49 protein-coding genes and 4 tRNA genes (1 of these 53 running past the window's edge) are annotated in these 57,671 nt (G+C 70.4%); 30 read left to right on the forward strand and 23 right to left on the reverse strand.

The features are described 5' to 3' along the window. Positions 1–61: 61 nt before the first annotated feature. On the reverse strand, positions 62–1,588 hold the full coding sequence (gene tig, locus GA0111570_RS10375) for a trigger factor (RefSeq protein ID WP_092610397.1): 1,527 nt from the start codon (positions 1,586–1,588) through the stop codon (positions 62–64). Between the two features lie 242 nt (positions 1,589–1,830). Here tig and GA0111570_RS10380 point away from each other — a divergent pair. From GA0111570_RS10380 to glpK, 6 genes are all read left to right on the forward strand, one after another. Next, positions 1,831–1,903, forward strand: a tRNA-Pro gene (locus GA0111570_RS10380). Positions 1,904–2,119: 216 nt separating this feature from the next. Then, on the forward strand, positions 2,120–2,674 hold the full coding sequence (locus GA0111570_RS10385) for a DoxX family protein (protein WP_092610400.1): 555 nt from the start codon (positions 2,120–2,122) through the stop codon (positions 2,672–2,674). Positions 2,675–2,818: 144 nt separating this feature from the next. Further along, a tRNA-Gly gene (locus GA0111570_RS10390) sits at positions 2,819–2,892 on the forward strand. 42 nt (positions 2,893–2,934) lie between these two features. Beyond that, positions 2,935–4,323 carry an MBL fold metallo-hydrolase RNA specificity domain-containing protein gene (locus GA0111570_RS10395; RefSeq protein WP_092610403.1) on the forward strand — a complete coding sequence of 463 codons (1,389 nt, stop codon included), beginning with the start codon at positions 2,935–2,937 and terminating at the stop codon, positions 4,321–4,323. 50 nt (positions 4,324–4,373) lie between these two features. Beyond that, positions 4,374–5,147 carry a VOC family protein gene (locus GA0111570_RS10400; protein ID WP_092610406.1) on the forward strand — a complete coding sequence of 258 codons (774 nt, stop codon included), beginning with the start codon at positions 4,374–4,376 and terminating at the stop codon, positions 5,145–5,147. An 86-nt stretch (positions 5,148–5,233) separates the two neighbouring features. Then, positions 5,234–6,778: a glycerol kinase GlpK gene (gene glpK, locus GA0111570_RS10405; RefSeq protein ID WP_092610409.1), complete on the forward strand. Its 1,545-nt coding sequence runs from the start codon at positions 5,234–5,236 to the stop codon at positions 6,776–6,778. A 12-nt stretch (positions 6,779–6,790) separates the two neighbouring features. Here the strand turns inward: glpK and GA0111570_RS10410 are convergent, their stop codons facing one another. The 7 genes from GA0111570_RS10410 to GA0111570_RS10440 all read right to left on the reverse strand — a co-directional run bounded on the left by GA0111570_RS10410 (position 6,791) and on the right by GA0111570_RS10440 (position 13,860). Further along, positions 6,791–7,693: an ABC transporter substrate-binding protein gene (locus GA0111570_RS10410; RefSeq protein WP_092610412.1), complete on the reverse strand. Its 903-nt coding sequence runs from the start codon at positions 7,691–7,693 to the stop codon at positions 6,791–6,793. A gap of 32 nt (positions 7,694–7,725) precedes the next feature. After that, a complete protein-coding gene (locus tag GA0111570_RS10415) occupies positions 7,726–8,628 on the reverse strand; it encodes an ABC transporter substrate-binding protein (protein WP_092610414.1) in 903 nt (300 codons plus the stop codon). 112 nt (positions 8,629–8,740) lie between these two features. Continuing rightward, positions 8,741–9,538 (reverse strand): amino acid ABC transporter ATP-binding protein, encoded by a 798-nt coding sequence (locus GA0111570_RS10420; protein ID WP_281245199.1) that lies wholly within the window; start codon positions 9,536–9,538, stop codon positions 8,741–8,743. Between the two features lie 2 nt (positions 9,539–9,540). Further along, the gene (locus GA0111570_RS10425; RefSeq protein WP_217634112.1) at positions 9,541–10,452 is read right to left on the reverse strand and encodes an amino acid ABC transporter permease; all 912 of its coding nucleotides are present in this window, start codon (positions 10,450–10,452) and stop codon (positions 9,541–9,543) included. A gap of 10 nt (positions 10,453–10,462) precedes the next feature. Continuing rightward, positions 10,463–11,371: an ABC transporter substrate-binding protein gene (locus tag GA0111570_RS10430; protein WP_092610420.1), complete on the reverse strand. Its 909-nt coding sequence runs from the start codon at positions 11,369–11,371 to the stop codon at positions 10,463–10,465. A 112-nt stretch (positions 11,372–11,483) separates the two neighbouring features. Beyond that, a complete protein-coding gene (locus GA0111570_RS10435; protein ID WP_092610423.1) occupies positions 11,484–13,052 on the reverse strand; it encodes a hypothetical protein in 1,569 nt (522 codons plus the stop codon). Position 13,053: 1 nt separating this feature from the next. Continuing rightward, positions 13,054–13,860, reverse strand: a complete 807-nt coding sequence (locus GA0111570_RS10440; protein ID WP_092610426.1) for an Fpg/Nei family DNA glycosylase — start codon at positions 13,858–13,860, stop codon at positions 13,054–13,056. A 54-nt stretch (positions 13,861–13,914) separates the two neighbouring features. Here GA0111570_RS10440 and GA0111570_RS10445 point away from each other — a divergent pair, with 54 nt between their 5' ends. Beyond that, complete coding sequence (locus GA0111570_RS10445) at positions 13,915–14,193, forward strand: hypothetical protein (protein ID WP_092610429.1); 279 nt, start codon at positions 13,915–13,917, stop codon at positions 14,191–14,193. Positions 14,194–14,214: 21 nt separating this feature from the next. On the opposite strand, the gene GA0111570_RS10450 is transcribed toward GA0111570_RS10445, so the two are convergent. After that, positions 14,215–14,682 carry a ribose-5-phosphate isomerase gene (locus tag GA0111570_RS10450; protein ID WP_092610432.1) on the reverse strand — a complete coding sequence of 156 codons (468 nt, stop codon included), beginning with the start codon at positions 14,680–14,682 and terminating at the stop codon, positions 14,215–14,217. A 50-nt stretch (positions 14,683–14,732) separates the two neighbouring features. Here GA0111570_RS10450 and GA0111570_RS10455 point away from each other — a divergent pair, with 50 nt between their 5' ends. Further along, positions 14,733–15,593, forward strand: coding sequence for an extensin family protein (locus tag GA0111570_RS10455; protein ID WP_139283214.1), 861 nt, complete (start codon positions 14,733–14,735; stop codon positions 15,591–15,593). A 128-nt stretch (positions 15,594–15,721) separates the two neighbouring features. Here GA0111570_RS10455 and GA0111570_RS10460 read toward each other — a convergent pair whose 3' ends face one another. Beyond that, positions 15,722–16,360, reverse strand: a complete 639-nt coding sequence (locus GA0111570_RS10460) for a mycothiol-dependent nitroreductase Rv2466c family protein (protein ID WP_092610438.1) — start codon at positions 16,358–16,360, stop codon at positions 15,722–15,724. Positions 16,361–16,611: 251 nt separating this feature from the next. Between GA0111570_RS10460 and pepN the strand changes: the two genes are divergently transcribed. Both pepN and GA0111570_RS10470 read left to right on the forward strand, forming a co-directional pair. Then, positions 16,612–19,482 (forward strand): aminopeptidase N, encoded by a 2,871-nt coding sequence (pepN, locus tag GA0111570_RS10465; RefSeq protein ID WP_245703130.1) that lies wholly within the window; start codon positions 16,612–16,614, stop codon positions 19,480–19,482. Position 19,483: 1 nt separating this feature from the next. Next, positions 19,484–20,632 carry a Nif3-like dinuclear metal center hexameric protein gene (locus GA0111570_RS10470; RefSeq protein WP_092610444.1) on the forward strand — a complete coding sequence of 383 codons (1,149 nt, stop codon included), beginning with the start codon at positions 19,484–19,486 and terminating at the stop codon, positions 20,630–20,632. A gap of 105 nt (positions 20,633–20,737) precedes the next feature. Here GA0111570_RS10470 and GA0111570_RS10475 read toward each other — a convergent pair whose 3' ends face one another. Then, positions 20,738–21,052 carry a hypothetical protein gene (locus GA0111570_RS10475; protein ID WP_139283215.1) on the reverse strand — a complete coding sequence of 105 codons (315 nt, stop codon included), beginning with the start codon at positions 21,050–21,052 and terminating at the stop codon, positions 20,738–20,740. Positions 21,053–21,144: 92 nt separating this feature from the next. On the opposite strand from GA0111570_RS10475, the gene pyrR reads away from it, so the two are divergent. The 5 genes from pyrR to GA0111570_RS10500 are packed head-to-tail and all read left to right on the forward strand — an operon-like array spanning position 21,145 to position 26,267. Beyond that, positions 21,145–21,735, forward strand: a complete 591-nt coding sequence (gene pyrR, locus GA0111570_RS10480) for a bifunctional pyr operon transcriptional regulator/uracil phosphoribosyltransferase PyrR (protein WP_092610450.1) — start codon at positions 21,145–21,147, stop codon at positions 21,733–21,735. Continuing rightward, a complete protein-coding gene (locus GA0111570_RS10485) occupies positions 21,735–22,715 on the forward strand; it encodes an aspartate carbamoyltransferase catalytic subunit (protein WP_092610453.1) in 981 nt (326 codons plus the stop codon). The genes pyrR and GA0111570_RS10485 overlap by 1 nt, the downstream gene beginning before the upstream one ends. Next, the gene (locus GA0111570_RS10490; protein WP_092610456.1) at positions 22,712–24,010 is read left to right on the forward strand and encodes a dihydroorotase; all 1,299 of its coding nucleotides are present in this window, start codon (positions 22,712–22,714) and stop codon (positions 24,008–24,010) included. The genes GA0111570_RS10485 and GA0111570_RS10490 overlap by 4 nt, the downstream gene beginning before the upstream one ends. A gap of 25 nt (positions 24,011–24,035) precedes the next feature. Then, the gene (locus GA0111570_RS10495; RefSeq protein WP_092610459.1) at positions 24,036–24,530 is read left to right on the forward strand and encodes a globin; all 495 of its coding nucleotides are present in this window, start codon (positions 24,036–24,038) and stop codon (positions 24,528–24,530) included. 27 nt (positions 24,531–24,557) lie between these two features. Further along, positions 24,558–26,267 carry a glycoside hydrolase family 13 protein gene (locus tag GA0111570_RS10500; RefSeq protein ID WP_245703132.1) on the forward strand — a complete coding sequence of 570 codons (1,710 nt, stop codon included), beginning with the start codon at positions 24,558–24,560 and terminating at the stop codon, positions 26,265–26,267. A 6-nt stretch (positions 26,268–26,273) separates the two neighbouring features. Here the strand turns inward: GA0111570_RS10500 and GA0111570_RS10505 are convergent, their stop codons facing one another. After that, entirely contained in the window at positions 26,274–27,137 is an 864-nt protein-coding gene (locus GA0111570_RS10505) for an acyl-CoA thioesterase (protein WP_175557445.1), read from the reverse strand. Further along, the gene (locus tag GA0111570_RS10510) at positions 27,134–29,017 is read right to left on the reverse strand and encodes an AMP-dependent synthetase/ligase (protein WP_092610465.1); all 1,884 of its coding nucleotides are present in this window, start codon (positions 29,015–29,017) and stop codon (positions 27,134–27,136) included. Before GA0111570_RS10510 ends, GA0111570_RS10505 begins: the two co-directional genes overlap by 4 nt. 204 nt (positions 29,018–29,221) lie before the next feature. Between GA0111570_RS10510 and GA0111570_RS10515 the strand changes: the two genes are divergently transcribed. From GA0111570_RS10515 to dmpG, 4 genes are all read left to right on the forward strand, one after another. Continuing rightward, positions 29,222–29,719 (forward strand): MarR family winged helix-turn-helix transcriptional regulator, encoded by a 498-nt coding sequence (locus GA0111570_RS10515; RefSeq protein WP_092610468.1) that lies wholly within the window; start codon positions 29,222–29,224, stop codon positions 29,717–29,719. 60 nt (positions 29,720–29,779) lie between these two features. After that, positions 29,780–32,713 carry an FAD-binding and (Fe-S)-binding domain-containing protein gene (locus GA0111570_RS10520; protein WP_092610471.1) on the forward strand — a complete coding sequence of 978 codons (2,934 nt, stop codon included), beginning with the start codon at positions 29,780–29,782 and terminating at the stop codon, positions 32,711–32,713. Between the two features lie 414 nt (positions 32,714–33,127). Continuing rightward, positions 33,128–34,069 carry an acetaldehyde dehydrogenase (acetylating) gene (locus GA0111570_RS10525; protein ID WP_092610474.1) on the forward strand — a complete coding sequence of 314 codons (942 nt, stop codon included), beginning with the start codon at positions 33,128–33,130 and terminating at the stop codon, positions 34,067–34,069. Beyond that, positions 34,066–35,118, forward strand: a complete 1,053-nt coding sequence (gene dmpG / locus GA0111570_RS10530; RefSeq protein WP_092610477.1) for a 4-hydroxy-2-oxovalerate aldolase — start codon at positions 34,066–34,068, stop codon at positions 35,116–35,118. The genes GA0111570_RS10525 and dmpG overlap by 4 nt, the downstream gene beginning before the upstream one ends. A gap of 257 nt (positions 35,119–35,375) precedes the next feature. Here dmpG and GA0111570_RS10535 read toward each other — a convergent pair whose 3' ends face one another. Continuing rightward, complete coding sequence (locus GA0111570_RS10535; RefSeq protein ID WP_217634113.1) at positions 35,376–36,623, reverse strand: MFS transporter; 1,248 nt, start codon at positions 36,621–36,623, stop codon at positions 35,376–35,378. Between the two features lie 471 nt (positions 36,624–37,094). Here GA0111570_RS10535 and GA0111570_RS10540 point away from each other — a divergent pair, with 471 nt between their 5' ends. After that, positions 37,095–37,895, forward strand: a complete 801-nt coding sequence (locus tag GA0111570_RS10540; protein WP_092610483.1) for an IclR family transcriptional regulator — start codon at positions 37,095–37,097, stop codon at positions 37,893–37,895. 111 nt (positions 37,896–38,006) lie between these two features. On the opposite strand, the gene ettA is transcribed toward GA0111570_RS10540, so the two are convergent. The 5 genes from ettA to GA0111570_RS10565 form a co-directional block, all read right to left on the reverse strand. Then, the gene (gene ettA, locus GA0111570_RS10545; RefSeq protein ID WP_092610486.1) at positions 38,007–39,689 is read right to left on the reverse strand and encodes an energy-dependent translational throttle protein EttA; all 1,683 of its coding nucleotides are present in this window, start codon (positions 39,687–39,689) and stop codon (positions 38,007–38,009) included. A 131-nt stretch (positions 39,690–39,820) separates the two neighbouring features. Continuing rightward, positions 39,821–40,387, reverse strand: coding sequence for a single-stranded DNA-binding protein (ssb, locus tag GA0111570_RS10550; RefSeq protein ID WP_092610489.1), 567 nt, complete (start codon positions 40,385–40,387; stop codon positions 39,821–39,823). 200 nt (positions 40,388–40,587) lie between these two features. Then, on the reverse strand, positions 40,588–42,237 hold the full coding sequence (locus GA0111570_RS10555; protein WP_092610493.1) for a GTPase: 1,650 nt from the start codon (positions 42,235–42,237) through the stop codon (positions 40,588–40,590). Further along, positions 42,237–44,228, reverse strand: a complete 1,992-nt coding sequence (locus GA0111570_RS10560; protein ID WP_425438623.1) for a GTPase family protein — start codon at positions 44,226–44,228, stop codon at positions 42,237–42,239. Before GA0111570_RS10560 ends, GA0111570_RS10555 begins: the two co-directional genes overlap by 1 nt. A gap of 54 nt (positions 44,229–44,282) precedes the next feature. Next, positions 44,283–45,737: a PrsW family intramembrane metalloprotease gene (locus GA0111570_RS10565; protein WP_092610499.1), complete on the reverse strand. Its 1,455-nt coding sequence runs from the start codon at positions 45,735–45,737 to the stop codon at positions 44,283–44,285. Positions 45,738–45,782: 45 nt separating this feature from the next. Here GA0111570_RS10565 and GA0111570_RS10570 point away from each other — a divergent pair. The 3 genes from GA0111570_RS10570 to GA0111570_RS10580 all read left to right on the forward strand — a co-directional run bounded on the left by GA0111570_RS10570 (position 45,783) and on the right by GA0111570_RS10580 (position 48,655). Continuing rightward, positions 45,783–45,856, forward strand: a tRNA-Arg gene (locus tag GA0111570_RS10570). Between the two features lie 222 nt (positions 45,857–46,078). Beyond that, on the forward strand, positions 46,079–48,040 hold the full coding sequence (locus GA0111570_RS10575) for an MDR family MFS transporter (protein ID WP_245703134.1): 1,962 nt from the start codon (positions 46,079–46,081) through the stop codon (positions 48,038–48,040). Positions 48,041–48,043: 3 nt separating this feature from the next. Further along, positions 48,044–48,655 (forward strand): TetR/AcrR family transcriptional regulator, encoded by a 612-nt coding sequence (locus GA0111570_RS10580; RefSeq protein WP_092610502.1) that lies wholly within the window; start codon positions 48,044–48,046, stop codon positions 48,653–48,655. A 97-nt stretch (positions 48,656–48,752) separates the two neighbouring features. On the opposite strand, the gene GA0111570_RS10585 is transcribed toward GA0111570_RS10580, so the two are convergent. Then, complete coding sequence (locus GA0111570_RS10585; protein ID WP_245703136.1) at positions 48,753–50,135, reverse strand: cation:dicarboxylate symporter family transporter; 1,383 nt, start codon at positions 50,133–50,135, stop codon at positions 48,753–48,755. A 228-nt stretch (positions 50,136–50,363) separates the two neighbouring features. On the opposite strand from GA0111570_RS10585, the gene GA0111570_RS10590 reads away from it, so the two are divergent. From GA0111570_RS10590 to GA0111570_RS10600, 3 genes are read left to right on the forward strand one after another with little or no spacing between them, the layout of a single operon-like run. After that, entirely contained in the window at positions 50,364–52,082 is a 1,719-nt protein-coding gene (locus tag GA0111570_RS10590) for a sensor histidine kinase (protein ID WP_175557446.1), read from the forward strand. Then, on the forward strand, positions 52,075–52,836 hold the full coding sequence (locus GA0111570_RS10595; RefSeq protein ID WP_092610511.1) for a response regulator: 762 nt from the start codon (positions 52,075–52,077) through the stop codon (positions 52,834–52,836). The genes GA0111570_RS10590 and GA0111570_RS10595 overlap by 8 nt, the downstream gene beginning before the upstream one ends. Before the next feature lie 26 nt (positions 52,837–52,862). Beyond that, positions 52,863–53,207: a thioredoxin family protein gene (locus GA0111570_RS10600; RefSeq protein WP_092610513.1), complete on the forward strand. Its 345-nt coding sequence runs from the start codon at positions 52,863–52,865 to the stop codon at positions 53,205–53,207. A 52-nt stretch (positions 53,208–53,259) separates the two neighbouring features. On the opposite strand, the gene bfr is transcribed toward GA0111570_RS10600, so the two are convergent. Both bfr and GA0111570_RS10610 read right to left on the reverse strand, forming a co-directional pair. After that, a complete protein-coding gene (bfr, locus tag GA0111570_RS10605) occupies positions 53,260–53,748 on the reverse strand; it encodes a bacterioferritin (protein ID WP_092610515.1) in 489 nt (162 codons plus the stop codon). Continuing rightward, positions 53,735–53,941, reverse strand: a complete 207-nt coding sequence (locus tag GA0111570_RS10610; protein ID WP_092610518.1) for a (2Fe-2S)-binding protein — start codon at positions 53,939–53,941, stop codon at positions 53,735–53,737. Before GA0111570_RS10610 ends, bfr begins: the two co-directional genes overlap by 14 nt. Before the next feature lie 141 nt (positions 53,942–54,082). Here GA0111570_RS10610 and orn point away from each other — a divergent pair, with 141 nt between their 5' ends. Next, positions 54,083–54,769, forward strand: a complete 687-nt coding sequence (gene orn / locus GA0111570_RS10615) for an oligoribonuclease (RefSeq protein ID WP_092610521.1) — start codon at positions 54,083–54,085, stop codon at positions 54,767–54,769. Positions 54,770–54,894: 125 nt separating this feature from the next. Beyond that, positions 54,895–54,970, forward strand: a tRNA-His gene (locus GA0111570_RS10620). Between the two features lie 96 nt (positions 54,971–55,066). Here GA0111570_RS10620 and GA0111570_RS10625 read toward each other — a convergent pair. After that, positions 55,067–55,981, reverse strand: coding sequence for a ribokinase (locus tag GA0111570_RS10625; protein WP_139283217.1), 915 nt, complete (start codon positions 55,979–55,981; stop codon positions 55,067–55,069). A 278-nt stretch (positions 55,982–56,259) separates the two neighbouring features. Here GA0111570_RS10625 and GA0111570_RS10630 point away from each other — a divergent pair, with 278 nt between their 5' ends. Together GA0111570_RS10630 and GA0111570_RS10635 are read left to right on the forward strand one after the other, a co-directional pair. Further along, on the forward strand, positions 56,260–57,420 hold the full coding sequence (locus tag GA0111570_RS10630; protein ID WP_245703153.1) for a Mur ligase family protein: 1,161 nt from the start codon (positions 56,260–56,262) through the stop codon (positions 57,418–57,420). Then, on the forward strand, positions 57,417–57,671 hold the beginning of the coding sequence (locus tag GA0111570_RS10635; protein WP_092610529.1) for a type 1 glutamine amidotransferase. It continues 498 nt past the right edge of the window; 255 of the gene's 753 nt are visible here — the first part of the coding sequence; its start codon is at positions 57,417–57,419; its stop codon lies off the right edge, out of view. The genes GA0111570_RS10630 and GA0111570_RS10635 overlap by 4 nt, the downstream gene beginning before the upstream one ends.

Raw genomic sequence — 57,671 nt, forward strand, 5'->3', positions numbered from 1 at the left:
CGACAGCGGCCGCCCCCGAGGGGACGGCCGCTGCGACGTACGCGTCAGGTAGCCGGATTGCTCACTCGGCGTCGGCCTCGACGGACTTGGCCTCGTCGGCGGCCTGGTCGTCGACCCGGACCTCCGTGTCGTCCGCGTCCTTCTCGGCGGCCTTCTTGGCCGGGGCCTTCTTGGCGGCAGCCTTCTTGGCCGGGGCCTCGTCGGCCGACTCCTCCGCGACGTCGGTGTCACCCTCGGCCTCGGCCGGCTCGGCGTAGGTGCCGTCGGCCTGCAGGTTCTTCAGGTCGATGACGTTGCCCTCGGTGTCCTTGACCGTGGCGGACTGGACGATGAGGGCCAGCGCCTTGGCGCGACGGATCTCGGTCATCCACTCGTTGGTGTGGTCGTGCTCGAGCATGTGCTGCATCTCCTGCTCGGGGGAGGTGCGGTTGGCGCGGGCACGGGCGAACAGGTGCTCGGTCAGGTCGGTCTGCTCGATCTGGAGATCCTGGTCCTCGGCGATCCTGTCCAGCACCAGCTGGGCCTTGACGGCCTCCGCGGAACGCTGGGCAAGGTTCGCGCGGAACTCCTCCTCGGACTCCTCGGTCTCGTCGGAGTCCGCCAGGTACTGCTTCAGGGTCATCCCGGCCTGGGCCAGCTCCTGGTCGACCTGGTTGTTGCGGGCGCTGATCTCGGAGGCCAGCAGGTTCTCCGGCAGCTCCATGTCGATCTGGCCGATGACGGCCTCGAGGACCTTGTCGCGGGCGGTGTTGGCCTGGTCGACGCGGTGCATCCGGGCCAGGTTCTCGCGCAGGTCGTCGTACATCTCGTCAGCGGTGTCGAACTCGGACACCATCTGGGCGAAGTCGTCGTCGACCTCGGGGAGCTCCTGCTCCTGGACCTTGGTCACGGTCACCTCGATGTCGGCCTCCTGGCCGGCCGCGGGGCCGCCGACGAGGGTGGAGGTGAAGGACTTCGTCTCGCCGGCCTTCATGCCGGTGAGCGCCTCGTCCATGCCCTCGACCATGCCGCCGGCGCCGACGCGGTAGGTCACGCCCTCGGCCTCGCCGCCCTCGACGAGCTCGTCGTCCTTGGTGGCCTTCAGGTCGAAGGTGACCAGGTCACCCTCCTTGGCGGCCCGGTCGACCTCGGTGTTGGTCGCGAAGCGCTCGCGCAGGATCTTGACCTGCTCCTCGAGCTCGTCCTCGGTGGACTCGACCGCGTCGACCTCGACCTCGATGCCGTCGAAGGCCGGGATCATGAAGTCGGGACGGACGTCCACCTCAGCGGTGAACTCGACACTCTCGCCGACCTCCAGCTTGGTGACCTCGATCTCCGGCTGGGTCAGCGGGACGAGCCCGTGCTCATCGACAGCGCTGGAGTAGAGGCCCGGGAGCGCCTCGTTCAGCGCCTGCTCCAGCGCCACGCCGGGGCCGAAGCGCTGGTCGATGATCGCCGCCGGGATGTGCCCGGGACGGAAGCCGGGGATCTGCACCTGCTGGGCGATCTCCTTGTAGGCCTTGTCCAGGTGAGGCTTCAGTTCGGCGAAAGGCACCTCGACGGTGATCTTGGCTCGCGAAGGGCTCAGCTGCTCAACAGTGCTCGGCAAGACGGATACTCCTGAATCGATGGACACAGGGCGACGGCCCGGATGGTCGCCCCCTCAAGTCATGTGCGTCCACACCTGAGTCTCCCCAGCGCAGACAGGATGTCATCCTAGCGTGGCCGCGCGCCCTGCAGGAAATGTGGACTTGGACGGTCGACTCCCCCGCCGCTACACTCCAAGGGTTCGGTGGGTCGGCCAGTCCGGCCCGACCGCATGCAGCATCGTCGGCCTCCGGGTCGTACGACCGGGGCGTAGCGTAGTGGCTAGCGCGCCTGCTTTGGGAGCAGGAGACCGCAGGTTCGAGTCCTGTCGCCCCGACCCCCGCAACCGGCCCTGACCAGTGGAGACATTGGCCAGGGCCGGTTCGCGTCCGCGGGGTGGATGGTTGACGGGCGCACCGCATCGACCGCCACCACACCCCCACCGGGTATCGGTTTCATAACACTCGAACCTGAGGGCGCCCTGAATCAACTACGTGGCGTAGTTGCTGGCTAGTCTGGAGCCACAGGACACATCCTCTGAGGAGAATTCCCGATGTCGACCACAACGACAACCGCGTCCACCTCCACCACCTACACCCCCCAGGAACAGGTCGTGACGTCGCCGGCGGCGCGTCTCACCCTGGCCATCCTCCGACTCGTCGTCGGCTTCATCTTCCTGTGGGCCTTCATCGACAAGGTCTTCGGGCTGGGCTTCACCACGAAGCCCGAGCGGGCCTGGATCAACGGCGGCACCCCCGCCCAGGGCTTCATGAAGAACGCTGAAGGGCCCTTCGCGGCGCTCTTCCAGGGCATGGCCGGCCCGTGGGCCGACTGGCTGTTCATGATCGGCCTGCTCGCCATCGGCGTGGCCGTGATGCTGGGCGCCGGACTGAAGATCGCCGCGATCACCGGCGCGCTGCTGATGTTCCTGATGTACCTCGCCGAGTTCCCGATCGGCCGGCCCGGCGCCGGCTTCACCAACCCGATCGTTGACAGCCACTGGATCGAAGGCCTCTCCCTGGTCGTCTTCGCCCTGACCCGAGCCGGCGACACCCTCGGCGTCGGAAAGATCTGGGGCCGGATGGTCGGCGACGGCTGGCTGCGCTGATCCCGGTGGTGGATGCCTGACCGTCACCGCGACAGGCATCCACCACCAACACAAGGGCGTCCCCGTTCGGGGGCGCCCTTGTCGTTTGGTCGCCGGAGACGACGACCGCTATACTCTTGCCCTGCGTCGGCTTGCCGGCACAACGCGGATGTAGCTCAATGGTAGAGCCCCAGTCTTCCAAACTGGCTACGCGGGTTCGATTCCCGTCATCCGCTCCAAAAGCGCTCGCGCAGCGCGCCCCGAGGGTCCAGTGTTGATCCATGGCCCCCACCACCCTCACCTTCCTCGGCGCAGCCGGAACCGTCACCGGCTCCCGGTTCCTCCTGACCCTCGGTGATCGGCGCCTGCTCGTCGACGCCGGGATGTTCCAGGGCGAGAAGCGCTGGCGCTCTCTGAACTGGGCCGACTTCCCGGTCGACCCTGCCGAGATCGACGCGGTCGTCCTCACCCATGCCCACATGGACCACTGCGGCTACCTCCCGGCGCTGGTCCGCAACGGCTACCGGGGCCCGATCTGGGCCACCGAGGGTACCGCCGCCCTGGCCGGGATCGTGCTCCGCGACGCGGGCTTCCTGCAGGAGCGGGACGCCCAGCTCGCCGAGCAGTACGGCTACTCCAAGCACCATCCCGCCCTGCCGCTCTACACCGTCAAGGACGTGGAGCGGACGCTGCCGCTGTTCCGGCCCGTCGACTACGACACCGACGTCGAAATCAGACAGGGCGTGGTGTGCCGGTGGACCCGGGCCGGGCACATCCTCGGGTCGGCGAGCGTACGGGTGTCCACCCCCTCGACGGCGATCGTCTTCTCCGGTGACATCGGTCGCCACGACCACCCCGTGCTGCGCAGTCGCGACACCCCGCCCGGGGCCCCGTACGTCGTGATCGAGTCGACGTACGGCGATCGGGAGCATCCCGAACCGCCGCTGGCACACGAGGACTTCGCAGAGGCCATCCGGGACACCGTCGCGCGCGGCGGGCAGGTGCTGATCCCCGCCTTCGCCGTCGACCGTACGGAGGTGGTGCTCAAGACCATCGGGGAGCTCCAGGGGGACGGTCGGATCCCCTCCCTGCCGATCTACGTGAACAGCCCGATGGCACTGGACGCCCTCCGGCTCTACCGCTCGGCCGGCTGTCGCGACGAGCTGCGCCAGGACCTGGACGTGGACGACTTCCTCGGCCTGGCCGACCTGCACGAGACCCCGGACGCCCAGGACTCCCGTGAGCTCGACGAGCTCCAGGGTCCGGCCATCATCATCTCCGCCTCCGGGATGGCGACCGGCGGCCGGGTGCTGCACCACCTCGCACATTTGCTCCCCGACCCGCGCAACACCGTGATCCTGACCGGCTACCAGGCGGCCGGCACCCGCGGCCGGGTCCTGGAGGAGGGGGCCCGGGAGCTGAAGCTGCACGGCCGCTACGTGCCCGTCCGGGCCCGAGTGGTCCGGGACGCGGAGTTCTCCGTGCACGCCGACAGCACAGACCTGGTCGACTGGCTGCGCGACCTCGACCCGGCCCCGGAGACGGTGTTCATCGTCCACGGCGAGCCCGCCGCCTCGGCAGCCCTGCACGACCGGATCAGCGCCGAACTGGGACTGACCTGCGCGGTGGCCCGCCAGGGCGAGGTGGTGGTGGTGGAACCCTTCGCCTGATCTGCAGCTACCCCCTGTTGCCGGGCTGCAGGGCCTGTGAGGATGAGCGCATGAGCGAGAACGCCACCCCGCAGGGTCGTCCGATCTGGATCGACCTCACCACCACCGATGCCGACAAGGCCCGCGCCTTCTACTCCGCCCTCTTCGGCTGGACGTACGAGGACCAGGGCCCCGACTTCGGCAACTACAACATGATCAAGAGCGGCGATGCGTACATCGGGGGACTGATGGGCCGGGTCCCGGAGATGCCGGCCGGCCCGGATGCCTGGACCGTCTACCTGCAGACCCCCGACGCGCAGGCCACCTGCGACAAGGCGGTCGCGAACGGAGGCGCCGTGATCGTCCCGCCGATGCCGGTGGGCACCAGCGGCACGATGGGACTGGTCGCCGACCCGGGCCACGGTGCGACCGGGTTCTGGCAGCCGAGCGACTTCGTCGGGATCGAGGCGTTCATGGTGGCCGGTGCGCCGTGCTGGTTCGAGCTGTTCACCCCCGCGTACGACGCGAGCCTCGACTTCTACCGCGAGGTCTTCGGCTGGACCGTGGAGCCGATGGCCGACACCGACGAGTTCCGGTACTCGACCAACGGCCCCGAGTCCACCGCCACGGCCGGCATCGGACAGGCGACCTGGCTCGGCGAGGGCCAGCCCGCGTACTGGCGTACGTACCTCGGCGCCACCGACGTGGACGAGACGGCCAAGAAGATCCTTGGGCTCGGTGGGTCGGTCGTCAGCCCGGTCCAGGACAGCCCCTACGGCCGGTTCGGGGAGTTCATGGACGACCAGGGGGCGCGCTTCGTCGTCGTCACCGCCCCCGATGCCTGAGCTTGGCAACCCCCCGTTTCGCCTGATCGTCGGCTCCTTCCGGGACTAGCCTTGTCCCCACCGTTCCCTGCCGGGAGGAGCCGACGATGCGCCCGAGGACGGACATCCGACAGGACCAGTACGTGCTCGCGATCGACCAGGGCACCACGAGCAGCCGGGCGATCATCTTCGACCGGACCGGCCGGCCGGTGTCGACCGGACAACGCGAGCACCACCAGTACTTCCCCCGGCCGGGATGGGTGGAGCACGACGCGGTCGAGATCTGGGGCAATGTACGGGAGGTCGTGGCCCAGGCCCTGGCCGCGGCGGGGCTGAACCAGGACTCGATCGCCGCGATCGGCATCACCAACCAGCGCGAGACCACGCTGGTGTGGGACCGCCGGACCGGTGAGCCGATCCACCGCGCGATCGTCTGGCAGGACACCAGGACCCAGGACATCTGTCGTCGTCTCGCCCGGATCGGCGGGACGGACCGCTACCAGCGCCGCACCGGGCTGCCCCTGTCGACGTACTTCGCCGGCCCCAAGGCCACCTGGCTGCTGGAGAACGTCCCGGACGCCAAGCGCGCGGCCGAGGCGGGGCACCTGCTGGTCGGCACCATGGACAGCTGGCTGCTGTGGAACATGACCGGAGGGACCGAGGGTGGCGTGCACGCCACCGACGTCACCAACGCCTCGCGCACGATGCTGATGGACCTGCGGACCCTGGAGTGGGACCCCTCCATCTGCGAGCAGATGGGGATCCCACTGTCGATGCTCCCGGAGATCCGCTCGTCCTCCGAGGTGTACGGGCACGGCCGGCGACGAGGGCTGCTGGCCGGGGTCCCGATCGCCGGGATGCTGGGCGACCAGCACGCGGCGACGTTCGGGCAGGCCTGCTTCGACCCGGGCGACGTCAAGAACACCTACGGCACCGGCTGTTTCCTGCTGCTGAACACCGGCACCGCCCCGGTCTTCAGCGACCACGGCCTGGTCACCACCGTCGCCTACCAGATCGACGGCCACGAACCCCGGTACGCACTGGAGGGGTCGGTGGCGATGGCCGGCTCACTGGTCCAGTGGCTGCGCGACGAGCTGCAGATGTTCGCCAGCACGGCCGAGCTCCAGCAGCTCGCCTCGGAGGTGGACGACAACGGCGGGGCGTACATCGTGCCGGCCTTCTCGGGCCTGTTCGCACCCTACTGGCGGCCCGACGCCAGGGGCGCGATCGTCGGGCTGACCCGCTACGTCCAGCGCGGCCATCTCGCCCGCGCCGCGCTGGAGGCGACCGCCTACCAGACTCGGGACGTCATCGACGCGATGCGGGCGGAGGCCTCGCTCGACCTGAAGGAGCTGCGCGTCGACGGCGGCATGGTCGCCAACGACACGTTGATGCAGTTCCAGGCCGATATCCTCGACCTCCCGGTGGTCCGCCCCCAGGTCACCGAGACCACCGCCCTGGGCGCCGCGTACGCAGCAGGGATCGCCGTCGGGTACTGGCACGGGGAGCAGGACGTCCGGAAGAACTGGCAGGAGGCCGCGCGCTGGCAGCCCGCGATGCCGGAGCAGGAGCGCGAACGGCTCTTCCGGGTCTGGCACAAGGCGGTCACGCGCACCCTGGACTGGGTCGACCCGGACACCGCCGGGTCCTGAGGGGCCAGCGGCCTAGGTCCCGGCGTTGATCGTCGCTTCCTTCACCGCGCTCTGCGGGGTCTGGTACTTGTCGATCAGCTTCTGGTAGCTGCCGTCGTCGATGGACTGCTGGAGCGCCTTCTGCAGGGCGTCGCGCAGCTGGGTGTCCTGCTTGGAGACGGCGATGCCCAGCGGGCCGGCGATCACCTGCTCCCCGACCGTCTGGAACTTCCCGTTCGACTGGCGGGTGTTGTAGACCGCCACCGGGTACTCCTGGATGCCGGCGACCGCGCGGCCCTGCTCGATCTGCAGCATCGCCTCGGACTCCCGGTCGAAGGCCATCACCGTCGGCGCCTTCTTGCCCGCCTTCACGCACCGCGGCCCGAGAGTGCCGGTGACGAACTCCTCCTGGACGGTGCCGCGCTGCAACGAGATCGTCCGGCCGCAGAGGTCGTCGACGGTGGCCAGGTGCTCGGGGTTGCCGGCCTTCACGAACATGATCGAGCCGGACATGTAGTAGTCCACGAAGTCGACCTTCTGCTGGCGCTCCTTGGTGTCGCTCATCGACGAGATGGCCGCGTCGAAGCGGTTGGAGTCCAGCTGGGTGATCAGCCCGTCGAACGTGGCGTTGTTGAACACCAGAGGCACGCCGAGCTTGGTCCCCAGCAGGTCCCCCAGCTCCTTGTCGAAGCCGACCACCGTACTGCCATCGGTGTCGTAGTACTCCATCGGTGCGTACGCGATGTCGCTGCCGACCTGGACCGACCCCTTGTCCTTGACGGCCTGGGGCAGCTGCGCGTACAGCGGGGCCGCCGTGTTGACGGTGGTCGGGGCGGGCGACGAGGTCGCCCCCTTGTCGCTGCCGCCACAGGCGGCCAGGCCGGCCGCCAGCGCCAGCGCGGCGACCGGGGTGAGCACGCGGGTGAGGATCTTCATGGTCGGTCCTTCCGGAAAACCGGGGGGATCTACTACTTCCCGCCGTTGATGGTGGCTTCCTTCACCGCGGACTGCGGCGTGCCGTACGTGTTCAGCAGCTTGGCGTACGAGCCGTCGTCGATGGATGCCTGCAGAGCGCCCTTGAGGGCGTCCCGCAGCTGGGTGTCGTCCTTGGACACGGCGATCCCCAGGGGTGCGGCGGTGACCTGGTCGCCGACCGTCTCGTACTTACCGCCGGACTGCTTGGCGCTGTACACGGCCACAGGGTAGTCCTGCAGTCCGGCGACCGCACGGTCCTGCTGGATCTGCAGCATGGCCTCCGACTCGTGGTCGAAGAGCAGCGCCTCGATCTTGCCCTTGCCCGCCTTCTCACAGCTGGGGCTGAGCTCCTTGGCGACGTACTCGTCCTGGACGGTGCCGCGCTGCAGGGCGATCGTCTGGCCGCACAGGTCCTGCACGGACGCCAGCTTGTGCGGGTTGCCGGCCTTGACGATCATCACCGATCCCGACATGTAGTAGTCGACGAAGTCGACCTCCTTCTGCCGCTCGGGGGTGTCGCTCATCGCCGTCATGGCCGCGTCGAAGCGCTTGGAGTTGATCTGGGTGATCAGCCCGTCGAAGGTGGCGTTGTTGAAGACCAGCGGCACGCCGAGCTTGGTCGCCAGCAGGTCCCCGAGGTCCTTGTCGAAGCCGATGATGGTCTTGCCGTCGGTGTCGAAGTACTCCATCGGCGCGTACGCCGCGTCGGTGCCGACCTGGACCGATCCCTTGTCCTTGATGGCCTGCGGCAGCTGCGCATAGAGCGGCGCCGCGGTGTTGACAGTGGTCGGCGCTGCGGAGGATCCGGCCTTCTGGTCGGAGCCGCCACAGGCGGACAGTCCGCCCGCCAGCACCAGGGCGGCCAGCGTGGCGAGAACTCGGTTCGTGGTCTTCATCAAGGGGTCCTTTCGGCAGCCGGTCCGGCCGGGCTGCAGGTGATGAGACTACTCGGCGCCTCACGAGGCGGCCCATCGGACCCACCCCTAGCGTCACGCCGGTGCCCCGGGCTCAGAGGACCTTCGACAGGAAGGCCTGCGTACGCGGCTCCTGCGGGTTGCCCAGCACGTCGGCCGGGCGGCCCTCCTCGACGATCACGCCGCCGTCCATGAACGCCAGGTAGTCGCCGACCTCGCGCGCGAAGCCCATCTCGTGGGTGACCACGACCATCGTCATGCCGTCCTCGGCGAGCTGCTTCATCACCTCGAGCACGTCGCCCACCAGTTCGGGGTCGAGCGCGGAGGTCGGCTCGTCGAAGAGCATCAGCTCGGGATTCATCGCCAGTGCCCGGGCGATCGCGACCCGCTGCTGCTGGCCGCCGGACAGCTTGCCCGGGTAGGCGTTCACCTTGTCCGGCAGCCCGACCCGCTCCAGCAGGTCCAGCGCGGTGGCCCGGGCCTGGGCCGGACGGACCCCGGCGACGTGGATCGGGGCCTCGCAGAGGTTCTCCAGCACGGTCATGTGCGGGAACAGGTTGAAGCGCTGGAACACCATCCCGATGCCGCGGCGCTGCTGGGCGATCTCGGACTCGCGCAGCTCGTGCAGCTTGCCGTCGCGCTCCCGGTAGCCGACCAGGTGGCCGCGGACCCGCAGGGTGCCGCCGTTGATCCGCTCCAGGTGGTTGATGCAGCGCAGGAACGTCGACTTGCCCGAGCCGGACGGCCCGATCAGGACCGCCACCTCCCCGCGCCGTACGTCCATCGTGATGCCCTTGAGCACCTCGAGGCGGCCGAACCGTTTCTTGACCCCGCGGGCCTCGACGATGGCCTCACTCGCAGCGGCACCCGCCGCCGACCGCTCCGCTTGCACGCTCACTCCTGTCTGCCGAACTTGAGGTTGCGGCGCACCCTGGAGAGCGGGCCGTCATCCACGCCCGCGTCCTGGTCGGACCGGTTGAAGTGCCGCTCCAGGTAGTACTGCGCTATCGAGAACACGGTGGTCAGGATCAGGTACCAGGCCGAGACGGTGATCAGCATCTCGATCACCTGCAGGGTGTTGGAGTAGATCCGCACCGCGGCCTGCAGCAGTTCGAGGTACTGGATCGAGTACGCCAGCGACGAGGTCTTCAGCATGTTGATGAACTCGTTGCCGGTCGGCGGGATGATCACCCGCATCGCCTGCGGCAGCACGATCCGGCGCATCGTGTGGGCCCGGGACATGCCCAGCGCCCCGGCGGCCTCGGTCTGGCCCTTGTCGACCGACTGGATGCCGGATCGTACGATCTCGGCCATGTAGGCGCCCTCGTTGATGCCCAGGCCGAGCAGTGCCGCGGTGAACGGCGTCATCACCGAGTTCATCACGATGCCGGTGCCCGGGATGGTCGGGAAGACCAGCGAGAGGTTGTACCAGATCATCAGCTGGACCAGCACCGGAGTGCCGCGGAACAGCCAGATGTAGAACTCCGCGACCCCCCTCGTCACCCAGTTGTCGGACTGGCGCATCACGGCGACCAGGACCCCCAGCGCGACGCCGACCACCTGGGCCAGCACGCTGATCAGCAGCGTGTTGCGCATGCCGACCAGCACCTGCTCCTGCAGGAAGAACTTGGGCGGCACCGACCAGTCGATGTTCGCCTGGGAGAAGGCCCAGACCAACAGGCCCAGGACCACCACGACCACACCGGCCCCGACCCAGCGCCAGGGATGTGGGACGGGGACAGCGACGATGTCGTCGGCGAGCGGCTCGGAGGTTCCCGGTGCCGTGCCGGGAGTGGAGGGTGTCATCGCCATCGGATCACTTGCCCGCGTTGATGGACGCCTTGTCGATGGCGCCCTGCGGCGTGTCGTACTTGTCGATCAACTTCTTGTACGAACCGTCGTCCATGGTGGTCTGGACGGCTTTCTGGACCACGTCGCGCAGCTGGGTGTCCTTCTTGGAGAAGGCCAGGCCGAGCGGGTTGGACTCCACCTGCTCACCGACCACCTCGTACGCGCCGCCGGACTGGTGCACGTTGTAGGCCGCGACCGGGTAGTCCTGCATGCCGGCGCTCGCGCGGCCCTGCTTGACCTGGAGCAGCGCCTCGGACTCGGAGTCGAAGGCGAGCAGCTGGATCGGCTTGCCGGCCTGGGTGCACTTCGGCTGGACCGTGTCCTGCATGTACTGGTCCTGGGCGGTGCCGCGCATCACCGCGACGGTCTTGCCGCACAGGTCGTCGGCCGAGCTGATCTTGCCGGGGTTGCCCTTCTGCACGATCAGGACCAGGCCTGCGCGGTAGTAGTCGACGAAGTCGACCTGCTTCTGGCGCTCGGCGTTGTCCGTCATCGCGGAGCTGATCAGGTCGAACCGGCCGGAGTTGAGCTGGGTGATCAGGCCGTCGAACTTCGAGTTGTTCCACTCGAACGGCACCCCGAGCTGGGCCGACAGCAGGTCGCCGTGCTCCTTGTCGAAGCCCAGGACGGTCTTGCCGTCGGTGTCGTAGTACTCCATCGGTGCGTACTCGATCGAGGAGCCGACCTGGATGACGCCGGCGTCCTTGATCTTCTGCGGGAGCTGGTCGTAGAGCGGGGCGGCGGTGTTCACCGTGGTCGGGCCGGCCGAGGCACTGGCGTCGGCCTTGGGGCTGCTGCCACCGCCACAGGCGGCCAGCGCACCGGCGAGCGCCAGCGAGGTGGCAGCTGCGACCAGTCGTGCCAACTTGTTCATAGGTTTCCCTTCCAGTGCGGGCCCGGCTCCCGGCCCTGCTTGCTCCTCGGCGGCACATCCTACTGGACCGGCTCGCGCCCCCGCCCCGCGACGCGCTCCGGCCGACTGCCCCTCACCACTGCTGGGCCAGCACCAGTGGCAACAGCACCCTGGCACCGTACGCCCTGGCAGTGGGACGGCCCGGCCGCGGCACCGGGTCGACCATTCCCTCCGGATCGTCGACCAGGTCGGCCAGCAGGCGCCGGCTGGTGCGCTCGGCCAGCTCGGAGGGGTCGACCAGCCATTCCTGGCGCATCTCCGGGGCCCCCCGCTCGTCGAGCATCCCGAGCAACAGGGTCTCCCTGGCCATCCGCTCGGCACCGTCCCCACCCGACAGCCGGCCCGGAAGGCCGCCGCCGAGGCGGCGCCCGAGCCGCCGGGCGACGTCGCGCAGGCGCGCGTCCCACCGGCCTGCGCCGAGCACGACCGCGTACTCGGCCCGGACGTCCTCGGGCACGGGCTGACCCTCGGGGTCGAAGCCGGTGGCGCAGTGGGCCGCGGCCCGGGCCAGCGCGCCGGCGACCGGGCCCGGGTCCTGGCCGGTGGCGGCGAGCGTGGTGACCAGGTTCATCGCGGCCACCGCGCCCAGTGGCCGGGGCGCCATCGCGGTGACCAGGTCGGCGGCGCGTTCCAGCCAGTCCTGGTCCCCCGTCGCTGCATGCAGTCCCAGACAGGCCAGGACGGTCTCCGGGCCCGGATCGGTGCGCAGCAGGCCGGGCATCGAGGCCTCGACGGTGTCGAGCGTGCGGAGCGGGTCGGCGACCCCGGAGCCGGCCAGCGCGACCATCACCAGTGCCGCCTCGGCCGAGCTGTCCAGCAGGTCGGTCCGGCCCAGCCCGGCGGTGATCGCGCCGTCCAGCACGCGGGAGACCCAGGCCTGGACGACCTGGTCCAGGGGCGGCGCCCAGCGGGCCTCGACCAGCGTGGTGCCCCGGGCGCCGTTGAGCCGGGCCGTCAGCCGATGGGCGCCGGCGGCCGGCAGCAGTTCCATCGAGTCCCCGACCTGGGCCAGCTCGAAGGCGTCGTCCTCGTCGTCCAGGGCCAGGTCCAGGTCGGTGATGACCAGCGGGACCGACTCGGGCAGGTCAATCGGGTCCGGCCACCATCCGGGCAACAGGCCGGCAGCAGCGCGGTGGTCGGGCAGCCAGCCGGCCTGCCAGTGCCACAGCCGCCGCTCCCCCGCCTCCCAGTACCGCTCGGGTCCCAGCTCGAAGCCGTCGGTGTCCACAGTGCCGCCGTGCCGCTGGCGGACCACCAGCAAGGGTCCCTCACCGCGCGGCGCGACCAGCCAGGCCGCCTCCGCGCCGGCGCTCCAGCACCACAGCACACAGTCCCGGGCCGGAACCGGGCGCAGCCGCACGGTGGCCGCCCGGCCCGCCCCGGACACGTTGGCGGCGACGATGCGCTGGTCCCAACCGCCCAGGACGCTGTGGCGTACGTCGAGCTGGACCGGTCCGTCGCGGTGCACCTCGACCTCGTCCTCGTCCATCGCCACCAGCGGGGATCCAGCGGCGGCGCCGACCACCTGCACGTCCAGGCCGGCCAGGTAGGGGCCCCACTGGTCGTGGACCAGTCCGGTCAGGTTGCCCTGGTCGTCGAAGGAGAGGACGGCCTCGCCCCAGTGCAGCTGGTGGGCGGGCATGTCAGTGTCCCTGCTGGCAGGCCGGGCACCAGAAGAGGTTGCGGCCGGCAAGGTCGCGGCGGCGAATGGGGGTGCCGCACACCAGGCAGGGCTCGTCGGTGCGCCGGTAGACGTACACCTCGCCGCCGTGGTCGTCGGTGCGCGGCGACCGGCTCATCGCCTCGGGGGTGTGTTCGGGGCGTACGGTGTCGATCCGTCCCTGTCGCTTGCCCTCGGCCATCAGGACCACGAGGTCGTCCCAGATGGCCCGCCACGTCGCGGGCGGCAGGTCCGCGGCGGGGGTCAGGGGGTCGATCCCGAGCCGGAAGAGCACCTCGGCGCGGTAGACGTTGCCGACCCCGGACAGCACGGCCTGGTCGAGCAGGACCGTGCCGACCGGCTTGGTGAGGGTGCGGACCCGCGCCAGCAGGAGTGCCGGGTCGGCAGCGGGGTCCAGCGGGTCGGGGCCGAGCCTGGCGGCCATGGCCGCCTCGTGTTGCGGATCGGTGAGCCGGCAGCCCTGCGGGCCGCGCAGGTCCGCGACCAGTGTGTCGGTGGCGAGCCGGAGCCGGACCTGCCCGACGACCGGCCGGGCGGGGCCGAGGGTCATCGAGCCGATCAGGCCGAGGTGCACGTGGATGATCCGCTCACCGGTGAACTCGATGAACAGGTGCTTGCCGCGCGCCCGGGCCGCCACCAGGGTGGAGCCGTCCAGCATCATCGCCTCGGTGGTGAACCTGCCCTGCGGGCTGCTGACGGCGACGACCCGCCCGCCGAAACCGGCGGTGAGCTCGTCCGCCAGTCGGTGCAGCACGTGTCCCTCTGGCACGGGGCGACCTCCGGTCCTGCCCACCGGGCGGTGGCGCCCGTCTAGGCTAGCCGCATGCCATCACGATCGGGGCGACGCGAGAAGCGCGACGACCAGCAGCCGGCCAGCGGTTCGCGCTCCCCGGCCCCGGATCCGTCGTCCCCGGCCGGGGACCATGTCGAGCACGACGTCCCGGTGCCGCGCGACTTTGGTCGGGACGGCATCTCCGGCCTGCTCACCCCGAACCGGGCCCTGCGGGCCCGGGAGGTCTCGCGTCCCCGCCCCGAGGACGAGGCGGAGGCGCAGGCCGGCGCCGACGCCATGCTGCGCAGGCTCGGGCGCCGGTCCCGCTGATCCCCGGAGCGACCGGTCCGGTCAGTGGCGCTGGGCGCGCTCGGCGGACGACTCGTACGCGGTCATCTTGTCGATCCGGCGCTGGTGGCGCTCGTCGTGCGAGAACGGGGTGGTCAGGAAGGCGCGCACCATCTCCAGGGCGTACTCCTCCTCGTGCGGGCGGCCGCCGACGGCGATCACGTTCGCGTCGTTGTGCTGGCGGCCCAGCTTCGCGATCTCCACGTTCCAGGCCAGGATGCACCGGACCCCGGGAACCTTGTTCGACGCGATGTTCTCCCCGTTGCCGGACCCGCCCAGGGCGATCCCCAGCGAGCCCGGGTCATCCACCACCGCCTGGGCACCCGGGATGATGTAGTCCGGGTAGTCGTCCTGGGCGTCGAACTCGTGGGCTCCGTGGTCGATGACCTCATATCCGTCGGCCGTGAGGGATTCCACCAGGAAGTTCTTGAGTTCGAACGCGGCGTGGTCGGTGCTGATGTGTACGCGCATGCGGACACTATGGCACCGCCCGGTTGGGCTCGCATCCCTAGTCTGGCCCCGTGGCAACTGACGAGACGGTTTCACCGACCCGCACCGGCGGACCCCGACCGGCAGGCCTGGTCCGGCGCAGGACGCTGATGGGTGGCCTGGCGGCGGCGATCGCCGCTCCGGCCGTGCTGGCCGGCTGCTCGGACATCTCGTCGGTCTCCCCCGCGCGGAGCGGTGCGACGCGACCCCGGGCCGACTGCGTCCCGGCCGCCTCGATGGGGACGTACGACAACCTTGCCGGCGCCCGGCTGGTCTACGAGGTGAACGACCGGGCGACCCGGTTCCGGATCGAGCCGGGCTTCGCCGGGCAGTTCGAGGCGTGGCTCGCAGAATGGAACGCGCTGACCGGCACGACCACCCGGACCCTGGGGACGTACGGCTCGTGGCTGGCCGATGACGGGGCCTGTGACTCCTGGCACCACAGCGGACGCGCCTTCGACGTCGCCCGGGTCCTCGATGCTGCCGGGGAGGTCGTGTCCTGCCACTACGACCTGTGGGGCGCCGACCCGGACGAGGGCCGGTTGCCGGCCTACTGGGCGCTGGCAGCCGGCCTGCACGCGCACTTCGCGTACGTGCTGACCTACCTGTACGACGACGCGCACGCGAACCACATCCACGTCGACAACGGGATCTCGGGGTCAGGGCTGTCCGGATTCAGCGGCCGCTCCCGGGTCCAGATCCAGGCGGTCCAGGCGATCTGCACGCACCTGTGGTCGGTCGGGACGCCGACCACAGGCAGCTGGGACCCGGCCACCAGGGCCTCGGTCCGGACCGTACTGGACCGCCTCGGGCTGCGCGGCAACCTGACCGCCACGGACGTCTGGCAGGGCTTCCTGCGGGGCAGCATCACCCACTGGGCCGACGGGCGCTGACCCGCCTCGCCGCATGCTGCGCCGGACCGCCTCCGAACGGCGACCGGCCGGGCCCCGGACCGTTGTGGTCCGCGGGCCCGGCCGGGCGAGGCTGTGCAGCTAGATGCAGGATCGATCGGGCGGGTACGTCAGTCGAAGATCGGTCCGGTGGTCCGGGAACGCTTCAGCTCGTAGAAGCCGTCGTACTCGGTCACCAGTGCGACGCCGTCGAACAGGCGCCCGGCCGGCTCACCCTTCGGCGCCGGCGAGATGACCGGTCCGAACAGGGACTTGCCGTTGATCCGGACCACCGGGGTGCCGACCTCGTTGCCGACCGGGTCCATCCCCTCGTGGTGCGAGCGGCGCAGCGCCTCGTCGTTGGCGTCGGTCTCACCCGCATCCGCCAGCTCGGCAGGCAGCCCGACGTCGGTCAGGGCACCCTCGAGGGCGGCGCGGTCGCGGGTCTCCTCGTTCGGGTGGAAGCGGGTGCCGATCGCGGTGTAGAACTCCCGCAGCTTCTCCGAGCCGTACTGCTCCTCCACGGCCAGGGCGACCCGGGCGGAGGCCCAGGCGCCAGCCAGGAACGTCTTGTAGTCCTCGGGCAGCTCGTCGCGGCCCTCGTTGAGGACCGACAGGCTCATCACGTGGAAGACGGTGCGGACGGGACGCACCTTCTCCACCTCCAGCATCCAGCGGGAGGTCATCCATGCCCACGGGCACTGCGGGTCGAACCAGAAGTCGACCTGCTGGAGGTCGGTGAGCTCGGTTTCCATCTGCTTCTCTGTCATGGGGCCAGCCTAGGGACCGGCACCGAGACGGGGCACGATCGCGCCACCGCGGGCCGCGAAGTGTCCATTTCCTAGGACGCGCGGTCGGCCAAGGCAACGATCCGGTCACCATTCGGGCGCAACGCAGTCCCACAGGCCCATATTTCCGCGCACTTATGCCATTAAACGCTAGTCTGACGAATGTCGCAGGGGTAATTATCGACATCCCGGACAGCCTGCCCGCAGGCTCCCGACGACACGAAGGTCATGCCTTGTACTCCGAGAACATCACGCGCGAGGAGGCCCGTATCCGGGCCGACCTGGTCCGTCCCACTGCCTACCGTGTCCTCGTCGACCTCACCGGGCGCGGCCCGGACGGCTCCGTTCTGGCCGACCCCGAGGCGACCTTCGTGTCGCACTCGAGCGTCGAGTTCTCCAGCGGCGCAGGATCCACCTGGATCGACCTGCTCGCCGAGTCGGTTCTCGAGGCCACGCTGGACGGCGAGCCGCTGGACGCCGAGTCGTACGCCGGCTCCCGGCTGCCGCTGGAACTCGGCGAGGGTGACCACGAGCTGGTGGTCGTCGGCCTGTGCCGCTACTCGCACACCGGTGAGGGCCTGCACCGTTTCATCGACCCGGCCGATGATCGTGTCTACCTGTACACCCAGTTCGAGGTCGCCGATGCCCGCCGGATGTACGCCTGCTTCGAGCAGCCGAGCCTGAAGGCGACCTTCCAGCTGTCGGTCGTCGCGCCGGCCAACTGGACGGTCATCTCCAACGCCGCGAGCGTCGACCCGGTCGTCGTCCCCGAGACCGACCCGCTGCACGGCGCCGACGAGTGGGGGCAGGCCTACTCCCGGTGGGACTTCGAGCCGACCGTGCGGATCTCCACGTACCTGACGGCCCTGGTCGCCGGCAACTACCACCGGGTCCACGACACCTACACCGGCCCGAACGGCGACATCCCGCTGTCAATCCTGTGCCGGGAGTCGATGGTGGGTGCCCTGGACGCCGACCGGATCTTCGCCACCACCAAGAAGGGGTTCGCGGTCTTCGAGGCCGCCTTCGGCACCCCGTACCCCTTCGGCACGTACGACCAGTCGTTCGTGCCCGAGTTCAACGCCGGGGCGATGGAGAACGCCGGCTGCGTGACGCACCGGGACGACTACCTGTTCCGCTCCCGGGTCACCGCCGCGGCGTACGAGGGCCGCGACAACACGATCCTGCACGAGATGGCCCACATGTGGTTCGGTGACCTGGTCACCATGTCCTGGTGGGACGACCTGTGGCTGAACGAGTCGTTCGCCGAGTGGGCCTCGCACTTCGCGATGGCCGAGTACCACGAGGACGCCGAGCAGCCCTGGGTCACCTTCGCCAACCAGCGCAAGACCTGGGCCTACCGCCAGGACCAGCTGCCTACGACGCACCCGATCGCCGCGGACATGGTCGACCTCAACGCGGTGGCATCCAACTTCGACGGCATCACGTACGCCAAGGGCGCCTCCGCGCTGCGGCAGCTGGTGGCCTACGTCGGCCGTGACAACTTCCTGGCCGGTGTGCGGCAGTACTTCGCCGACCACGCGTACGGCAACACGACCCTGCAGGACCTGTTCGACGCGCTGGAGGCCGCCTCCGGGCGCGACCTGTCCGGCTGGGCCTCCGAGTGGCTGCAGGTCGCCGGCGTCAGCACGCTGGCCGCCGACTTCGACTGCGACGACGCGGGCACCTTCACCAGGTTCGCGGTGCGCCAGTACGTGCCGCAGGCCAACCCGGTGACCCGCACCCACCGGATGGCGATCGGCCTGTACAACCGGGTGGACGAGTCCACGATCACCCGGAGCCGCCGGATCGAGCTCGACCTGTCCAGCGAGGTCACCGACGTCCCCGAGCTGGTCGGCGAGACCCGGCCGGACCTGGTGCTGCTCAACGACGACGACCTGACGTACGCCAAGGTCCGGCTGGACGGACGGTCGCTGGCGACCGTCGTGCAGCATGTCGGCGACATCGATTCCCCGCTGGCCCGCGCGGTCTGCTGGGGCGCGGCCTGGGACATGACCCGGGACGGGGAGATGCTCGCCCGCGACTACCTGGCCCTGGTGCTGCAGGCGGTCGGCCAGGAGACCGACCGGACTGCTGTCCAGCGCACCCTGGGCCAGGCCCAGACGGCGCTGACCTTCTACGCCCCCGAGGAGCACCGCCCCGAGCTCAACCAGCAGCTCGAGCAGGGCCTGGCCCGCCTGGTGGCCGGCGCCGAGCCCGGCTCGGACTACCAGCTCACCTTCGTCCGCGCCCTCGCCTCGGCCGCCGGCAGCGACCAGGCTGCCGAGGTCGTACGGGCCTGGTACGCCGGGGAGGAGCAGGTGCCGGGACTTGAGATCGACACCGACCTGCGCTGGCACCTGCTGACCCAGCTGGCCCGACTCGGCATCGCCGACGAGGCAGCCATCGCCGCGGAGCTGGAGCGCGACCACACCATCACCGGGGAGCAGCGCGCAGCCGGTGCCCGCGCGGCCCGCCCGGACCCGGTCGCCAAGGCCGAGGCCTGGCGCCTGGCCACCGCCGCCGACGACGTCGCCAACGAGACCCAGCGCAGCATCTGCCTGTCCTTCTGGCGTCCCGGCCAGGAGGAGCTGCTGCTGCCCTATGCGGATCGCTTCCTCGACGTGGTCGACGTGATGGGGGCGGGCAAGAACGGCTGGGACCGCAAGGGCATCGCCCTGCGCGAGAACGTCCTGGACCACCTCTTCCCGTCGCTGGTAGCCGACGAGGACTTCCTCGCCCGCCTGGACGCCTTCCTGGCCGAGCACGAGCTGACCGCGCCGATCCGCCGCTCGTTGGCGGAGAGCCGCGACGACGCGCTGCGCTCCCTGCACGCCCGGTCCGTGGCCCGCGCCCAGGAACGACCGGTCTCCGTCGAGACGGTCAGCGGTGCCGCGATCGGCGAGGAGCAGCAGGGTGGGTCGGAGACGACCGACGAGGTGCAGCCGGCGATCGGCGAGGAGGACGCGATCGTCTCCGCGGAGGCCGAGCAGCCGCTGGCCGAGCAGCCGCCCGCCGAGCAGGCACCCATCGAGCAGGAACCCGCGGAGCAGGAACCCGCGGAGCAGCAGACCCCGACGGTCCACCGGGGCCACGAGGCCTGACATGGTGACGCTCGGCGACGCGGTGGCCGTCCTGGAGGGCTGGTACCCGCCCGTCACCGCCGAGTCCTGGGACCGGGTCGGACTGGTCGTCGGCGACCGGCGCCGGCCGGTGACGAAGGTGCTGTGCACCGTCGACGTGACCTGGCCGGTGGTCGAGCAGGCGATCGCGACCGGCGCCGACCTGGTCGTCGCGCACCACCCGCTGCTGCTGCGCGGCACCCACCAGGTCACCGCCGACGAGCCCAAGGGCGCGATGGTGCTGCGGCTGGCCGAGCACCGGATCGGCCTGTGGGCCGGCCACACCAACGCCGACATCGCCAGTGGCGGCGTGGGCGAGGCCCTCGCCCACGCGATCGGGCTGCAGGACCTCTCCCCGATGGAGGAGCGTCCCTCCCCCGGTCTCGACAACCTGGTCACCTTCGTGCCACCGGACCGGCTCGACGAGCTCGTCGCGGCCCTCACCGCCGCGGGGGCCGGCCGGGTCGGATCGTACGACTCCTGCCACTTCGTCGCCCCCGGCACCGGGGCGTTCCGGCCGCTGGAGGGAGCCCATCCCTACGTCGGCACGGTCGGGCAGCTGGAGCACGTCGAGGAGGTGCGCCTGGAGATGGTGCTGCCCCGCGCGCGCCGGCGCACGGTCATCGCGGCACTGCTTGCGGCCCACCCGTACGAGACGCCGGCCTGGCACGTCGTCGAGACCGCAGCGGAACCGGCGGACACCGGCCTGGGCCGGGTCGGGACACTGCCCGCGGAGCTGGCCCTGGCCGCCTTCGGCCAGCAGGTCGCCGACGCCCTTCCCGCCACCTCCGGCGGGGTCCGGATCGGCGGCGACCCGGACCGGCCGGTCCGCCGCGTCGCCGTGCTGGCCGGGGCCGGTGACTCGTTGCTCGACCGGGCCCGCGCGCTGGGCGTGGACTGCTACGTGACCTCGGACCTGCGTCACCACCCGGCCGGGGAGTTCCTGGAGTGGTCGCACCTGGACCCGGCCCGTCCGGCGCTGGTCGACATCAGCCACTGGGCGGCCGAATGGACCTGGCTGCCGGTACTGGCCACCCGGTTGGCGGAGCACTTCGGCCCGGCCGTGGGAGTCCAGGTGTCCGAGATCGTCACCGACCCGTGGACGGGACGTTTCGACCACAGGGTCGGGTGAGCCGGCGAAGGCCACCACGAGGAACCAGGACCCGGAGACGGAGCAGGGCGGCACCGGTGGGTGCCGCCCTGCTCGTGGTCCGTGGTCAGTGCTGGTCGTCTGTGGTCAGTGCTGGTTCAGGGCGTGGCTGCCGCCGGTGGACTCGTCGGAGCGTGCACCCGTGGTGACTGCAGGGGCCTTCTGCTCACCGGAACTGATCCCGAGCGGCTCGGTCGGCGGATGCAGGGAGCGGTCCTCCTTGCCATGCGTAGCTGCCAGGTGGATGACGGCGATCACGACGAACACCGCCAGGGGCAGGAACAGGATCCAGACCAGGTTGTCCACGAGGGTAATGGTGGGCACCTGGGGCCACCCCGGCAGCGTCTGGAGGGGAACCGGTCCGGCCAGCAGGGGCGCGATCACATTCACAACGTCACTCACGTAACCTACGTTATCGAAGTCCGCGTGCGGATGGGGCCGCGTGCCCCGAATCGGCGCGCACAGCGGGACACGGGCGGCACAGAGGACACCCGATGGGTGTCGGGACGGAGGACCCCTTGCCAGAGGAGCAGCGGACAGATGTCACCCCTCGTGAGGTGATGGATGCCGACGAGATCTCCCGGGCGGTGGTCCGGATGGCCCACCAGGTGCTCGAGAACGACCACGACGCCGAGAAGCTGATGGTCATCGGCATCCCGACCCGCGGCGTGCCGCTGGCCCGCCGGCTGGCCGCCGCGATGGAGCAGATCGAGGGGCGGGCCTTCCCGGTCGGCGAGCTCGACATCACCTTCTACCGCGACGACCTGCGCCACCAGCCGACCCGTACGGTCGGCCCGACCAGGCTGCCCGCGCCGATCGACGACGCCGTGGTGGTGCTCGTCGATGACGTCCTGTACTCCGGACGGACGGCCTCCGCCGCCCTCGAGGCCCTCAGGGACATCGGCCGGCCCCGCGCCGTCCGCCTGGCCGTGCTGGTGGACCGGGGACATCGCCAACTGCCGATCAGCGCGGACGTGGTAGGCAAGGACCTACCCACCGCGGCCGCCGAGTCGGTCAGGCTCCGGCTCCAGGAGACCGACGGGGTCACCGGGGTCACCATCGCCCGTGCAGAGAGGGAATCCTGATGCGCCACCTGCTGTCGACGGCCGACCTGGCCCGGGACGAGGCCGAGTCGATCCTCGACCTGGCCGAGGAGATGAAGAAGGTGCAGTCGCGCCGGGTGAAGAAGCTCCCCGCGCTGCGCGGCCGCACCATCGTCAACCTGTTCTTCGAGGACTCCACCCGCACCCGGTCCTCCTTCGAGATCGCCGGCAAGTGGCTGTCCGCCGACGTGATCAACGTGTCCGCCAAGGGATCATCGGTCTCCAAGGGCGAGTCCCTGCGCGACACGGTCCTGACCCTGTCCGCGATGGGCATCGACGCCATGGTGATCCGGCACCCGGCCTCCGGGGCGCCGGCGCAGGCGGCCGGCTGGACCAACGCCTGCGTGGTCAATGCCGGTGACGGCACCCACGAGCACCCCACCCAGGCCCTGCTGGACGCCTTCACGCTGCGCCGCCACTTCCGGGCGGCCACCGGCGACCCCGAGGCCGACTGGTCGGGTCGTACGGTGGCGATCGTCGGCGACGTGACCCACTCCCGGGTCGCCCGCTCGAACGTGCTGCTGCTGGAGACCCTCGGTGCCGAGGTGGTGCTGGTCGCTCCCCCCACCCTGATGCCCTCCGGCGTCGGCACCTGGTCCTGCCGGACCAGCAACGACCTGGACGCCGTGCTGCCGGAGGTCGACGCGGTGATGATGCTGCGGGTCCAGCGCGAACGGATGCACGGTGGCTACTTCCCGACCCCACGCGAGTACACGGTCGGCTACGGCCTGACCCGCGACCGGCTCGCCCTGCTCCCGGAGCACGCCGCCATCCTCCACCCCGGACCGATGAACCGCGGCCTGGAGATCTCCGCCGACGCGGCCGACGCCGCCACCTCACGCGTACTGGACCAGGTCGCGGCCGGCGTCGCGATCCGGATGAGCGTCCTGTACCACCTCCTCGGCGGCGACGAGAAGATCGACGCCACCTCGCTCATCGGCACGAAAGGACAGACCGCATGACCGTCATCCCGCTCCGCTCGAGCGTCCCCGCCCGCCTGCTCATCACCGGGGTGGCGCTGGCCGACGGCACCACCACCGACATCTTCGTCGACCACGAGGTGTTCGCCGACCCGGCGGACGCGCCGGACGACGTCGAGCGGATCGACGGCACCGGGCTGGTCGCCCTGCCCGGCCTGGTCGACCCGCACGTCCACCTGCGCGAGCCCGGCCGAGAGGACGCCGAGACGATCCGGACCGGGACCGCTGCGGCCGCCCGCGGCGGCTTCACCGCGGTCCAGGCGATGGCCAACACCACCCCGGTCACCGACACCGCCGACGTCGCGCGCGAGGTCGCCGGCATCGCCGCCGAGCAGGGCGCCTGTGAGGTCGTGGTGTGCGGGGCGATCACCAAGGGCCTGGCCGGCGAGCAGCTCGCCGAGCTGGGGCTGATCCACCGTGCCACCGGCACGCAGTGCTTCTCCGACGACGGCATGTGCGTGGCCGACCCGCAGGTGATGCGCCGGGCCTTCGAGTACGTCCGCGCGTTCGACGGCGTCCTCGCCCAGCACGCCCAGGACCCGCGGCTGGCCGGCCCGGACGCCTGCTGCCACGAGGGCGAGGTCTCCGGCAAGCTCGGCCTGGGCGGCTGGCCGGTGGCGGCCGAGACGACCATCGTCGCCCGCGACGTCGAGCTGGCCGCCCTCACCGGCGCCCGGTACCACGTGTGCCACGTCTCGGCCCGGGAGACCCTGGACGTCATCCGGGCGGCCAAGGCCCGCGGCGTACGGATCACGGCCGAGGCGACCCCGCACCACCTGCTGCTGACCACCGACCTGCTCACCGGCTACGACACGACCTTCAAGGTCAACCCGCCGCTGCGCACCGCCGAGCACGTCGAGGCCCTGCGGCAGGCGGTCGCCGACGGGACGGTCGACATGATCGCCACCGACCATGCCCCGCACGCCCCGCAGGACAAGGACCACGCCTTCGTCGACGCCCGGCCCGGCATGGTCGGCCTGGAGCAGTCGCTGGCGGTCGTGGTCGACACCCTGCTCACCCCCGGCCTGCTGGACTGGGAGGGCGTGGCCGACCGGATGTCGTACGCCCCGGCGAAGCTGCTGGGACTGGCCGGGCAGGGGCGGCCGGTCGCGCCGGGCGAGCCCGCCAACCTGTGCCTGGTCGACCCGAGCGCCCGCCGTACGGTCGACCCCGCCGACACCGCGTCGCTGTCCCGCAACAACCCGTACGCCGGCCGCGACCTGCCCGACCCGGTCCGGCTGACCGTGTGCCGCGGCCACGTCACCTACCGTCGCTGACCGCGCCCGCCCGAGAGGAACGAAGATGAGCCAGCAGCAGTCCGGCGCCCAGCCGGAGCCGATCGTCCCGCTGCCGCCGGTCGGCAACGAGGAGCCGGCCGGGACCGAGCCCACCCCGTACGAGCGAATGGGTGGGGCGGAGACCTTCCGCGCGATCGTGCACCGGTTCTACCAGAAGGTCCAGGAGACCCCCGAGCTGCATGCGATGTACCCCGAAGAGGACCTCGGTCCGGCCGAGGAGCGGCTGCGGATGTTCCTGGAGCAGTACTGGGGCGGACCGACGACGTACTCCGAGCAGCGCGGCCACCCACGGCTGCGGATGCGGCACGTGCCGTACAAGGTCACCCCGGCCCAGCGCGACAACTGGCTGGAGTGCATGCACGACGCGGTCGGGTCGGTCGAGATGGACAAGGCGGCCCGCGACGAGCTGTGGACCTACCTGGTCCGCGCCGCCGACAGCATGATCAACGCGTTCGAGGGCGAGGACACCACGCCGGGCCACGGGGGCAATCTGCTGTGAGCCGGGAGGGCGTCTAGGCTCGGTGGCGTGACCGATCAGACAGTCAGCCCCTCAGCCCTGACCGATCCCGACTGGTGGCGCAGCGCCGTCGTCTACCAGGTCTATCCGCGCTCCTTCGCCGACGGCGACGGGGACGGCACCGGTGACCTGGTCGGGATCACCGAGCACCTCGAGCACCTGGTCCGCCTGGGCGTCGACGCGGTCTGGATCTCCCCGTGGTACCCGTCGCCGCTGTACGACGGCGGCTACGACGTCGCCGACTACTGCGACATCGATCCCCGGTTCGGCACCCTGGCGCAGGCCGACACCCTGGTCGCCAGGGCACACGCCCTGGGACTGCGAGTCATCATCGACCTGGTGCCCAACCACTGCTCGATCGAGCACGAGCGCTTCCGGGCCGCGCTGGCGGCCGGGCCCGGCTCGCCCGAGCGGGACTGGTTCATCTTCCGCGACGGCCGCGGCCCGGGCGGCGACGAGCCGCCGAACAACTGGCCGGCACAGTTCGGCGGCTCCGCGTGGGAACGGGTGGTCGGCCCCGACGGCCGCCCCGAGCAGTGGTACCTGCACCTCTTCGCCCCCGAACAGCCGGACTGGAACTGGACCCATCCCGGGGTCAGCGCGATGTTCGACGACATCCTGCGCTTCTGGTTCGACCGCGGGATCGACGGCTTCCGGATCGACGTCGCCGATTCGTGCGCGAAGGACATGTCCCTGCCCGACCTGCCAGCGGGGACCAGCCGCCACGACAAGTACCCCGGCCACCCCTTCTACGACCGCCCCGAACTGGAGGCGATCCACCGCCGCTGGCGGGCGGTCGCCGACGAGTACGTCGACAGCGCGCAGGGTCCCCGGGTCTTCGTCTCGGAGGCCTACCTGGGCCCGATCACGCGACTGGCGAAGTACACGGTCAAGGGCCGGTTGCACACCACCTTCAACTTCGACGCCCTGCTGACCGAGTGGGCGTACGACTCGCAGCGCGCGATGATCGATGCGACCCTGGCCGGCTACTCCGGTGTCGGCGCCCCCTCCACCTGGGTGCTGGGCAACCATGACCAGCCCCGGGTGGTCTCCCGCTACGGACTGCCCGTCACCGGCGCCCCGTTCATCCCCGGCGAGGGTCTGGGCCAACGTGCCGACAAGGGGCAGGCCCTGACCGCGGACCTGGCCCTCGGGCGCCGCCGGGCCCGCGCCGCGGCCCTGCTCGAACTCGCGCTCCCCGGCGGGGCGTACGTCTACCAGGGCGACGAGTTGGGACTGGAAGAGATCGACCTGCCCGTCGAGGTGCTCCAGGACCCGATCTGGGAGCGCTCCGGGCACACGGTCAAGGGCCGCGACGGTTGTCGCGTCCCGATCCCCTGGTCGGGCGAGCGGCCGCCGTACGGCTTCAGCCCGCCGCTCGCGCACGCCGAGCCGTGGCTCCCCCAGCCGGACTCGTGGGCGGACCGGACCGCGGCCGCGCAGACCGGTGACCCGGACTCCTTCCTGGAGCTCTACCGGGCGGCACTGGCCGTCCGCCGGCACCACCGGGCGCTGGGCGACGGCAGGCTGCACTGGGACCCGGCAGCCCCGGAAGGGGTGCTGGGCTTCCACCGGGACCCGCACTTCACCTGCTGGGTCAACTTCTCCGACGTCACGGTGCGGGTGCCGGCGGACGTCGAGGTGCTGGTCTCCTCCGACCCCCTCGACGACGGGCTGCTCGGCCCGGACCAGGCCGTCTGGTGGCAGCGGACCCGGTAGTCCTGCTCAGCGGGTCAGCGTCAGTGGCCGCAGCCGCTCCCGCAGCACGCCGGGGATGGGGACCGGGATGCCGTGCCGGTCGGCATGGACCAGCACCTGGTGGCCGACCGCGTACGTCAGGTCGACGTGGGGGTCGTGGATCCGCATCTCGAACGTGATCGAGGACGACCCGACCCGCAGGACCACCACCTCGCACAGGAACGGCTCGATCTGGTACTCCATCGGCACCTTGTAGGTGATGTCCTGGGCCGCCACCACCCAGGTCCGGTCGGTCCCGGCGGCTCCCCATGGCAGGCCGCGGCGGGGCTCCTCCATCATCGCGATGTGCGCTTCCTGCAGGTAGGTCAGGTAGCTGACGTTGTTCACGTGGCCGTAGGGGTCGAGCTCGGACCAGCGCACCCGCAGGGGGTACTCGTAGCCGATGCCGCTGACCCACCGGACGGGCGGGCGGGGCAGTGGCCGGAAGTCCAGGTCGGGCCCGATGTACTCCTCCAGCCAGCGGCGCTCCTCCGCAGTCAGCCGGCGCAGCCGACGGCCCTCCACGTCGTACGTCGCCAGCATGGTCCTGGCCCGGGCGACCAGGGTGTCGCCCTGGTGGATGTAGTAGGAGACCCCGAACCGGGCACCGCCCAGCTCGGTGACCCACATCCGGATGATGATCGGCTCGGGGCTGAACGAGGACGCCGCGACGTACTCGATGTGGTGCGCCACCACCAGCACGCCCTCGCTGAGCATGTGGGCCTGCGGACCGTTCAGGATCCAGTCGACCCGCGCCTCCTGCATGTAGTCCAGGTAGGCGACGTTGTTCACGTGTCCCTGGGAGTCCTGGTCGCCCCAGCGGACCCGCGCCCGGTAGACGTACTCGCTCACCCGATCTCCTCGTCGTCGTACAGCTTGGCCAGCTTGTCGGCGAACGTCGCGGCCACCGCTGAACGGCGGACCTTCATGGTCGGGGTCACCTCCCCGTCGTCCACGGACAGTTCGCGGTCGAGGATCTCGAAGCGCTTGACGGTCTCCCATCGCTCGAGACGCGCGTTCGCCTTCTCCATGTAGTGGCCGATCATCCCGCGGACGTCCTCGTTCTGCGTCACCTCCGCGTACGACAGCCCCTCGTGGCCGTGGGAGGCGGCCCACTTCATGATGGAGGGCTCGTCCAGGGTCAGCAGGACCGAGATGTACTTGCGTCCATCGCCCTGGACGAAGGCCTGGGAGACGTACGGAATGTTGTTGACGATCGCGCCCTCGACCTTCTGCGGCGCCACGTACTTGCCGCCCGAGGTCTTGATCAGGTCCTTCTTCCGGTCCGTGATCCGCAGCCTGCCCTGGTCGTCCAGCTCACCGATGTCGCCGGTGCAGAACCAGCCGTCCTCGACGAACGCCTTGGCCGCCTCGTCCGGCAGGTTGTGGTAGCCGACCAGCAGGGCCGGGCTCCTCACCAGGATCTCGCCGTCGTCGGCGATCCTCACCTCGTTGCCCGGGACCGGGCGTCCGACCGTGCCCAGGCCGGGCCGCTTCGGATCGTCGAGGCAGGTGATCGCGGCGGTCTCGGTCATGCCATAGCCCTCGATCAGCGGGATCCCTGCCGCGAAGAACCACTTCTGCACCTGCGGGTTCAGCTGGGCCGAGCCGGAGACGAACCAGCGCACACGGCCGCCCATGGTGGCCTTCAGCTTGGAGAACACCAACTTGTCGGCGATCCGGTAGCGGATCGCCAGTGACCGCGGCAGCCGCAGGCCGGTCGTGGTGTACGGCAGGGCGCTCTGCCCGACGGAGAACGCCCAGCGCGCGATCCGTGCGGTCACCCCGCGGTGGTTCTTCAGGATGACGGCGGTGCGGACCTTCTCGAAGACGCGGGGGGCACTGGCCATGATCGTCGGCCGGACCTGGCCCAGGCCCTCGACGATCCGCGTCATGTCGCCCTCGACCGCATGGACCAGGCCACTCGTGAACGAGAGCGTGATCAGGCACTTGCCGAAGACGTGGGACAGCGGCAGCATCAGGAAGTGGATGTCGTCGTGCTCGAGGATGCCCATTTCCTGGCCGACCCGGTAGCCCAGGGTGGTCCAGGAGCGGTGGGCGAGACGTACGCCCTTCGGCCTGCCGGTGGTCCCGGAGGTGTAGATCAGCGTCGAGAGCGTGTCCTCGTGGGTGGTGGCGATCGACTCGTGGACCGATTGCGGGTGGGCTGCGAGCCAATCGGCCCCCAGTCGGCGGAAGGCGTCCCAGGACATCGCCTTGGTCCCCTCGACGTCGATGTCCTCGACTCCCTCGGGGTCCAGCACCACGACCCGGGTCACCGAGTCGAGGGTGTCCCGGTGGAGGCGCACCTTGTCGAGCTGGGCGGCGTTCTCGGCGAAGACCACCTTCGACCCGGAGTCGGAGACGATGTGCCAGACGTCCTCGTCCTTGGTGTTGGGGTACACGGTGGTCGTCGCACCTGCCGCACACATGATGCCCAGGTCGATCAGGATCCACTCGATCCTGGTACTGGAGGCGATCGCGACGCGGTCCTCGTAGCCGACCCCCAGTGCGAGCAGTCCGGCGGCGACCTCGAAGACCCGCTCCTTGGTCTCCACCCAACTCATCGTGGTCCACGCGTCGTCGGCCTTGCGGTAGATGTAGGCGGGGCGCGAGCCGAACTCCTCCACGGCGGCGAGGAACATCGTGCCGACGGAGTGCTCCCGACGGGCAAGGAAGGCCTCGGACGGTCGATGGAGCTGCTCCATGACGGATGCGACGGGGTCGGTCATAACTCTCCCTTGGTGGTGGTGTCCGGCTGGCCAGAAGCCTATCGTCCGGGCCGTCCGGACGGGCCCGGGACGGGGCGGCTCCCCGGATCCGGCCGCTCCGACCTCGCGACCTCCCGACCTCCCGACCTCCCGACCTCCCCGTCAGGATTGCCGTTCCTTGCCGTCAACTATTGAATGGTCAACGTTTGGGGTACCATGGAACACATGACCCCTCCCACGACGACCGAGTCGGCCCCTCGCTGGCTCACCGACGAACAACAAGAGATCTGGCTGACCTACCTGCGCGGCGTCCACCAGCTCGATGACTACCTGGACCGTCACCTGCGACCGTTCGGCCTCTCGCTGGCCGAGTACGAGATCTTCGTCGCCCTGTCCGCCTCCGACCTGTGGCGGATGCGGATGTCCGACCTCGCCGAGGCCGTGCACCAGTCGCGCTCGCGCCTGACGCACACGGTGGCCCGGCTGGAGAAGGCCGGCTACGTCGAGCGGATCGCCTGTCCCAGCGACCGCCGCGGCGTCTGGGCCCAGCTGACCTCGACCGGCTTCGAGCTACTCGAGAAGGCCGCGCCCAGTCATGTCGCCTCGGTCCGCCACGCCCTGGTCGACGCCGTCGACCCTGACGACTTCCGCGCCCTCGGCCGGGTCTTCGGCGCCGTCCTGGCCGTCGAGGACGAGGACCTGGAAGCCCGCCGGGCCGGCTGACCCTGCCGGAAGCCGTGGGCACCACCGTCACGACAGGGGGGCGTGCGGCAGACTGGACCCATGCGTCTGTCGTCCGTGCTCCACCGTCGCTCCGCCAGTCCCGGATCGCCGTCCACCAGCGGTGGCGACCCGGCCGAACGCTTCGGTTCGGGCCTGGCCCGGCACGGCTTGGCAGACACGTACGACACCAGCACGCTGACCCGCGGCCTGTACTCCACCGACGGCTCGATCTACCGGCTCGTTCCGACCGGAGTGGTCCGCCCCCGCACCGTCGAGGAGCTCGAGCAGGTGCTCACCGCGGCACGATCCGCCGGGATCACCGTGACCGCGCGCGGCGCGGGCACCTCCTGTGCGGGCAATGCGGTCGGGGAGGGGATCGTGGTCGACACCCTCAAGCACCTGACCGGCGTGCTCGAGGTGGACCCGCAGGGCCGGACGGCCCTGGTCGAGCCCGGCGTGGTCCAGGATGCGCTGCAGAAGCGGGCCGCCCCGCACGGCCTGCGATTCGGCCCCGACCCCTCGACCAGCACCCGCTGCACCATCGGCGGGATGATCGGCAACAACGCCTGCGGGCCCCGGGCACTGGGCTACGGGCGCACCGCTGACAACATCGTCTCCCTGCAGGTGGTGACCGGCTCGGGCGAGAAGCTCGTCCTCGGCCCGGCCGACGACCCGGAGAGCACACCGATCGCCGACTCCCCCGCGCTGAGCGCACTGAAGAAGCTGGTGGACGCCAACCTGGCGACCATCCGCACCGAGTTCGGCACCTTCTCCCGCCAGGTCTCCGGCTACTCGCTGGAGCACCTGCTGCCGGAGAACGGCTTCGACGTCGCCTCGTTCTTCGCCGGCACCGAGGGCACGCTGGGCTTCGTGACCCGGGCCCGCGTCCGCCTGGTCGGCGATGCCCCGCACAAGGTGACGGTCGCCCTGGGCTATCCGTCCATGCCCGAGGCCGCGGACGCGACCCCGCTGCTGCTGGAGCACCACCCGGTGGCGATCGAGGGCCTGGACCGGCGGATCGTCGACGTCGTCGCGGACCGCAAGGGAGCCGACGCGGTGCCGCCGCTGCCGGGCGGCGACGGGTGGGTGTTCATCGAGATGGTCGGGGACGACGTCGCGGAGGTCCGGGCCCGCTCGCAGGGCCTGGTCGAGGCGGCCAGGGCCGCCAATCCGGCCGTCGAGGGTGGCATCGTCGACGACCCAGGCGAGGCCGCCCGGCTGTGGCGGATCCGCGCGGACGGCGCCGGGCTCGCCGGCGTCGCCTTCGACGCGCCCGCGTACGCGGGCTGGGAGGACTCCGCCGTCCCGCCGGCCCGGCTGGGCGCCTACCTGCGGGACCTGGACGACCTGCTGCAGCGCCATGGCCTGCGCGGCCTGCCCTACGGCCACTTCGGCGACGGGTGCGTGCACTGCCGGATCGACTGGCCGCTGACCGAGACCGGCGGGGCCCGGGCCTACAAGGACTTCATCGAGGAGGCCGCTGACCTGGTCGCCACGTACGGCGGCTCGATGTCGGGCGAGCACGGTGACGGCCGGGCACGTTCGGCACTGCTGCCCAAGATGTACTCCGCCGCGGCGATCGACCTGTTCGCCGAGGTCAAGCGCATCTTCGACCCGGAGAACCTGCTCAATCCGGGAGTGCTGGTCGACCCGGCCCCGGTGGACGCCGACATCCGCGCCGTCGAGGCCGGTCCCCGCGCCTTCCGCCGCGCGAACCTGCACTTCTCCGACCAGGTGCACCAGTGCTCCGGCGTCGGCAAGTGCATCGCCGACTCGACAGCCGGGGGCGGTGTGATGTGCCCGTCCTACCAGGCCACCCGGGAGGAGAAGGACTCCACCCGCGGCCGCGCCCGCGCCCTGCAGGAGATGGTCAACGGTGACCTGTTCACCGACGGCTGGCGCTCCGTGGAGGTGCTCGAGGCGCTCGACCTGTGCCTGTCCTGCAAGGGCTGCCGCAGCGACTGCCCGACCGGTGTCGACATGGCCGCCTACAAGGCGGAGTTCCTCGACCACTACTACGACCACCGGCTGCGCCCCCGGGACCACTACTTCATCGGCCTGCTGCCGATGTGGGGCCGGCTGGTGACCTCGGTCCCGGGCCTGTCCGCGATCGCCAACGCCGCCCTCGGGATCCGTCCGCTCGCCGCGGTGGCGAAGTGGGCGGCCGGGGCCGACCAGCGACGCAACATCCCGGTGTTCTCCGGCACGCGTTCGGCGCGGCTCGGTCGTGCCCTGTTGCACCGCGAGCTGGTGGAGCGACCCCGCCGGACCGAGCACGGCGAGGTGGTCATCTGGGTCGACTCGTTCACCGACGTGTTCGCCGACGGCGCCCTGCCCTCGGTGATCAAGGTGCTGCTGGAGGCCGGCTACCAGCCGCGGATGCTCGGGCGGGACGCCTGCTGCGGCCTGTCCTGGATCTCCACCGGCCAGCTCGACGGCGCCCGCAAGCGGATGCGTCAGTCGATGGACGCGATCCACCCGATCCTGGCCGCCGGCACCCCGGTGATCGGCATCGAGCCGTCCTGCACCTCGGTGTGGCGCAGCGACGTGAAGGACCTGCTGCCGGACGACCCGCGGACCCCGGACATGGCCGGGGTGCTGACCCTGGCCGAGCTGCTGGCCCGTACGCCCGGGTACCAGGTCCCGGACCTGACCGGGACAACGATCGTCGCCCAGCCGCACTGCCACCAGAAGGCGGTGATCGGCTACTCCGCCGATGCCGAGCTGCTGCGCCGCACCGGCGCCGAGGTCCGTACGCTCGGCGGCTGCTGCGGCCTGGCCGGCAACTTCGGCTCGGTGACGGGGCACTACGAGGTCTCGGTCCAGGTGGCCGAGCACGACCTGCTGCCGGCCATCGACGCGGCCGGCCCGGACGCGGTGATCCTCGCCGACGGGTTCTCCTGCCGTACGCAGGTCGCCGACCTGGCCGAGCGCCGGGCGCTGACCCTCGCCGAGCTGTTGGCACGCGGAGTGCCGACCGGCGCCTCTGCCTGACCGGCAGGCCCGGCGGACGGGAGGACCGGGATGCCCGGCGCGTACGCGGCCTGACCCGCAAGGGCGCCGGGCGGACGAGTGGACAACAGCACGCGCACCCCTCTGACCCGGGCGTTCCCCGAGGTCCGACTCGGAGGTAGCCCGGGTCCGGTTCTGCACGGAATCCGCAGGGCTGACCCGGGAGTGTGACACGGTTCACCGTTCGGCACGAACTGTCCCCGCTCGGTCGGGCGAAGACATACCTTGGGTGGACCGCACGCGTCACCGCTGGCCCGACGGGTATCAGTCCCGTGACCAGCCCTCCGACGTCTCGCGGTGGCGTACGCCGATGTACGAACGCTGCCGCAACGCCATCACGGCAGACTTCTGGAGGACGGACGAGGGCGCCTGTCCCCTGACCCGAAGGATCATCTCGTGTCGAAGAAGTACACCGCAGCCATCGTGGGCTCCGGCAACATCGGTACTGACCTGATGTTCAAGCTGCTCCGCAAGTCCGAGCACATCCAGCCGACGTACATGATCGGTATCGACCCCGAATCGGATGGCCTGAAGCGCGCCGCCCGTGTCGGCCTGAAGACCTCGGCCGAGGGCGCCAAGTGGCTGCTCGACCAGGACGACAAGCCCGACTTCGTCTTCGAGGCCACCAGCGCCAAGGCGCACGCCGCCTGGGCCCCGCACTACAAGGAAGCCGGCATCCACGCCATCGACCTGACCCCCGCCGCGGTCGGTCCCTTCCTCTGCCCGCCGGTCAACCTGGAGTCGCTGACCGACGTGATGAACGTCAACATGATCACCTGTGGTGGCCAGGCCACCACCCCGATGGTCGCCGCCATCTCCCGGGTCGTCCCGGTCGACTACGCCGAGATCGTCGCCTCGATCTCCTCCAAGTCCGCCGGCCCCGGCACGCGCGCCAACATCGACGAGTTCACCGAGACCACCTCGGCGGCTCTCGAGGCCGTCGGCGGCGCCAAGAAGGGCAAGGCCATCATCATCCTCAACCCGGTTGAGCCTCCGATGATGATGCGCAACACCGTCTACACCTCCCTGCCGGCCGAGGCCGCCGAGGCCGGCGAGCTGCAGGACAAGATCCGCGAGTCGATCGCCAAGATGGTCGAGACCGTCCAGTCCTACGTCCCCGGCTACAACCTGGTCGCCGAGCCGCAGTTCGACCACGCCCGTCCGGAGTGGAACAACTGGGGTCGGGTCACCGTCCTGATCCAGGTCCGTGGCGCCGCTGACTACCTGCCGGAGTACGCCGGCAACCTCGACATCATCACCTCCGCTGCCACCCGCACCGGCGACCTGCTCGTCGAGCGCATCGAGGCACACAAGGCCCAGGAAGGCGTCCGCGCATGAGCACCCAGAAGTACACGCTGGATCCGAACAAGACGTACGCCACGAAGATCATCGACACCACGCTGCGCGACGGCTCCCACGCGGTCCGCCACCAGTTCACCATCGAGCAGGTCAAGGACGTCACCCGCGCCCTCGACGAGGCCGGGGTGGACATCATCGAGGTGACCCATGGTGACGGCCTGGCCGGCTCGTCCTTCAACTACGGCTTCTCCAAGGTCAACGAGATGGACCTGATCGAGGCCGCCAAGGGCGAGGCCAAGCACGCCAAGATCGCCGCGCTGATGCTGCCGGGCCTGGGCACGCTGCACGAGCTGCGCGAGGCCAAGGAGCGCGGCATCGACGTGATCCGCATCGCCACGCACTGCACCGAGGCCGACGTCTCGATCCAGCACTTCCAGGAAGCCCGCAACATGGGCCTGGAGACCGCCGGCTTCCTGATGCTGTCCCACATGATCGAGCCGGCCGAGCTGGCCAAGCAGGCCCGCATCATGGCCGACGCCGGCTGCCAGGCCGTCTACGTCGTCGACTCCGCCGGCGCGATGATCCTCGACCAGGTCGGCGTGCGCGTCCGTGCGCTGAAGGACGAGCTCGGTGACGACGCCGAGGTCGGCTTCCACGGCCACCAGAACATGAGCTTCGGCGTCGCCAACTCGGTGTACGCCGTGGCCGAGGGCGCGACCTGGATCGACGGCTCGCTGCGTGGTCTGGGTGCCGGTGCGGGCAACTCCCCGACCGAGGTCCTGGCCGCCGCGTTCGAGCGCCTCGGCATCAAGACCAACGTGGACACGGTCAAGATCCTGGCCGCCGCCGAGGACGTCGCGGCTCCGATCATCCCGCGCCAGCCGATCATGGACCGCGCCTCGATCATCCAGGGCAAGGTCGGCGTCTACAACTCCTTCCTGTTCCACGCCGAGCGCGCCGCCGAGCGTTACGGCGTCCCGGTCCAGGACATCCTGGAGGAGGCCGGCCGCCGCGGTTACGTCGGTGGCCAGGAGGACATGCTGATCGACGTGGCGGTCTCGCTGGCCGCCGGTGGCTCCGCCGCCTGAGCAGCATCCCCGTACGACCCCACGGCGCCCGCAGGAGCAATCCTGCGGGCGCCGTGGCGTTGTCCCTGCTCGTACGTGCGTGCCCGGCTCTGCGCCGGAGTCCTGCACCGGGATGCTGCCCGGCGCGCCCCGCGTGACGAGTGCGCCGCCACGAAGCGCCCCGTACCACGAAGCGCCCGCACCTTACGATGAAGCGCCTCGCAGGTCGACCCTGCGAGGCGCTTCATGGTTCGTCCGGCGTCGGACGGGGAGTGGCGTCAGCCGAGCTCGGCGGAGTCCTTGGCAGAGGTCTCGCGCGAGAGCAGCACCGCGACGACCGACAGCACGAACATGCCGATGACGTACCAGCCGAGGTGGGAGGTCCCGACCTCGGGGTTGACGATCCGGGTGGCGACCAGCGGGATGGAGCCGGCACCGACGATCGAGGCGAACTGGTAGCTGAGCGAGGCGCCGGTGTAGCGGGCCTCGGTCTCGAACTTCTCGGACAGGAACGCGCCGACGGGTCCGAACATCGCCGACTGGACGATGGCCAGCCCGATCACGAAGCCGATGAAGACCAGGATCGGCGAGGTGCTGTTGAACAGGCCCAGAACCGGGAAGACCAGGGCGGCCGAGACGATGCCGCCGGCGACCATGACCGGACGGCGTCCGTGGCGGTCGGACAGCCAGGCGAAGAGGGGCAGCGTGACGATCTGGAGCGCGTACGCCCCGGCCAGCATCAGCAGGGCGGTCATCCGGTCGACGTGCCCGGCCTTGACGACGTAGGGCACCATGAACGAGCCGATCAGGCCCTGGACGGCCAGCGGGGCGGCACCGGCGAGCGCGCCGAGGATGACCTGGCCGGGGAACTTGGTGACCACGGTGACCAGCGGCAGCGCACGGTCGTGGGCGTCCTCCGCGGCCTTCAGGGACTTCTGGAAGTCCGGGGACTCGGTGACGCGCAGCCGCAGGTAGAGGCCCACCAGCACGATCAGCGCCGACAGCAGGAACGGGATGCGCCAGCCCCAGTTCAGGAACTGCTGGTCGGGCATGCGGCTGAACAGGGACAGGACGACCGTGGCGAGGACGGCACCGGCCGGACCGCCGATGGCGGCGATGGATGCGCCCACACCGCGCGACTTGGCCTCGGAGTGCTCCATCGACATCAGCGTGGCACCGCCCCATTCACCGCCCATGGCCAGGCCCTGGATGACGCGCAGGGTCACCAGCGCCAGCGGCGCGGCGATGCCGATCGCGGCATAGGTCGGCAGCAGGCCGATCGCGACCGAGACGAAGCCCATCAGCAGCAGGGTAATGAACAGCACGTTCTTGCGGCCGAAGCGGTCGCCGAAGTGCCCGAAGACCAGGCCGCCGAGCGGCCGGGCGAGATAGCCGGACAGGAGGATCGCGAAGGAGAGGGTGGCTCCGAGCTTGGGGTCCAGTCCGCCGAAGAAAATCTTGGGGAAGACCAGTCCCGCCGCCGAGGCATACAGCAGGAAGTCGTAGAACTCGACAGTGGTTCCCATGAAACTGGCGGCCTGGGCGCGCCGGCTGTCGCGCTTCTGCTGGGCGGTCTTGATGGCAGGCGGGTCGACGATGACGACGTCTGTACTTATTGTTCTCCGATGTGTACGGCAGCCTCCGCAGCGAGGCGGTGGCATGCACGAGTGACATTGTTCTCCGGCACTACTTGCCGGCTGGCGATCATTCTTGAGCAACCACTCAACACTCGGATAGCAGCAGTGCCGCGGAGCGGGACCGGGCCGGTGGAGGCGATTGCCCCCGAGTCTCCCGAGCTGCCGCCCGGGGAGCGCCCTGGGCATACCGTGGGGCCGCGTTTCGACGGGAGAAGGCGAAGGAGGGACAGGATTCGTCCCGTCCCGCCCACGTGTGTGATCCGGTTCGTTTCTGCGGGTAGGGTGGGACGCGCGGTGCCACTGTGCGGCACCGTTTCCAGTAGAACGCACCAGCGACGGTGCAGTGCCGGAGGTGAACGGATGACGACGGGCCAGCGAGACAGTCGGACAGCGGTCGACAAGGCTTTGGCACTCCTGCGAGCCTTCGGGGACGAGGCCGGTACCGGGGTGGGGGTCAGCGAGCTCGCCCGCCGTACGGAGTTGAGCAAGTCCACTGCCTTCCGCCTGCTCGGCATCCTGGAGCGCAACGGGGCCGTCGAGCGCGCCGGCAGCAACTACCGGCTGGGCCCGATGATCCACGACCTGCCCTCGCCCGAGTCTGCTCCGGACATCGACATGCTCCGCGACGTCCTGACACCGTTCCTGTCGATCCTGTACGAGCAGTCCCGCCAGACGGTGCACCTCGCGGTCCTGCAGGGGCCCGACGTGGTCTACCTGAACAAGCTGCACGGCTTCCACCGGGTGCCCTCCCCCTCGCGGATCGGCGGTCGGGTCCCGGCGTACTGCACGGGCATCGGCAAGGCGATGCTCGCGTACGACCCGGTCCTGATCGACCAGGTCTGCAGCGGTGAGCTCGTGCCGGTCACCCCGCACACGATCACCGATCCCGACAAGCTGCGGCGCCAGCTGGCCCGGGTCAAGGAGCAGGGCATCGCCTTCGACTTCGAGGAGGTGCGCCGCGGGCTGAACTGTGTGGCCGCCCCGGTGATGTCGCCCACCCATACCCCGGTGGCGGCGCTCAGCATCTCCGGTCCGGTCGGCAAGTTCGACCCTCGCCGCTGGGCCACCCCGCTGCGCCAGATCTCGTTCGAGGCCTCCAAGGTCTACGCCGCCCAGATGCGGGCCCGCCGCCAGCGCGCGGCCCAGGTCAAGTCGGCCTGACCACCACGAATAGAGCCGACACGAACTGAGCCAGCACGAGCTGAACCCCCACGAACGCCGCGAGGCCCCGCACCCGGAAGGGTGCGGGGCCTCGGTGCTCCACGGCTGGTGTCAGTCGCGGGTCAGGCGGCGATGCGTGGTCCGGTGCGGACGCGAGGCCTCGACGCCCAGGCGCTCGACCTTGTTCTTCTCGTAGTCCTCGAAGTTGCCCTGGAACCAGAACCACTGGGCCGGGTCCTCCTCGGTCCCCTCCCAGGCCAGGATGTGCGTGGCCACACGGTCCAGGAACCAGCGGTCGTGGGAGATCACGACGGCGCAGCCGGGGAACTCGAGCAGCGCGTCCTCCAGGGACTGCAGGGTCTCGACGTCCAGGTCGTTGGTCGGCTCGTCGAGCAGCAACAGGTTGCCGCCCATCTTCAATGTCAGCGCGAGGTTCAACCGGTTGCGCTCACCACCGGAGAGCATCCCCGTCTTCTTCTGCTGGTCCGGGCCCTTGAACCCGAACGAGGCGACGTACGCCCGCGAGGGCATCTCGAAGTTGGCGACCTTGATGAAGTCCAGGCCGTCCGAGACGACCTCCCAGACGTTCTTGCTCGCATCGAGGCCCGCGCGGCTCTGGTCGACGTACGAGTAGGAGACCGTCTTGCCGAGTTCGAGGGTGCCCTCATCCGGGGTCTCCTGGCCGACGATCATCTTGAACAGCGTCGACTTGCCGACGCCGTTGGGGCCGATGACGCCGACGATGCCGGCGCGCGGCAGCTCGAAGCCGAGGCCGTCGAAGAGCTCGCGGTCGCCGAAGGACTTGTGCACGCCCTCGGCCTGGAGCACGTCGTTGCCCAGCCGCGGGCCCGGCGGGATGTTGATCTCGGAAGTGTCGATCTTGCGGTTGCGCTCGGCCTCGGCGGCCAGCTCCTCGTACCGCGCCAGACGAGCCTTGTTCTTGGCCTGGCGGGCCTTGGGGCTGGAGCGGACCCAGTCGAGCTCCTTGTCCAGCATCTTGGCGCGCTTGGCGTCCTTCTGGCCCTCGACGGTCAGGCGCTTGCGCTTGGTCTCGAGGTAGGTGGTGTAGTTGCCCTCGTAGGGGTGCAGCTGGCCACGGTCGACCTCGCAGATCCAGCTGGCGACGTTGTCCAGGAAGTACCGGTCGTGGGTGACGGCGAGAACGGCACCCGGGTAGGCCTTCAGGTGCGTCTCCAGCCAGGCCACCGACTCGGCGTCCAGGTGGTTGGTGGGCTCATCGAGGAGCAGCAGGTCAGGCTGCTCGAGCAGCAGCTTGCACAGCGCCACGCGGCGGCGCTCACCACCGGAGAGCACGTCGACGATCGCGTCACCCGGGGGGCAGCGCAGGGCGTCCATGGCCATCTCAAGCTGGGAGTCGAGGTCCCAGGCATTGGCGGCATCGAGGTCGGTCTGCAGCTCGCCCATCTCGGACATCAGGGCGTCGAAATCGGCGTCCGGGTCAGCCATCTCCATGCCGATCTGGTTGAACCGGTCGAGCTTGCCCTTGATCTCGGCAACGCCCTCCTCGATATTCTCCAGGACGGTCTTGCCCTCGGTCAGCGGCGGCTCCTGCAGCAGGATGCCGACGGTGGCGTCCTTGGCAATGACGACGTCGCCGTTGTCGGGCTGGATCATGCCGGCCATCAGCTTGAGCATCGTCGACTTGCCGGCACCGTTGGGGCCGACCACACCGATCTTGGCGTCGGGGTAGAACGACATGGTGACGTTGTCGAGGACGAGCTTGTCACCCAGCTTCTTGCGGACGTTGTGCATCGTGCAGATGAACTCAGCCACGAATCACTCCAGCTTTCTCACGTACGGGCCCGGACGAGTCCGGGAGGTCAGGGTGCGGCACGAGGGCACGCCGTCGCCAGTATGCCAGCGAGGGCGTGGTCCCCCCAATCCTCGCGCCGCACCCGTCCCGTTCAGGCCACGGCGCGCTCGTACGCCTCCGCGTCGCCCGGCCCCATCTCCTCGACCCCGAGTTCCTGCTCCTCGAGGCCCTCGCGCTCCCCAAGGCCCTCGTCCTCGCGACCCTCGATGCGCTCGAGGTCGGCGAACTCCTCGGCGCCCGGCTCGGTCTCCTCGCCGGCCCGCTCCTCGCCCTCGGCCAGCCGCTCGTCCGGGCGGGCGCCGTTGCGGTTGCGCATCACGTAGGCCCGGGAGCGGGACAGGTCGGGGCCGACGGTGATCGCATCGACCTCGTCGCTGCGCTGGACCACGCCCTGCTTGTCGATCCATTCGGTGGGGCGCAGCCGGCCGGTGACGATGATGCTGTCGCCCCGGCGGAGCGAGCCGACCACGTTCTCGGCCAACCGGCGCCAGCAGGTGACCCGGTACCAGGTGGTGACGCCGTCCTTCCAGTCCTCGCCCTGGCGCAGTCGCGGCGTATGCGCGATGTTGAACTCGGTGACGGGGATCTGCGCGGGACCGACCGTCCGGATCCGGGGGTCGGCGCCGAGGTTGCCGGTGAGGGTGATGATCGTGTCCATGGTGCTCCTCAGAGGTAGGGATCGCTCTCCCCCGGAGGATGGGTCGGCAGGCACCGCGAGCGGCGCCGCGCCCGGCACCTGTGGACGGTGACCGGACAGGCCTGCGCGCCTGTGGACGCAGGGTTACCCGCGTCGGGCGGACGGCGGGATCTGTCGGCGCAGCGACCCACCGTCCTCGCCCGGCCCACCCTGCGCCGGGGTCACTCCGCGGCGACCCGCAGGTTCTGCTGGGCGTCCTCGTAGCGCTCCAGCTCCTCGGTGACCGGGGTGATGACCAGTTCTCGAGTGACGGTGTCGATCTTGCCCAGCAGCGCCCGGCGCGCCGTGACCACCTTGCGGCGTGCACCGACCTCGACGCCGATCCGGCTCAGACCGCCGAGGACCAGCCCGCCGAGCGCTCCCCCGGCGACCAGGACCGTCGGCACCGGGATCCCGAACCAGAGGATCCGCGGCAGCGGTGGCATCTGCAGGTAGAGCAGCGCGAAGTCGACCGCCAGCCAGCCCAGCCCGGCCACCACCGTCGCGATCAGGACCCACTGGACCACCCGGACGACGCTCCACCAGCGGCGGTTGCGGTGCATCTGCAGGTTGGTGGAGCCGATCGCCCGGTCCAGCTCGTCCGCCAGGTCGGCCGTACGGGAACGCGCCGCGTTCCGGACGGCCTCGGTCCAGCCCGGGGTGAGTCCGCTCGAGGCCTCGTCCGCGAGGGCCCGCAGTGCCGAGTCGACCTGGGCGGCCGGGATCGCTCGCATCGACCGCAGCGAGCTGGTCGCCAGCTCGGTCGGGGCGTGCCGGGTGTCGATGCCCGATTCGATCTCGCGTCGGGTGCGGCGGCGCGGAGCGAGGTCAAGGTGCAGCCGGCGCAGCGGGTCGGGCCGCAGCGAGGCGATCCAGGAGACCAGCGGCCAGCCCGTCGCGAGCCGACCGCGGCGGCGCCAGGACTGGCCGACCGCCTCGGTGACGGCGGGAACCCCTGCGGCACGGGCGCAGGCCCGGTCGAGCTCGTCGATCGAGGCCCGGCCCACCTTCGGGGCGGTCGCCGTGCCGCAGGCCTCCCGCAGCCGGGTGGCGATGCCCTGCACGTCCAGGCGCGTACGTTCGGCCACCGTCTTCTTGTCGCTGACCCGGCGGGCCAGCAGTGCCCGCAGTTCGGGGACGCCCTCACCCGTACGGGCCGAAGCGGCGTGGATCACGACCGGCTGCAGGCCCTCGCGGTCCAGCAGGGCCCGCAGGTCCGCCAGCGTCCGGCGTCGCTCGTCGTCGGTCAGCCGGTCGATCTGGTTGAGCACGACCATCATCACCGGGGCGTACTCCCGCAGCGGGACCAGGTAGTTGCTGTGCAGGGCCGCATCGGCGTACTTCTGCGGGTCGACGACCCAGATCAGCATGTCGACCAGCTGGACCAGCCGGTCGACCTCCATCCGGTGGGCCACCTCGACCGAGTCGTGGTCCGGCAGGTCCAGCAGCACCGTGCCGCGCAGGGCCTGGGCGTCGCCGTCCGCGGCCAGGTGGTGGCGGCGCGTCACCTGCAGCCAGTCCAGCAGCTCCTCGGTGGGCTCGGGTCCCCAGGTCACCGCTGACGGCTGCGACGTCGTGGGACGCCGGATGCCCGGCGCGGCGACATCGACACCGGCCAGGGCATTGAACAACGAGGACTTCCCCGACCCGGTGGCCCCCGCCAGCGCCGCCACGGTCACCTCGCCGGAGAACCGCAGCCGTTGCCCGGCACGGCGCACCACCCGCTGGGCCTCCTCGACCAGGGCCGGGTCGACCCGCCCCGCGGCCGCCTGCTCCGCGGCGGAGAGGGCGCGCAGGCGCTCGGCGAGGCCTGTCCTGGACTGTCGGCGCATCAGTGCTCCTGCTGGGGATGGTCGATCACGTCGGCATCGACGACGTCGCCCGTCTCGGGTCGGGCTGCGGGGCGGTCTCTGTGCCGGTCGGCCGCCGGCTTCAGGAAACCACCCTCGGGGGCCGACCGCGGCTGCGCCCGGGCCCCGGACTGCGGCTGCTCGACGGGGCGGCGCTCGATCCCGGGATCGATCCCGGCCAGCTCGGCGGACTCCCCGCCGATGCCGCTGGTGATGGCGTACGGGGTGCCGCCGATGGCCGGCCGCTCGCCGCCCTTAACGGCTCGGTCTGCCGGGCCCAGGGCGGGGGTTTCCCCGCCGATCCCCACGTACGGGTCGACCTCCAGGCCATCGGCCAGGGCGTCGCTGACCGTACGGGCCGCTGCTCGGATCTCCTCGGCCTGCTGGGGCCGCACCTGCAGGGCGACCAGCACCTGGTGGTAGCGCAGCAGCTCGGAGGACATCAGGACCTCGACCCGCTCGTCGAGGTCCTCCTTGGCCTTCTTGGCCATCCGGCGAACGTTCTCGTCGCCGAACACGGCCTCCAGCAGCTTCTGGGCCAGCGCGGCCGAGCCACCGGCCACGCCGACCTCCGCGCCGGTCAGGCCGCCGGTCTGGGCGAAGATGAGCACCATCAGGGCGGCGCCCACGCCGTTCACGCCGAGCGCGAGGTAGCGGGCGGCGGACCGCCGCTTGCCACCCTCCTCGCTGACCATCCGGAAGATCTCCTTCTGCCACTCCCGGATCATCCGCGAGACCTGCTCGTCGAAGTCCGGAGAGGTGGTGGACAGGTCCACCTGGGCGCCCTGCAGGACGTGGCGGCCGGCCGGGTTCGACCGCCAGGCCGCCTCGGCGCGCTCGGCCGCGGCACGGCCCTGCTCGATCACGAGCGACTCCAGGCCGGACTCGACCGCGGCCCCCATCTCCATCGCCTCGGGCGGCTGCCCCTTGAAGGCGGAGACCAGCCGGTCGCGGAACCAGCTGATCCGGTCATCCACGGCCCGCATGAACTCGCCGGTGCCGACGAACTCGTGCCAGCGGGCCAGCACCTCGCCGCGCAGCAGCGACCCGTCGGCGGTCTGGACGGTGACCGCCCGGGTCGCCTCCCTGAAGGCGGCGTTCGCGTCGTCGCGCAGCCGGGTGACGGTCCGGGTCTGGTCCTCGACTGCCTCGGCGACGGATGGGGCGAGGCGGGCGGTGTTCTCGATCGCACCCGCGAGGGTGGCCCGTACGACGTCCTGGCGGGACCGGTCGTTCGCCACCAGCCCGGCCAGCCAGCCGCGGATCGGCGAGACAGCGGCGTTGGGCAACAGGCCGTCGGCATCGACGGTGGTCTCGGGTACGGCGAACAGCGGGGAGCTACCCAGCCCCCGGTGGGCCATCATCTGGCCGAGGTGGCCGGGGATGTCACGCATCCCGGCCGGGGGCACCCGGTCGAGGACCACGGCGACCACGACGTGGCGCTGTGCGGCCTGGGTGAGGAAGTCCCAGGGCACCGCATCGGCGTAGCGGGCGGCCGAGGTGACGAAGAGCCACAGGTCGGCAGCAGCGAGGAGTTGGGTGGCCAGGGCCCGGTTCTCGTCGACCACCGAGTCGATGTCCGGGGCGTCCAGGATCGCCAGCCCGGGCGGCAACGTGGGTTCGGCCACGAGTTCGAGCGCGTGCGTGTCGTGGCCATGGCCCGTGCTGCGGGCCATCCCGGGCAGGATCCGCTGGCCGCTGAACCACGGTGCATCGTCGGGGTGGTGCACCAGCACCGGGCTGCGGGTGGTCGGCCGGATCACGCCGGGCGCGCTCACCCGGCGCCCGACCAGCGAGTTGACCAGGGTGGACTTGCCCGCACCGGTGGAGCCCCCGACCACGACGAGCAGGGGCGCGTCCAGTCGCCTCAGCCGGGGCAGGACGTAGTCGTCGAGCTGGTCGGCCACGGCGCGGGCGTCGCGGCGGGCATGGTCGGCACCGACGAGAGGTAGCGGCAGGTGTACGTCGGACACGGCCGCCCGAAGTCCTTCGAGCGACGAGGCGAGGCGTGCCGACATAGGGGCTCCCTACTGCTTGGGCGGTCCCCAACGCGGATCCACCGGCGAGTACTCCGTGCTCGATGATCCTAGCGGCCCGTGCGGCGTCGGACCGCGCAGCAAACCACCCCAGGCCGGGAGCCCTTCCTCGCGCCGCTGGCGCAGTGTCCGGCGCCAGCGCTGCCAGGGGTACTCGACCGCCCCCTGTGGCACGACCACGGCCACGGCGCGCAGCTGCTCGATCCGCCGCAGCACCTCTGCCTCCCGCGCCTCGCCGGTCGCGTCGACCAGCCCGCGGTGGATCGCGTCACGCAGGTAGGCGAGCTCGGTCGCGGAATGCTGGATCCGTACGGTCGCCAGGTAGGTCGACGGTCCCGCCCAGAAGGCCTCCCACAGCGCCCGGGAGCGGATCCGGGCCCGACTGAACGCGTCGGCGTCGTCCGGGTGCAGCCAGCCGAGGCGGGCGAAATCGGTGACCCGGGCGTGGACGAGAGCCCGCTCGCGGCGGACCTGGTTGATCGCCAGGCCGACCATGGCGGCGACCACCGAGAGGGCGACGAACCACAGCATCAGCCCGACCTGGCCGCCGGAGGAGGCGGTGAAGTTGAAGACCATGTGGAGCAGCGCCGCGACCAGGAACCCGGTGAGGGGTGCCAGCACGCGGACCCGCTTGCTGCGGGCCCGCAGCGCGACGGCCAGGCCGATGCCGGTCATCATCGTGAACAGCGGGTGGGCGAAGAAGGTCATGCCGCCGCGCATCAGCGCGAGCTGGTTCATCGCCTGCTGCGCATCGCCGGTGCCGGTGGTCGAGGAGACGTACCGGAAGACTCGCCCGTAGTAGATGATGTTCTCCACGAAGGCGAAGCCGGTCCCGGCCAGTCCGGCCAGGCTGATCGACGACAGCCAGGTGGTCACCCGGTTGCGCATCAGGATGGCGATGCCGAACAGGACCGTGGCCTTGGCGGCCTCCTCCACGAACGGGGCGATGAAGACCGCCCCGCGCATGCTCGTCGCCGGGTCACCGTTCCCGATCACCGACAGGTGGGCGGCGGCCCAGGTGTTGAGCGGTGCGGAGATGCCGGTGGCGACCAACCCGCCCCAGACCAGGGCCACCAGCCACAGCCACAGGCTCTGCGGGCGCACCCGGTCGGCCAGGATGAACAGGATGGTCAGCGGCACCCCGGTGAAGGCTGCCAGCCGGGCCGCGCCGGGCAGGACGTCGGTCCCCAGTCCCTGGATCGTGCCACTCGGCATCGTGTGCTCGGGGACGAAGAGGATCCAGTTGGCCAGGAAAGCACCGACGAACAGCACGACGAGCCCCAGCGAGACCCACGTACGCCAGTCGCGCAGCACCCGCCGCGGCAACGGCATCGAGGGATCCACCGGGACCGACAGCCCGTTGCGGCGACGCGCCCGCACCACTTCGCGGTCCGGGCCGGTGCCGGAGGGGTCCGCCACTGCCGGCGTCAGCGGATCGGAGAGCATGTGGCCTAGGGTACCCAGCGAACAACACCGTACAATCGGCCCGTTGCCTCCATAGCTCAGCTGGATAGAGCAGCAGCCTTCTAATCTGCCGGTCGGGGGTTCGAGTCCCTCTGGGGGCGCAACACGGCGCCATGGCCGGGGGTCTCACTCCCCCACCATGGCGCCGCTTCATCTCTCGTGACGCGTCGAGTCTCGCTTCCCCGACCCACTGGGCCCCAGCTGAGACGGATGTTGCGAAAACATGCACGATGTACAAAACTACATCGGCTGCATCTTTGCACCGCGTGTCACGCGGTCCGCAGCGCCCTACCCAGCATCCCCGCAAGCACCAAGGAGACTTCGTGTCAGCCACGATCGAGTCCAAGTCCGCCCCACCCACGAGTGCAGCCGGGACGGTCGGCGCGGTGATGTCCCACAAGCAGATCATGCTCGTCATCTACGCGCTGATGGCCGGCATGTTCCTGTCCTCGCTGGACCAGACCATCGTCGGCACCGCGATCCGTACGATCGGTGACGACCTGCACGGTCTGGACAAGCAGGCCTGGGTGACCACGGCTTACCTGATCACCTCGACGATCGCGACGCCGATCTACGGCAAGCTGTCCGACATCTTCGGGCGCCGCCCGCTCTACGTCTTCGCCATCAGCGTCTTCGTCCTGGGCTCCCTGCTCTCCTCGTTCTCCACCTCGATGTACATGCTCGCCGCGTTCCGTGCCTTCCAGGGCATCGGCGCCGGCGGCCTGATGTCGCTGCCGCTGGCGATCATGGGTGACATGCTGGCCCCCCGCGAGCGGGCGAAGTACCAGGGGTACTTCCTGGCCGTCTTCGGCGTCTCCGCCGTGATCGGCCCACTGGTCGGCGGCATGTTCGCCGGTGCCAGCACGATCGCCTGGATCGCCGGCTGGCGCTGGGTCTTCCTGGTCAACGTGCCGATCGGCGCCGCGGCCCTGGCGATGGTGCTCACCTTCCTGCACCTGCCGCGGTTCGAGCACCACCGGGTGCGGGTCGACTGGTGGGGCGCCTCCGCGGTCGTCCTCACGCTGGTTCCCCTCCTACTGGTCGCCGAGCAGGGACGCGTGTGGGGCTGGACGTCGGTGACATCGATCATCTGCTACGTGCTCGGCGTGGTGGGCCTGGTCGCCTTCCTCGTGATCGAGACGGCGATGGGCCGGGACGCGATCATCCCGCTGCGGCTCTTCCACTCCCGGGTGTTCTCGATGGCCACGGTCCTGGGCGCGCTGGTCGGCTTCGGCATGTTCGGCGCCATGATGACCCTGCCGCTCTACCTGCAGATCGTGATGGGGATGTCTCCGACGCAGTCCGGCTTCGCCACCCTCCCGATGATCGGTGGCCTGATGGTCGCCTCGATCGTCTCCGGGCAGCTGATCTCACGGACCGGCAAGTACCGACTGTTCCCTGTCGTGGGTACGGCACTGGTGGCCGCCGGGTTCTTCTACCTCACCTTCCTCACCGCCGACAGCTCCTACCCGTTCATCGCGGGGGCCATGGTGCTGATCGGCCTGGGCCTCGGCCAGCTGATGCAGAGCCTGGTCCTGGCCAGCCAGAACTCGGTCGCCCCGACCGACATGGGCGTGGCGACGTCCTCGGCGACGTTCTTCCGGCAGATCGGCGGCACGCTCGGCACCGCGATCCTCCTGTCGGTGCTCTTCGCCTCGATGCCGGCCAACATCCGGTCCTCCATGGAGGACCGGGCCGTGCTGACCGACTCCCTCGACGCGGCCCTGACCCCCGCGATCGCCCAGGCCCCCGAGAACGCCGGCGTGATGAACAAGATCTGGACGCCGATGGTCGCACCGATCAAGGTGAACGTGCAGACCCAGCTCGACCAGGTCGCGGCGCAGGCCACCGCCACCGCCCCCGACGCACGGACCCGAGAACTGATCCTCCAGCAGGTCGCGGCCAAGTCCGGGGCCAGTGTGGTGGACGGACGCCTCGTGATCGACTACACCGACCCCGCTGAGCGGCAGGCAGTCGTCGACCGGGTCGTGCCGACGATCTCCGACCAACTCGCCAGCAACAGCTCGACCGCCGGGTCCTCGGCCGACTCCAGTACCTCCGACACATCGTTCCTCAAGGGCGCCGACCCGCGCCTGGCCCGCCCGTTCCTGCTCGGCTTCACCGCTGCCGCCATCCGCATCTACTGGGTGGGCATGGGCGTCCTGCTGCTCGCCTTCGTCCTGAGCTGGTTCTTCCGGGTCCCGGAGCTGCGCCAGCACTCCGCCCTGCAGGAACAGGCCAACCGGGCTGCGGCCAGGACGGCCGCGTCCGGAGCGGACGCGTAGGCCATGGCCCGCATCGAACTCGACCCGGAATCACCGGGCCTCCGCGAGCGCAAGAAGCGCCTGACGGCTCGGCGGATCCACCAGGTCGCCCTGACCACCGCTCTGGCGCGCGGCGCCTCGAACGTCACGGTCAAGGAGATCTGCGACGGGGCGGACATCTCGTCGCGGACCTTCTTCAACTACTACGCGTCGAAGAGCGCAGCCATCCTCGGTGCCGGCGACCTGGAGATCACCGAGGAGCAGAAGAAGAGGTTCCTCCAGGGCACCGGATCCGTCCTGGAGGACCTGTGCACCCTGGTCGCCGACCTGGCCGGTCGCTCCGAACTGGCGCACGAGGACCGTACGAAGATCAAGCAGGCGCTGGCCGAGGACCCCGAGCTCGTCTACGAGATGTCCTCACTGATGCGCTCCCTGCGCTGTGCGCTGCGTGACCTGGTCACCCAGCGCACCGGCGCACGGGAAGGGGCCATGGTCGTCTCGCTCGTGTTCGCGGCCCTGCCCTTCGCGTACACCGACGAGGAACAGGCCCTGCCGCTGCGACTGCGGGAGGCGGTCGCCGAGCTCGCAGCCGTCGCCGCCGCCGGGCTCGGGACCCCTGCGAACGGGCGTCCGTAGCGGGCAACAAGCACCACAAGGCCAACGCCACCCAAACAGAACGGCACCATGGCGGGGAGGTAACTCCCACCATGGTGCCGTTGTGCTCGTCCGGCGACTACACCCGGGCCGCGACGCTGACCTTCTGGTCATCGACGTACGTGGCGTCTCCGTGCTGGTCAACACCCTGCTGGTCGATCTCGGCGCCGCGGACGGTGCCGTGCTCGACGACCGAGTTCTCGTCGAACGGGAGCCGACCGTCCAGCACCTCGCGGGCCTGCTTCCGGTCGAACTCACCGACCCAGTTGCCGACCAGGACCGTGGCCACGGCGTTGCCGGTGAAGTTGGTCAGGGCGCGTGCCTCAGACATGAACTTGTCGATGCCCACGATGACACCCATCCCGCCGAGCAGGGCCGGCTGGTGCGACTGCAGGCCGGCGGCCAGGGTCGCCAGTCCCGCGCCGGTGACGCCGGCGGCCCCCTTGGAGGCGATGATCATGAACACCAGCAGGCCGATCTGCTGACCCAGCGACATCTCCATGCCCATGGCGTTGGAGACGAACAGTGCCGCCATGGTCAGGTAGATGGCCGTGCCGTCCAGGTTGAAGGAGTAGCCGGTCGGCACGGTCACGCCGACCACGGGCTTGGAGACACCGACGTGCTCCATCTTGGCGATCAGGCGGGGCAGGGCCGACTCGGAGGAGGAGGTGGCGAAGATGAGCAGGTACTCCCGGGCCAGGTACTTCATCAGCTTGAAGATGCTCACCCCGGTGAACGCCTTCAGCAGCGTGCCGAGGACGACCACGATGAACAGGATGCAGGTGAGGTAGAAGGCGCCCATCAGCAGCGCCATGGCACCGATGGCGGACCAGCCGGTGGCCCCCACCACCGCGGCGATGGCGCCGAAGGCACCGATCGGGGCGACCCACATGATCATCATCAGGACGCGGAAGACCACGCCCTGGACCAGGGCGAGCCCGTCCAGCAGGGGCTTGGCCGCCGGGCCCATCTTCTGCAGCGCGAAGCCGACCAGCAGGGCGACGAAGAGGACGGGCAGCACCGGGATCGAGCCCGGGATGATGTGCATGATGAAGTCCACCGTCCCGTTGCCGGCCGCCTTCTTGGACGGGTCGTACGCGGTCAGGTGCAGGCCCTCACCGGGGTGCACCAGGTTGCCGACGACCAGACCCAGGCCCAGCGCGAAGGTGGACATGACCAGGAAGTAGCCCAGGGCCAGCCCACCGACCTTGCCGACGGTGGCGGCCTTGGCGATCGAGCCGATCCCCAGCACGATGGTGCAGAAGATGACCGGGGCGATCATCATCTTGATCAGCGCAACGAACGCGTCACCCAGCGGCTTGAAGGACTTGCCGACCTCAGGGAACAGCAGGCCGACCGCGGCGCCGAGCACCACGGCAGCGATGACGGAGATGTACAGCCAGTGGCTGCGGTCCTTGGACTTGGGGTATTCGGGCTTCGCCGCCCGGGGGGCGGCAGTCACGGGAGACAGCATGCGACGTCCTTGTCGTGGAGGATGGGACTGTCCCGGCCGGGCAGGTCACCGCAGCCGAGGTGGGGTATGTCGATCGTCCGCCAGGGTGTGGCGCCGGTCACTATTGCGTTCATAAAGTTCATGAGGTACGTCACAATGGCCCCGTCAGGGGCGGCCTGCCCAGGGACGGGCGGAACATACGACGACGCGGCCAGGTGGCCGCAGACGGGAGGCGCCATGCACGGGTGGAGCCTGGCGCGCCGCCTCGCGGTCGGGCAGATGCTCGGGCTGCTCGTGTTGACGGTCCTGGCCAGCGCCCTCAGCTACATCCACACCCGGGAGACGGTGTACCGGGTGGAGGGCGACCACGTCCTGGCCACCGCTCGCCTGCTCGCCCAGGAGCAGGAGGTGCGCCAGGCGTACGCGACGGCCGATCCCTCCCAGGTCCTGCAACCGCTGGCGGTGGCCGCCGCCCAGCAGGCGGAGGTCAGCTGGGTGACCTTCATGGACCTGGACGGAACCCGGCTGTCCCACTGGCTGCCGAACTGGGTGGGCACGCACTACCCCGGCCGGATCGCGCCGGCCGTGGCCGGCACCGAGTTCGTCGAGACCTCCACCACCGGCACGGCCGGCCCCTCGGTACGGGCCGTGGTCCCCATCCGCGCCGCGACGCCCGGGGACACCGGTGCGGGGCAGGTGATCGGAGTGGTGTCCGTCGGGCAGCGGGTCTCCCAACTCGACATCGCGGTCCGCGCCCAGATCCCCACGCTGCTGGCCCTGGCCGCTCTGGTCGGAATCGCGGGTGCCCTCGCCAGCTGGGCGCTGAAGCGGTACCTGGACCGGGTCACCTTCGGCCTGGGGCCCGAGCAGCTCGCCCAGAACTTCACCTTCCTGGACACCGCCCTGCACAACGTCAATGTCGGGATCGTCCTGCTGGGACCCGGAGGCAGGCTGGGCCTGTACAACGACCGCGCCGCCGAGCTGCTCGGCCTGCCCACCCCCTCGGCATCCACCTCGCCCCCGGGCAAGGGGGCCGCGGCCCCGCACGTGGACGACCTGCACCTGCCGCTACCCCTGGCCGAGCTGCTGGCCTCGCGCCGGGAGGCCCGCGACGAGCTGTTCAGCGCCGGCGATCGCATCCTCGTGGTCAACCAGCACCGGACCCGAACCGCCCCCCGCTCGGGCCTGTTGCCCTGGCGTCGCCCGGGCCTGCCCGATGCCGACAACGGGTCCGTGGTCACCCTCTACGACCGTACGGACGTGCAGCACATGAACCGGGAGCTGGAGTCGACCCGTTCACTGACCGAGGCCCTGCGCTCCCAGACCCACGAGCACGCCAACCGGCTGCACACCGTCCTGTCGCTGCTCGAGCTGGGGCGCGCCGACCGGGCCCGGGAACTGCTGTCCCAGGGCCTGGAGACCGTGGGTACCCCCTCGGGCACCCTGCCGGACGACGATGCCGAGCCGGCCGTGAGCGCGCTGCTGGTCGCGAAGTCGGCGCAGGCCCGGGAACGCGGGGTCCGGATGGACTACCGCAACGAGATCGACTCCCCCACCGGGATCTCCGGCCGTGACTTGGTCACGCTGCTGGGGAACCTGCTGGACAACGCCATCGATGCGGCGGCCGACCCCGACCTGGACCCGACCGACCGCTGGGTCGACGCGCAGGCACGGCTGGAGGAGGACTGGCTGGTCCTCGAGGTGACCGACGGCGGAGACGGCCCGTCCGCGGCCGACGCGGACCGGATCTTCGACCTGGGCTGGTCGACCAAGCCCGCGGGCCCGGCCGGGCGGGGCATGGGCCTGGCCCTGGTGCGCCAGACCGCCCGCCAGCTCGGCGGGGACGTGGAGGTGGCCCGGGACTCGGGCACCGTGTTCACGGTGGAGGTGCCGACCGGCCACCGCCGGGCGGCCCTCGTCCGGAGCCACGAGGATGACGGGATCGCGCATGCGTGAGCACCAGGTGCTGATCGTGGAGGACGAGCCGGTGACCGCCGAGACCTACCGGGAGTACCTCGCCCGGGCCGGCGGGTTCGAGGTCGTGCACTCCTCCCCGACCGCTCGGGACGCGTTGGCCTTCCTGGCCGACCGGATGCGCCGGCACCACGGGTTCGGGGTGGACATGGTGCTGCTCGACATGAACCTTCCCGACGGTCACGGGCTGGACGTGCTGGGCCAACTGCGGGCGGCGGGCTTCACCGGTGGCGTCCTGGCGATGACCGCCGACACCGAACTGGAGACGATCCGCCGGTCCATCGCACTGGGCGTCGTCCAGTACCTGGTCAAGCCGTTCGGCTACCAGCAGTTCGCCGAGCGGGTGCGCGCCTTCCGGGAGCTGTCACTCGAGGTCGCCGGCGCCGGCCGGATCGAGGGCCAGCGGGACGTCGACCGGGCCTTCGCCCTGGTCCGTTCCGCCGCTCCGGCCGACCTGCCCAAGGGCCTGACCGAGGGCACGCTGAACGCGGTCGTCGAGCTCCTGCGGACCTCCGACGCCGCACGCAGCGCCGGCGAGGTGGGCGCCGCCGTCGGGACGTCCCGGGTGACCGCGCGGCGGTACCTGGAGCACCTGTACCGGGTGGGGATGGTGGACCGCTCGGCCCGGTACGGCGCCCCCGGCCGGCCCGAGAACGAGTACCGGTGGAGCGGCACCCGTACGAGCGGCACACCCACGGGAATCGATCCCCCGGGGCCGGCCACTCCCGGGGCATAGTGGTCGTACGAGACAGGAGAGCCGAGATGGCGATGGAACAGCGGTACGACGAGCAGCAGCCGGCGCGCGAGGACATCGATTCCCTCGACGGACCCGTGGTACTGGACTTCGGCACCAACTGGTGCGGCTACTGCCAGGCGTCGCGGGGCCCGGTCGAGGAGGCCCTCGCCGACTTCCCACAGGTCCGCCACGTGATGGTCGAGGACGGCCGCGGCCGGCCGCTGGGCCGGTCCTTCGGGGTCAAGCTCTGGCCGACGCTGGTCTTCCTGCGGGACGGGCAGGAGGTGGCGCGGTTGGTGCGGCCGACCGATCCCGGTGCGGTCCGTACGGCGCTGGCCGGCCTCGGGGCGGGGTCGGCCAGCACGGACTGAGATCGCGCCGAGCGCGGACGGATACGCGCCCGGGGTGCTGGACGGGGCCCGGTCAGGACGGGCGCGAGGACGGATCGACGTGCTGGGCCAGGTAGTTCTGGGCGCCCAGGCGGGTGATCGCGTCGAGCTGGGACTCGAACCAGTCAGCGTGCGACTCCTCGTCCCGGGCCATCTCCTCGAAGAACAGGGCGGTGGCGTGGTCACCGAGGTCGTGGCACTCCTGCGCCCCGCCGTTGAACTGGGCGATCGCGCCCAGCTCGGAGTCGATGGCCAGCTGGAGCATCTCCTCGGGGGTCTCGCCCACCTGGATCGCGTTCATCTTCTGGACGTTGGGGTGCCCGTCGAACATCAGGATGCGCTGGATCAGCTCGTCGGCGTCGTTCATCTCCCCGATGGAGAGGTCGTAGAAGGCCTTGCCCAGATGCGGCAGTCCCCAGTTGTCGAGCATCCGGGCCGACAGGAAGTAGCCGTTGATCACGGTGAGCTCGAGGGTGAGCGCATTGTTGAGCAGCTCGGTGACCCGAGGACTAACTGGCTTCACTGTCGACCTCCACGAGCGATGACTGGATGTCCTCCACATGCTGGCACACCACTCTGCGGACGGTAAAGACACAACCGCCGCAATCGGTGCCCGCCCTCGTGCCGCGGCAGACCTGTGCGACCGTACGGGCGCCGGCGTCGACGGCTGCACGGACGTCGCGATCGCTGACCACGTTGCACTGACACACGATCACGGGATCCTCCGGGGGTGGGCCTGGTTGACTGCGAACCAGGACTTAGGTAAGCCTCAACTAAGCGTGCGAGGGCGGATGTCTCCGCTCAAGGGCCTGTGCCATCCTCCGGGCCGATCCGCCGATCCGGACTAGGATCGCTGCGTGACGAATGAATTGGTGTGGATCGACTGCGAGATGACCGGCCTCGACCTGGTCCATGACGAACTGATCGAGGTCGCCGCCCTCGTGACCGATGCCGAGCTCAACGTGCTCGGTGACGGCGTGGACGTGCTGGTCAAGCCGTCGGCCGCAGCTCTGGAGCACATGGGCGACTTCGTCCGGCAGATGCACACCAAGTCCGGCCTGCTCGCCGAGCTGGACCGGGGCCTGACGATGGCCGAGGCCGAGCAGCAGGTCCTGGACTACATCCGCCAGTTCGTCAAGGAGCCGCGCAAGGCGCCGCTGGCCGGCAACACGATCGGGACCGACCGCACCTTCCTGGCCAAGGACATGCCGGAGCTGGAGGGCTACGTCCACTACCGCAACGTCGACGTCTCCTCGATCAAGGAGCTGTCGCGCCGCTGGTTCCCCCGGGCGTACTACCAGTCGCCGGCCAAGAACGGCAACCACCGCGCCCTGGCCGACATCCAGGAGTCGATCGAGGAGCTGCGCTACTACCGCGAGGCCGTCTTCGTGCAGCAGCCCGGCCCGGACACCGCCAGCCTGAAGCGGATCGCCCGCAAGCACCAGGGCACCCTGACCGGGATCGGCTCCTCCGACGCCACCTCGGAGACTGCTCCCGAGGGCATCCCGGAGGCCGGCGCCGCGTCCGTCCCCGACGCCGACTGACCGTCCCCACAGCTCGGCACAACCTGCCCGATCCACGCAAGGACGCCGATTGGCGTACGGAAGCAGAAGTTGGCTATACTGCTCGGGTTCGCCCAACCGGGTAGTAGTCCGGAGCGGGAAACATGGTGGGTATAGCTCAGGTGGTAGAGCACCTGGTTGTGGTCCAGGATGTCGCGGGTTCAAGTCCCGTTACTCACCCCAGGAGGTCGAGGCCCGAGCCCCGAGCAAGGAAACATTCCTTGGTCAGGGCTCGGGCCTTGGTCGTTCTCTCGCAGGTTCGCTGGGAGTCTCGCAGGTTCAGTGGAAGTCGAACGTGGGGAAGGACCGTACGGCCCCGCGCCGGGCCACCGTCCGGGTCGCCTGGCGAACGGCGGCGGCGGTCGCCTCCTGCACCCCCAGGCCCTTGGCGATCCCGGCGGTCAGCACCCCGACGAACGCGTCGCCGGCGCCGGCAGGATCGACGACCTGGGTGTTCTCGGCCAGCACCAACTCGACCGGACGGTGGGAGGGGACCACGACGGCACCCTCCGCGCCCATGCTGACCACGACGGAGGGGCCACGCTCGGCGAGCCGTACGGCGATCTCCTCGATGTCTCCGACGTCATGGGTGACCGGGACCCCGCACAGCGCGGCGGCCTCGACCTCGTTGACCACGAGGACGTCCAGGTGCCGGTAGAGGTCGGGGTCGATGTGCACCACCGGTGCCGGGTTGAACACCAGGCGGGTGGGCCACCCGGCCGCCATCCTGATGGTCGCCTCGATGGTGTCCTTGCCGACCTCGCCCTGCAGCAGGAGGACGCTGGCGGTCCGGAGCCGGTCTGCGACGTCGAGCACGGCGCCCACGTCGGTCAGCAGGTTGGCCCCCGGCAGCACGACCGTACGAACCGTCGCATCGGGCTCCAGGAACGTGTAGCCGTGGCCGGTGCGCTCCTCGGTGTGGATCGAGATCAGCTCGGTGTCGACTCCGAAGGCGGCGAGCTCCTCCATCACCAGGTCGCCGGCGACGTCGTCCCCGATGCTGCCGATCAGCCGCGCATCGACGCCGCTGCGGACCACGGCCACCGCCTGGTTGGCGCCCTTGCCGCCGAGGCTGGTGATCGGATGGGAGGCGACCACGATCTCGCCCGCCTCGGGGAGGCGCTCCACCGACATCAGCGTGTCCAGGGCGATGGAACCGATGACGTCCACCCGTCCCGCGGTGTGCACTGCCACGTAGCCCCCTTGGTCGATGTGAGCCGGAGTTTATCGCCGCTCCCCCTCGGCCGCGCCGAGTGTTCCGGAGACGCGAAGACCACGGTGGAGGTGACCATGCTCGCCGGTGGTGGACAATGGGCCCCATGGCATCCACTCTCGACCGACCGGGGACCCCACTACGACTCACCCCGGCCTCCCGTCTGCGCCTTGCCGCAGCCGTCGGCGCCGGCCGCATGGCGGCCACCGTCTCCCGGCTGACCGGCAAGGGATCGGGCGCCTCGATCCGTGGCCAGGTGATGACCCGGATCGACCCGGATGCCCTGGCCAAGCTGCTGTCGGGTCGCCGGATCGCAGCGGTCTCGGGGACCAACGGCAAGACCACCACCACCCACCTGCTCGCCGCGGCGATCCGCGCCGGCCTGGCTCCCGCTCGCGCGGACCGGATCGTGACCAATGCCGACGGCGCCAACCTGCACTACGGCATCGCCTCGGCCCTGTCCCAGGCCCCCACGGCGGACATCGCCGTGCTGGAGACCGACGAGCGGGTCGTGGCCGACATGATCCGGCTCGGCAGGCCCGAGGTGCTGGTGCTGCTGAACTTCTCCCGCGACCAGCTGGACCGCAACCACGAGATCAAGAAGCTCGCCCGCTCCTGGCGCGACGCGCTCGAGGCGGCCGGCGAGGACGGCCCGGTGGTGGTCGGTAACGCCGAGGAGCCGCTGGTCGTGTGGGCGGCGCAGACCGCCAAGCAGGTGGTGTGGGTCGACACCGCCTCCACCTGGCAGGAGGACGCCACGATGTGCCCGGCCTGCGGGGCGATCCTGATCCGGCGCAACCCGGACCCGGCCTCGGGTGATCCCGGCGACTGGGACTGCCCCGGCTGCGACCTGACCGAGCCGGCGGCGTCGATCCGGGTCGAGAACGGCCAGATCATCGACCAGCGCGGCATCGCCCACGACCCGCAGCTCCAGGTGCCCGGTGGGTTCAACGTCGGCAACGCCGCCTGCGCCCTCGCCGCCGCGCAGCTGATGGGGGTGAGCACCGAGGAGGCGCTGGCCGGGATGCGGACCGTGCACTCCCCCGCCGGCCGCTTCGCGACCGCCACCTTCGGCACCACCACCGCCCGGCTGCTGCTCGCCAAGAACCCGGCCGGCTGGCACGAGGCCCTGCCGCTCCTCGGCACCAGTACGGTCGTCCTGGCCATCGACGCCGTCGCGGCCGACGGCCGCGACCTGTCGTGGATGTGGGACGTCGACTACGAGCAGCTGGCCGGCAAGGACATCATCGCCACCGGGCCCCGGGCCCAGGACCTGGCGGTCCGACTGGCGTACGCCGAGGTTCCCTGCCGCGTGGTTCCGGACCTGTCCGAGGCGCTCGCCGGCCACCCCGACCCGGTCGACGTGCTGTCGACCTACACCCCGTTCCAGAAGCTGCGAAAGCTCGGAGGCCTGGCATGACCCGCCCCGTCCACATCGTCCTCGTCTACCAGTCGCTGCTCGGCATCTACGGTGACCGCGGCAACGCCACCGTCCTCACCAAGCGCCTGCAGTGGCGCGGGATCGAGAACACGTTGACCGTCGCCGAGCCCGGCGACCCGCTGCCCGACGACGCCGACCTCTACCTGCTCGGCGGGGGCGAGGACGGCGCCCAGACCACCGCGGTCCGGCTGCTCACCGAGGAGGGCACGCTGCACCGTGCCGCCGAGCGC

It is taken from the genome of Raineyella antarctica (genome assembly GCF_900092135.1).
GTDB lineage: Bacteria > Actinomycetota > Actinomycetes > Propionibacteriales > Propionibacteriaceae > Raineyella > Raineyella antarctica.

Excerpts from the sequence above, each read along its gene's own strand:
- GA0111570_RS10415 (WP_092610414.1), bottom strand. The coding sequence starts at position 8,628 with ATGAAGACCACGAACCGAGTTCTCGCCACGCTGGCCGCCCTGGTGCTG.
- GA0111570_RS10425 (WP_217634112.1), bottom strand. The coding sequence starts at position 10,452 with ATGACACCCTCCACTCCCGGCACGGCACCGGGAACCTCCGAGCCGCTC.
- GA0111570_RS10490 (WP_092610456.1), top strand. The coding sequence starts at position 22,712 with ATGACCGTCATCCCGCTCCGCTCGAGCGTCCCCGCCCGCCTGCTCATC.
- GA0111570_RS10630 (WP_245703153.1), top strand. The coding sequence starts at position 56,260 with ATGACCCGGATCGACCCGGATGCCCTGGCCAAGCTGCTGTCGGGTCGC.
- ssb (WP_092610489.1), bottom strand. The coding sequence starts at position 40,387 with ATGGACACGATCATCACCCTCACCGGCAACCTCGGCGCCGACCCCCGG.
- GA0111570_RS10540 (WP_092610483.1), top strand. The coding sequence starts at position 37,095 with ATGACGACGGGCCAGCGAGACAGTCGGACAGCGGTCGACAAGGCTTTG.
- pyrR (WP_092610450.1), top strand. The coding sequence starts at position 21,145 with ATGGGTGTCGGGACGGAGGACCCCTTGCCAGAGGAGCAGCGGACAGAT.
- GA0111570_RS10600 (WP_092610513.1), top strand. The coding sequence starts at position 52,863 with ATGGCGATGGAACAGCGGTACGACGAGCAGCAGCCGGCGCGCGAGGAC.
- GA0111570_RS10485 (WP_092610453.1), top strand. The coding sequence starts at position 21,735 with ATGCGCCACCTGCTGTCGACGGCCGACCTGGCCCGGGACGAGGCCGAG.
- GA0111570_RS10470 (WP_092610444.1), top strand. The coding sequence starts at position 19,484 with ATGGTGACGCTCGGCGACGCGGTGGCCGTCCTGGAGGGCTGGTACCCG.
- GA0111570_RS10435 (WP_092610423.1), bottom strand. The coding sequence starts at position 13,052 with ATGCCCGCCCACCAGCTGCACTGGGGCGAGGCCGTCCTCTCCTTCGAC.
- GA0111570_RS10580 (WP_092610502.1), top strand. The coding sequence starts at position 48,044 with ATGGCCCGCATCGAACTCGACCCGGAATCACCGGGCCTCCGCGAGCGC.
- GA0111570_RS10515 (WP_092610468.1), top strand. The coding sequence starts at position 29,222 with ATGACCCCTCCCACGACGACCGAGTCGGCCCCTCGCTGGCTCACCGAC.
- GA0111570_RS10430 (WP_092610420.1), bottom strand. The coding sequence starts at position 11,371 with ATGAACAAGTTGGCACGACTGGTCGCAGCTGCCACCTCGCTGGCGCTC.
- GA0111570_RS10510 (WP_092610465.1), bottom strand. The coding sequence starts at position 29,017 with ATGACCGACCCCGTCGCATCCGTCATGGAGCAGCTCCATCGACCGTCC.
- GA0111570_RS10450 (WP_092610432.1), bottom strand. The coding sequence starts at position 14,682 with ATGCGCGTACACATCAGCACCGACCACGCCGCGTTCGAACTCAAGAAC.
- GA0111570_RS10460 (WP_092610438.1), bottom strand. The coding sequence starts at position 16,360 with ATGACAGAGAAGCAGATGGAAACCGAGCTCACCGACCTCCAGCAGGTC.
- GA0111570_RS10495 (WP_092610459.1), top strand. The coding sequence starts at position 24,036 with ATGAGCCAGCAGCAGTCCGGCGCCCAGCCGGAGCCGATCGTCCCGCTG.
- GA0111570_RS10395 (WP_092610403.1), top strand. The coding sequence starts at position 2,935 with ATGGCCCCCACCACCCTCACCTTCCTCGGCGCAGCCGGAACCGTCACC.
- GA0111570_RS10565 (WP_092610499.1), bottom strand. The coding sequence starts at position 45,737 with ATGCTCTCCGATCCGCTGACGCCGGCAGTGGCGGACCCCTCCGGCACC.
- glpK (WP_092610409.1), top strand. The coding sequence starts at position 5,234 with ATGCGCCCGAGGACGGACATCCGACAGGACCAGTACGTGCTCGCGATC.
- GA0111570_RS10400 (WP_092610406.1), top strand. The coding sequence starts at position 4,374 with ATGAGCGAGAACGCCACCCCGCAGGGTCGTCCGATCTGGATCGACCTC.
- GA0111570_RS10555 (WP_092610493.1), bottom strand. The coding sequence starts at position 42,237 with ATGCGCCGACAGTCCAGGACAGGCCTCGCCGAGCGCCTGCGCGCCCTC.
- dmpG (WP_092610477.1), top strand. The coding sequence starts at position 34,066 with ATGAGCACCCAGAAGTACACGCTGGATCCGAACAAGACGTACGCCACG.
- GA0111570_RS10595 (WP_092610511.1), top strand. The coding sequence starts at position 52,075 with ATGCGTGAGCACCAGGTGCTGATCGTGGAGGACGAGCCGGTGACCGCC.
- GA0111570_RS10445 (WP_092610429.1), top strand. The coding sequence starts at position 13,915 with ATGCCATCACGATCGGGGCGACGCGAGAAGCGCGACGACCAGCAGCCG.
- GA0111570_RS10535 (WP_217634113.1), bottom strand. The coding sequence starts at position 36,623 with ATGGGAACCACTGTCGAGTTCTACGACTTCCTGCTGTATGCCTCGGCG.
- GA0111570_RS10385 (WP_092610400.1), top strand. The coding sequence starts at position 2,120 with ATGTCGACCACAACGACAACCGCGTCCACCTCCACCACCTACACCCCC.
- GA0111570_RS10590 (WP_175557446.1), top strand. The coding sequence starts at position 50,364 with ATGCACGGGTGGAGCCTGGCGCGCCGCCTCGCGGTCGGGCAGATGCTC.
- GA0111570_RS10410 (WP_092610412.1), bottom strand. The coding sequence starts at position 7,693 with ATGAAGATCCTCACCCGCGTGCTCACCCCGGTCGCCGCGCTGGCGCTG.
- GA0111570_RS10520 (WP_092610471.1), top strand. The coding sequence starts at position 29,780 with ATGCGTCTGTCGTCCGTGCTCCACCGTCGCTCCGCCAGTCCCGGATCG.